Source organism: Rhizobium sp. ERR 1071 (assembly GCF_007828675.1).
GTDB classification, from domain to species: Bacteria; Pseudomonadota; Alphaproteobacteria; order Rhizobiales; family Rhizobiaceae; genus Rhizobium; species Rhizobium dioscoreae.
Window position 1 is genome coordinate 741,636 of sequence record NZ_VITM01000001.1, and the last position, 57,671, is coordinate 799,306.

46 protein-coding genes (2 of these 46 cut by a window edge) are annotated in these 57,671 nt (G+C 58.8%); 28 read left to right on the forward strand and 18 right to left on the reverse strand.

Annotation, left to right across the window (positions count from 1 at the left end):
* Both FBZ99_RS03725 and FBZ99_RS03730 read right to left on the reverse strand, forming a co-directional pair.
* On the reverse strand, nucleotides 1–5,712 hold the 5' portion of the coding sequence (locus FBZ99_RS03725; RefSeq protein ID WP_145631411.1) for a type I polyketide synthase. It extends 1,752 nt beyond the left edge of the window; 5,712 of the gene's 7,464 nt are visible here — the first part of the coding sequence; its start codon is at nucleotides 5,710–5,712; its stop codon lies beyond the left edge, outside the window.
* A gap of 342 nt (nucleotides 5,713–6,054) precedes the next feature.
* Nucleotides 6,055–7,233, reverse strand: a complete 1,179-nt coding sequence (locus FBZ99_RS03730; protein ID WP_145631414.1) for a polysaccharide biosynthesis/export family protein — start codon at nucleotides 7,231–7,233, stop codon at nucleotides 6,055–6,057.
* A 639-nt stretch (nucleotides 7,234–7,872) separates the two neighbouring features.
* Between FBZ99_RS03730 and FBZ99_RS03735 the strand changes: the two genes are divergently transcribed.
* The 7 genes from FBZ99_RS03735 to FBZ99_RS03765 all read left to right on the forward strand — a co-directional run bounded on the left by FBZ99_RS03735 (nucleotide 7,873) and on the right by FBZ99_RS03765 (nucleotide 16,522).
* Complete coding sequence (locus FBZ99_RS03735) at nucleotides 7,873–8,709, forward strand: class I SAM-dependent methyltransferase (protein ID WP_113351580.1); 837 nt, start codon at nucleotides 7,873–7,875, stop codon at nucleotides 8,707–8,709.
* Nucleotides 8,710–8,849: 140 nt separating this feature from the next.
* A complete protein-coding gene (locus tag FBZ99_RS03740; RefSeq protein WP_145631417.1) occupies nucleotides 8,850–9,914 on the forward strand; it encodes a hypothetical protein in 1,065 nt (354 codons plus the stop codon).
* Nucleotide 9,915: 1 nt separating this feature from the next.
* Nucleotides 9,916–11,196 carry a capsule biosynthesis protein gene (locus FBZ99_RS03745; protein ID WP_145631420.1) on the forward strand — a complete coding sequence of 427 codons (1,281 nt, stop codon included), beginning with the start codon at nucleotides 9,916–9,918 and terminating at the stop codon, nucleotides 11,194–11,196.
* A gap of 13 nt (nucleotides 11,197–11,209) precedes the next feature.
* Complete coding sequence (locus FBZ99_RS03750; protein ID WP_069616299.1) at nucleotides 11,210–11,863, forward strand: ABC transporter ATP-binding protein; 654 nt, start codon at nucleotides 11,210–11,212, stop codon at nucleotides 11,861–11,863.
* 95 nt (nucleotides 11,864–11,958) lie between these two features.
* Nucleotides 11,959–13,158 (forward strand): capsule biosynthesis protein, encoded by a 1,200-nt coding sequence (locus tag FBZ99_RS03755; protein WP_233788738.1) that lies wholly within the window; start codon nucleotides 11,959–11,961, stop codon nucleotides 13,156–13,158.
* A 17-nt stretch (nucleotides 13,159–13,175) separates the two neighbouring features.
* On the forward strand, nucleotides 13,176–14,282 hold the full coding sequence (locus tag FBZ99_RS03760; RefSeq protein WP_145631423.1) for a hypothetical protein: 1,107 nt from the start codon (nucleotides 13,176–13,178) through the stop codon (nucleotides 14,280–14,282).
* Nucleotides 14,283–14,338: 56 nt separating this feature from the next.
* Nucleotides 14,339–16,522 (forward strand): glycosyltransferase family 2 protein, encoded by a 2,184-nt coding sequence (locus tag FBZ99_RS03765; RefSeq protein WP_145631426.1) that lies wholly within the window; start codon nucleotides 14,339–14,341, stop codon nucleotides 16,520–16,522.
* Nucleotides 16,523–16,539: 17 nt separating this feature from the next.
* Here FBZ99_RS03765 and FBZ99_RS03770 read toward each other — a convergent pair whose 3' ends face one another.
* Both FBZ99_RS03770 and FBZ99_RS03775 read right to left on the reverse strand, forming a co-directional pair.
* Nucleotides 16,540–19,995, reverse strand: a complete 3,456-nt coding sequence (locus FBZ99_RS03770; protein WP_145631429.1) for an ATP-binding protein — start codon at nucleotides 19,993–19,995, stop codon at nucleotides 16,540–16,542.
* Complete coding sequence (locus tag FBZ99_RS03775) at nucleotides 19,995–21,230, reverse strand: metallophosphoesterase family protein (RefSeq protein ID WP_145631432.1); 1,236 nt, start codon at nucleotides 21,228–21,230, stop codon at nucleotides 19,995–19,997. The genes FBZ99_RS03770 and FBZ99_RS03775 overlap by 1 nt, the downstream gene beginning before the upstream one ends.
* 219 nt (nucleotides 21,231–21,449) lie before the next feature.
* Here FBZ99_RS03775 and FBZ99_RS03780 point away from each other — a divergent pair, with 219 nt between their 5' ends.
* On the forward strand, nucleotides 21,450–22,436 hold the full coding sequence (locus FBZ99_RS03780) for an aldo/keto reductase (protein WP_113390755.1): 987 nt from the start codon (nucleotides 21,450–21,452) through the stop codon (nucleotides 22,434–22,436).
* A 146-nt stretch (nucleotides 22,437–22,582) separates the two neighbouring features.
* The gene (locus FBZ99_RS03785; protein WP_113351597.1) at nucleotides 22,583–23,320 is read left to right on the forward strand and encodes an SDR family oxidoreductase; all 738 of its coding nucleotides are present in this window, start codon (nucleotides 22,583–22,585) and stop codon (nucleotides 23,318–23,320) included.
* A 144-nt stretch (nucleotides 23,321–23,464) separates the two neighbouring features.
* Here the strand turns inward: FBZ99_RS03785 and FBZ99_RS03790 are convergent, their stop codons facing one another.
* Entirely contained in the window at nucleotides 23,465–23,983 is a 519-nt protein-coding gene (locus FBZ99_RS03790; protein ID WP_113390754.1) for a winged helix-turn-helix transcriptional regulator, read from the reverse strand.
* 89 nt (nucleotides 23,984–24,072) lie between these two features.
* Here FBZ99_RS03790 and FBZ99_RS03795 point away from each other — a divergent pair, with 89 nt between their 5' ends.
* The gene (locus FBZ99_RS03795; protein ID WP_145631435.1) at nucleotides 24,073–24,714 is read left to right on the forward strand and encodes a dihydrofolate reductase family protein; all 642 of its coding nucleotides are present in this window, start codon (nucleotides 24,073–24,075) and stop codon (nucleotides 24,712–24,714) included.
* A gap of 217 nt (nucleotides 24,715–24,931) precedes the next feature.
* On the opposite strand, the gene hupB is transcribed toward FBZ99_RS03795, so the two are convergent.
* The 4 genes from hupB to clpP form a co-directional block, all read right to left on the reverse strand.
* Complete coding sequence (gene hupB, locus FBZ99_RS03800; RefSeq protein WP_015339480.1) at nucleotides 24,932–25,207, reverse strand: DNA-binding protein HupB; 276 nt, start codon at nucleotides 25,205–25,207, stop codon at nucleotides 24,932–24,934.
* Nucleotides 25,208–25,410: 203 nt separating this feature from the next.
* Nucleotides 25,411–27,831 (reverse strand): endopeptidase La, encoded by a 2,421-nt coding sequence (lon, locus tag FBZ99_RS03805; protein ID WP_113328997.1) that lies wholly within the window; start codon nucleotides 27,829–27,831, stop codon nucleotides 25,411–25,413.
* A 420-nt stretch (nucleotides 27,832–28,251) separates the two neighbouring features.
* The gene (gene clpX / locus FBZ99_RS03810; protein WP_047627083.1) at nucleotides 28,252–29,529 is read right to left on the reverse strand and encodes an ATP-dependent Clp protease ATP-binding subunit ClpX; all 1,278 of its coding nucleotides are present in this window, start codon (nucleotides 29,527–29,529) and stop codon (nucleotides 28,252–28,254) included.
* Between the two features lie 298 nt (nucleotides 29,530–29,827).
* Nucleotides 29,828–30,460 (reverse strand): ATP-dependent Clp endopeptidase proteolytic subunit ClpP, encoded by a 633-nt coding sequence (gene clpP, locus FBZ99_RS03815; RefSeq protein WP_015339477.1) that lies wholly within the window; start codon nucleotides 30,458–30,460, stop codon nucleotides 29,828–29,830.
* A 403-nt stretch (nucleotides 30,461–30,863) separates the two neighbouring features.
* Between clpP and FBZ99_RS03820 the strand changes: the two genes are divergently transcribed.
* Entirely contained in the window at nucleotides 30,864–32,117 is a 1,254-nt protein-coding gene (locus FBZ99_RS03820; protein WP_173002543.1) for a GGDEF domain-containing protein, read from the forward strand.
* Nucleotides 32,118–32,256: 139 nt separating this feature from the next.
* Here FBZ99_RS03820 and pstB read toward each other — a convergent pair whose 3' ends face one another.
* The 5 genes from pstB to FBZ99_RS03845 form a co-directional block, all read right to left on the reverse strand.
* Nucleotides 32,257–33,093: a phosphate ABC transporter ATP-binding protein PstB gene (pstB, locus tag FBZ99_RS03825; protein WP_145631438.1), complete on the reverse strand. Its 837-nt coding sequence runs from the start codon at nucleotides 33,091–33,093 to the stop codon at nucleotides 32,257–32,259.
* Nucleotides 33,094–33,122: 29 nt separating this feature from the next.
* Complete coding sequence (gene pstA / locus FBZ99_RS03830) at nucleotides 33,123–33,974, reverse strand: phosphate ABC transporter permease PstA (protein ID WP_113328999.1); 852 nt, start codon at nucleotides 33,972–33,974, stop codon at nucleotides 33,123–33,125.
* 10 nt (nucleotides 33,975–33,984) lie between these two features.
* On the reverse strand, nucleotides 33,985–34,956 hold the full coding sequence (gene pstC / locus FBZ99_RS03835) for a phosphate ABC transporter permease subunit PstC (protein WP_113329000.1): 972 nt from the start codon (nucleotides 34,954–34,956) through the stop codon (nucleotides 33,985–33,987).
* Between the two features lie 76 nt (nucleotides 34,957–35,032).
* Nucleotides 35,033–36,058: a phosphate ABC transporter substrate-binding protein PstS gene (gene pstS, locus FBZ99_RS03840; protein WP_113329001.1), complete on the reverse strand. Its 1,026-nt coding sequence runs from the start codon at nucleotides 36,056–36,058 to the stop codon at nucleotides 35,033–35,035.
* Nucleotides 36,059–36,321: 263 nt separating this feature from the next.
* Complete coding sequence (locus tag FBZ99_RS03845; RefSeq protein ID WP_113329002.1) at nucleotides 36,322–36,666, reverse strand: cupin domain-containing protein; 345 nt, start codon at nucleotides 36,664–36,666, stop codon at nucleotides 36,322–36,324.
* A gap of 208 nt (nucleotides 36,667–36,874) precedes the next feature.
* Between FBZ99_RS03845 and FBZ99_RS03850 the strand changes: the two genes are divergently transcribed.
* A complete protein-coding gene (locus FBZ99_RS03850; RefSeq protein WP_113329003.1) occupies nucleotides 36,875–37,423 on the forward strand; it encodes a phosphatase PAP2 family protein in 549 nt (182 codons plus the stop codon).
* A 113-nt stretch (nucleotides 37,424–37,536) separates the two neighbouring features.
* Here the strand turns inward: FBZ99_RS03850 and FBZ99_RS03855 are convergent, their stop codons facing one another.
* Complete coding sequence (locus tag FBZ99_RS03855; RefSeq protein WP_113329004.1) at nucleotides 37,537–38,820, reverse strand: O-acetylhomoserine aminocarboxypropyltransferase; 1,284 nt, start codon at nucleotides 38,818–38,820, stop codon at nucleotides 37,537–37,539.
* Nucleotides 38,821–38,987: 167 nt separating this feature from the next.
* Complete coding sequence (locus FBZ99_RS03860; protein WP_015339469.1) at nucleotides 38,988–39,416, reverse strand: CoA-binding protein; 429 nt, start codon at nucleotides 39,414–39,416, stop codon at nucleotides 38,988–38,990.
* Nucleotides 39,417–39,529: 113 nt separating this feature from the next.
* On the opposite strand from FBZ99_RS03860, the gene FBZ99_RS03865 reads away from it, so the two are divergent.
* The 9 genes from FBZ99_RS03865 (at nucleotide 39,530) to FBZ99_RS03905 (ending at nucleotide 47,295) form a co-directional block, all read left to right on the forward strand.
* Nucleotides 39,530–39,856, forward strand: a complete 327-nt coding sequence (locus FBZ99_RS03865) for a hypothetical protein (RefSeq protein WP_113329005.1) — start codon at nucleotides 39,530–39,532, stop codon at nucleotides 39,854–39,856.
* Between the two features lie 825 nt (nucleotides 39,857–40,681).
* Nucleotides 40,682–41,518, forward strand: a complete 837-nt coding sequence (locus FBZ99_RS03870; RefSeq protein ID WP_113329006.1) for an EamA family transporter — start codon at nucleotides 40,682–40,684, stop codon at nucleotides 41,516–41,518.
* Nucleotides 41,519–41,756: 238 nt separating this feature from the next.
* A complete protein-coding gene (gene rplM / locus FBZ99_RS03875; RefSeq protein WP_004122374.1) occupies nucleotides 41,757–42,221 on the forward strand; it encodes a 50S ribosomal protein L13 in 465 nt (154 codons plus the stop codon).
* A 2-nt stretch (nucleotides 42,222–42,223) separates the two neighbouring features.
* Nucleotides 42,224–42,694, forward strand: coding sequence for a 30S ribosomal protein S9 (gene rpsI / locus FBZ99_RS03880; RefSeq protein WP_069616279.1), 471 nt, complete (start codon nucleotides 42,224–42,226; stop codon nucleotides 42,692–42,694).
* Nucleotides 42,695–42,834: 140 nt separating this feature from the next.
* Nucleotides 42,835–43,098 (forward strand): hypothetical protein, encoded by a 264-nt coding sequence (locus FBZ99_RS03885; protein ID WP_145631441.1) that lies wholly within the window; start codon nucleotides 42,835–42,837, stop codon nucleotides 43,096–43,098.
* 65 nt (nucleotides 43,099–43,163) lie between these two features.
* Nucleotides 43,164–43,541 (forward strand): antibiotic biosynthesis monooxygenase family protein, encoded by a 378-nt coding sequence (locus FBZ99_RS03890; RefSeq protein WP_145631444.1) that lies wholly within the window; start codon nucleotides 43,164–43,166, stop codon nucleotides 43,539–43,541.
* Complete coding sequence (gene speB, locus FBZ99_RS03895) at nucleotides 43,522–44,475, forward strand: agmatinase (RefSeq protein WP_145631447.1); 954 nt, start codon at nucleotides 43,522–43,524, stop codon at nucleotides 44,473–44,475. Before FBZ99_RS03890 ends, speB begins: the two co-directional genes overlap by 20 nt.
* A 136-nt stretch (nucleotides 44,476–44,611) precedes the next feature.
* Complete coding sequence (gene argC, locus FBZ99_RS03900) at nucleotides 44,612–45,544, forward strand: N-acetyl-gamma-glutamyl-phosphate reductase (RefSeq protein WP_145631450.1); 933 nt, start codon at nucleotides 44,612–44,614, stop codon at nucleotides 45,542–45,544.
* 434 nt (nucleotides 45,545–45,978) lie between these two features.
* On the forward strand, nucleotides 45,979–47,295 hold the full coding sequence (locus tag FBZ99_RS03905; RefSeq protein ID WP_145631453.1) for a DUF2778 domain-containing protein: 1,317 nt from the start codon (nucleotides 45,979–45,981) through the stop codon (nucleotides 47,293–47,295).
* A 23-nt stretch (nucleotides 47,296–47,318) separates the two neighbouring features.
* Here FBZ99_RS03905 and FBZ99_RS03910 read toward each other — a convergent pair whose 3' ends face one another.
* Nucleotides 47,319–48,422, reverse strand: a complete 1,104-nt coding sequence (locus FBZ99_RS03910) for a COX15/CtaA family protein (RefSeq protein WP_113354723.1) — start codon at nucleotides 48,420–48,422, stop codon at nucleotides 47,319–47,321.
* 112 nt (nucleotides 48,423–48,534) lie between these two features.
* On the opposite strand from FBZ99_RS03910, the gene FBZ99_RS03915 reads away from it, so the two are divergent.
* Nucleotides 48,535–48,744, forward strand: a complete 210-nt coding sequence (locus FBZ99_RS03915; protein ID WP_069616272.1) for a DUF2842 domain-containing protein — start codon at nucleotides 48,535–48,537, stop codon at nucleotides 48,742–48,744.
* 135 nt (nucleotides 48,745–48,879) lie between these two features.
* Nucleotides 48,880–50,136, forward strand: coding sequence for a GNAT family N-acetyltransferase (locus tag FBZ99_RS03920; RefSeq protein WP_145631455.1), 1,257 nt, complete (start codon nucleotides 48,880–48,882; stop codon nucleotides 50,134–50,136).
* Here the strand turns inward: FBZ99_RS03920 and FBZ99_RS03925 are convergent, their stop codons facing one another.
* On the reverse strand, nucleotides 50,137–52,392 hold the full coding sequence (locus FBZ99_RS03925) for a GumC family protein (protein WP_145631458.1): 2,256 nt from the start codon (nucleotides 52,390–52,392) through the stop codon (nucleotides 50,137–50,139).
* 191 nt (nucleotides 52,393–52,583) lie between these two features.
* Here FBZ99_RS03925 and FBZ99_RS03930 point away from each other — a divergent pair, with 191 nt between their 5' ends.
* The 5 genes from FBZ99_RS03930 to FBZ99_RS03950 form a co-directional block, all read left to right on the forward strand.
* Nucleotides 52,584–53,159: a polysaccharide biosynthesis/export family protein gene (locus FBZ99_RS03930; protein WP_069616269.1), complete on the forward strand. Its 576-nt coding sequence runs from the start codon at nucleotides 52,584–52,586 to the stop codon at nucleotides 53,157–53,159.
* A 12-nt stretch (nucleotides 53,160–53,171) separates the two neighbouring features.
* Entirely contained in the window at nucleotides 53,172–54,317 is a 1,146-nt protein-coding gene (locus FBZ99_RS03935; RefSeq protein WP_145631461.1) for a glycosyltransferase family 4 protein, read from the forward strand.
* 76 nt (nucleotides 54,318–54,393) lie between these two features.
* Nucleotides 54,394–55,950: an undecaprenyl-phosphate glucose phosphotransferase gene (locus FBZ99_RS03940; RefSeq protein ID WP_113354719.1), complete on the forward strand. Its 1,557-nt coding sequence runs from the start codon at nucleotides 54,394–54,396 to the stop codon at nucleotides 55,948–55,950.
* Entirely contained in the window at nucleotides 55,947–57,209 is a 1,263-nt protein-coding gene (locus FBZ99_RS03945) for an O-antigen ligase family protein (RefSeq protein WP_145631464.1), read from the forward strand. The genes FBZ99_RS03940 and FBZ99_RS03945 overlap by 4 nt, the downstream gene beginning before the upstream one ends.
* Nucleotides 57,206–57,671, forward strand: the 5' portion of a protein-coding gene (locus tag FBZ99_RS03950) for a glycosyltransferase family 4 protein (protein WP_145631467.1). The gene runs 770 nt beyond the window's last position; the window shows 466 of its 1,236 coding nt (coding positions 1–466); its start codon is at nucleotides 57,206–57,208; its stop codon lies off the right edge, out of view. The genes FBZ99_RS03945 and FBZ99_RS03950 overlap by 4 nt, the downstream gene beginning before the upstream one ends.

Here is a 57,671-nt window from a genome sequence, read left to right on the forward strand (position 1 = left end):
AGCCAGACCGACGCCGCCGGCAGCTCCATGGATCAGGATGGTCTCGTCAGGCTGAATGCGTCCAAGCTCGACCATGGCATAATAGGCGGTCAGAAAGGCAACCGGCACAGTGGCGGCAGCAACGGTTTCCATCTGCTCCGGCAGCTTTGTCACGCCATCGCGATGGACACGCACATGAGTCGAGAATGCTGCAGGCCCGATCCCCATCACCTTATCGCCCGGCTTGAGATCATCGACCGCATTGCCCACGGCAAGAATTCGCCCGGCGAATTCCATGCCGATCGTGGCACCGGCAAAGCCGTCTTCCAATGCTTCCTCAGGCAGAACGCCCATAGCCCACATGACATCCCGGAAATTGAGGCCCGTGGCTTCGACGGAGACGACAACTTCGCGCCCGTCGGCCACGGGAAGACTCGCCTCCTCCCAGGCTACGCTGTCCAGACGCCCGCTCACATGCTGGCGGATCGTTGCTGCTGTGAAATCACTGCGGCTCGCTTCGATGGCATCGAAGGGACCGGCCACAGCTCGGACTTCCCGGACCCTTCCGGTCGCGCGCTCCAGGAACCATTCCCTATTGTCCGTTTCCGCGACCATCAGGGTATCGACCACCAATAGCGCTCGACTGCCAGCCATATCGGCATCCAGCAGGTGCACGTCAAAGGCATCATATTCATTCTGCAGGACGCGTCCGAAAGCCCACAGGCCGGCATTGGCACCATCGAGAGAGCCAGCCGACAGCGGAGAGCCGCCAGGCGCCACGATGACCATTCGAGGCCGTGCTCCATCGGCGTGCTGGGACAGCAGGTTCGCCAACTGCGTGAAGGCGGAGAGACGTGACAACGAGAGTTCCGCTGCATCGCCGCGCTTCATATCCGCAAGATAAACGACGCGGCGCGTAGCCGGGTCAATGGCATCGAGAGCGTCGACAATATCCGGAGACGATGCGTCGAGATCGATGATCGTTATATTCTTGCCCAGCTTGCCCAGACCCTTCCGGCCTTGCTCCGATAAGATCAGGATCGGATCGACGGCTTCCGCAACAATATCCTCTGCCGGCTGCCGCTCGGAGACAGCCGACACCGTAATCAGCGCGCCTTCGGGGAAAGTCTGTTCCTGGATCAGAGGCTTGGCAAAGCCCAGAGTTCCGAGGAGATCGGCAATCTGCTGGGGCGTACCGAGCCGTCCGACCGGGAATTCCGGCGACTGGCTATCGGCAAACCAGCTTTCGGAAAGACCGAAGACGAAATCATTGAAGGCGCTCTGTGCGCGATCGACGAGCAGCAGCTGCGCGCCGCTGGCGGCGACCGACCGGACCATCCGCTTGATCTCGTCATTGTGGCGCATCAGATGCTGGCTCTGATCGCCGGAGACGACCACGATGTCGGCGACACGGTGATCCGTCAGCCTGACAGGATCGGCAACGATAACATGCGCGTCACGCTCAAAGGCGATCTCCAATGCTCGACGGGCTTGCTCGCGCGGCTCAGCGATCACGAGACATGCACCTGAGGCTGCGGCGATCGTTGCCAACTTTCGACTGAACGCAACCGATATCGAGCCGACCTCAAGAACGTGCCCGATCGGCCCGTCATTGGCCTCGATGGAGGAAGCCAATGCCTCTGCCAGCATCGAAAGCCGTCTCTGGCTCAACGGAGAATGTACAAGCACATGCTCCAGCGTCGCCCCACCCGGCATATTTGCGCCCTGGGCCGCAGGCTCACGCCCCAGCACATGCGGACGTATCATCGCCAGATGCTCGAGCGTCTCGCGATAGGCATCGCCAACGAGGATACTCTCGGCCACGCGCCCGGCGTCCTCGCGATAGATTTCCTGCAACAGTTCCGCCACCGGCGGCAGCGTCGGCTCCAGGGGAACATGCCACCTGCCGTCTCCCGTCTCCGCGATGCCGGCGTCCTCCAAAATGTAGAGGCAATTGACGAGGAAAGACCTGAACTCGGGATCGCCGGGAAGGCCGGAGAATGCGACGGTACCGTTGCGGTCCGCAACCTTCAGCGCGATATCATAGCAGGCCCGATAGATCGCGGCATCAAGAAGAAGACTTGCATTGTTGAGTGCATGGTTCCCATCGGAGCTGCCGTATGATGAAATTCGCCGTATGCCGGCGCCGGTTCTGTCTCCGCCGGCGAAAAGAGCCGAAGGCACGCCCTCGTAATGAAAAGCGACGGAATCCAACGTTGCCCTGCGGCGCAGCTGTGTGCGGCGGAAACGGCTATCGTCAAGAACGACGACCGGCATGGCATCTGTATCGAACAGGGTGAAACGGGCCTTGATCGAATTCGCGCTGAACCGCTCGATCTCGATAACGGCTTTGACGATCGGCCTTCCCTTGCCGAAAACTCTCACGGTGCCGAAATGAACGGGAATATAGGGAGCACCGGTTTCGCCGCCGGAGAATTGATCGAACAATGCGACGAGTCCGTGAAACGCCGCATCGATCGACATGGGGTTGAGATTATAGCTGGCGAAGGGATGAGACGGCGGGGCAGCCGGTTTCAGATCCACTTCGATCGCATGATGACCGAATGCCACGGCTTTCGACAGAAGCTGGAAATGCGGGCCATAATGCAATCCGAAACGATCCGCCGTTTCGTAGGCCACGTCGGAGGTCAGCGTCGATTTGCGCTCTGTTCCCGATCGCTCGAGGGATCCGCTGTATCCCTCGCCGGCCAGCGGCTTGCGGCAACGTCCAACCACGTGAACCGCCCATTCGTCATGGCTCAGGCGTTCGCGCGACCGGATCTCGATATCTCCGGTCTCAGGCGACAGGACGGTCGACAGCTCGACCATTCGATCTTGGGACAATTCCAGCGGCCGGATGATTTCGAGATTGCCGATTTCAACCTCATCCGTCCCGTAATAGCGTTGCGCCGCCGTTACTGCGATCTCGACGAAACCACTACCTGGCATGATAGCCTTGCCGTCGACCACATGTTCAGCAAGGTCCGGGAAGAGACGGGCATCGAGATGGTTCTTCCAATTCGAACCATTAAGATCGGCGCGCCAACCGAGCAGCGTATATGGGCTCTTGCGATCCCGACCGAAGATATCGATCTCGTCCGTCGTCGGAGGGGTGCGAAGCTCCAGTGGCTCGAAAGGCAGAGACGGAAGTTTGACGAAGGCGTTGCGGGTGGCACTGCCGCGGGCACGCAGCGCAGGCGCTCCATTGGCGACTGCCCGCGCAAATGATTGCGAAACCGGATCATGGTCGGCAACAGGCGCTTCCCGTAGCAAGGTCGGTATCGCAATGACCTGAACGGATGCCTGTTTGGCGATCTCCGCCACGTAGTTCGACAGAATCGGGCGCGGCGAAATCTCGATGAAGAGGTTGCATCCCATTGCCATCGCGGCCTGACAACCAGCCTTGAAAAGCACAGGATCGCGAACATTGCGCCACCAATATTGCGTGTCCAGCAGGCGCCCGTCGCGCAGTTCGCCTGTTACCGTCGAGATGAAGATCCCCGTGCCGCTATCCGGTGCGAGATCGGGCAGGTCCGCAAAAAAAGCCTCTTTGGCGCGGTCGATGATCGGATGATGGAACGGATAATTGATATCGAGAACATGCGCGACGATCTGGGATTTGCGAGCAGCGTCCCTGTAGGCCTCTATCTCATCGGCCGGACCGGAGATCGTTACCGAATTCGGAGCATTGATCGCCGCGATACATATATTGTCGAGACCTTTGGATTTCGCAAAGGCCAGCGCGGCATCCTCGCCAAGCACCACGGCAGCCATCTTGCCCTCGCCGGCGAGGAGATCCTGATGCAGCGAGCGCTTGGCGACGATTGCAACCGCTTCGGCAGCCGTCAGCGCCTTGGCGGCATAAGCGGCTGCGATTTCGCCGACCGAATGGCCGAAGACCGCATCGGGCTTGACCCCCATGGACCATAGACAATCCGAAAGAGAAGCCTGGATTGCAAATAACAGCGGCTGCGCGATCTTGGTATCGGCCAGGCGTGCGTCAAGGTCGGAAGCGACGAGCACATCGGTCAGCTTCTCGCCGAGATAATATTCAAAGAGCGCGCTGAAGGATTGGAAGCATTGCCGGAAATGGCGGTTTTCCTGATAGGCGCCGACACCCATTCCCGCCCATTGCGAGCCGTTGCCGGAAAAGACGAAGGCGATCTTGGCGGCCTGCGCCGGAGCTTCGCCCGCCTCGCCGACCGAATTTCTGCCCGCAAGATGCGCATCGATTGCGGCAAGCACGGCCGCGCTGTCCTTTGCGCGGGCAGCAAAACGATGACGCATGGGTTCGCGATTGGCAGCAGCGGAAGCAACGATCTGACGAGCCTCCTTGGGTTCGGCAGTTTCAAGACGGGTCCTGTAGTCTTCAAGCAGCGTCGAAAGAGCGGACGCAGTATGAGCGCTGACGGCAAAAACGATCCCCTCACCTCGGATTGGCGGCTCCGGCGGCGCGATCGGATCGGGATCGCTGATGACAACGTGAGCGTTCGTTCCGCCGAAGCCGAAGGAATTGATCCCGGCAAAGCGTGCCTGCTTGGCCGGAAGAAGCTCGATCGTTGATGTGTTGACCCGAACGTTCAGGCCTTCGAAATCGATAGACTCGTTCGGGTGATCGAAATGCAACGACGCCGGCAGGAAATTATTTTCGAGCGCGATGACAGCCTTCAATAGGCCGAAAAGGCCGGATGCGGGTTCGGTATGGCCGATATTGGTCTTGATCGAGCCGATCGGCACCGGCGCCCGCCGATTGCGGCCTATGACTTCACCGATCGCCCATATTTCGGCAGGGTCGCCGACCTTCGTCCCCGTTCCATGCCCTTCGATGAAGGCGATGCGATTGACATCGATATTGCGGCCTTCATAAATCGACTGAAGCAAGGCGGCCTGCGCCTCACGGGACGGCATGGAAATGCCGTTGGTGCGTCCCGAAGAATTGACCCCTACGGCATGGATCCTGGCATAGCTGCGGTCCTTCTCGCGAAGCGCAACGTCCGTCCGGCGCAGTACGATCGCCGCACCGCCCTCTGCGCGGACATAACCGCGGCCATTATCGTCATACGCGCGGCAGAGGCCTTCTGGGGAGAGCATGCGTGCCTGCGCAAACCCCACGAAGGACATGGGGTTGAGCAGGATATTGATGCCGCCGACGATTGCCGTATCGATTTCGCCGCTCTCCAGCGCCTTCACCGCCTGATCGAGGGCGACCAGCGACGACGAACAGGCCGTGTCGATCGTCATGCTCGGTCCGCGCAATCCGAATATGTGCGAGATGCGGTTGGAAACGATGGAAAGCGTGTTGCCCGTCATGAAATACGGGCTGCCCGAGGCGGGGTCTTCCAGCGTCAGATTGCCATATTCAAGGGAGGATGCCCCGACATAGACGCCGACGCGCTGCCCCTCGAATCCATCGAGCGGCAAGTTTGCATCTTCCAAAGCGCGCCAGACTATATTCAGAAGAACGCGCTGCTGCGGATCCATCTGCATCGCTTCGCGCTGGGAAAGGCCGAAAACCGCTGGATCAAAGGCGTAGACATTCTCGAAGACGCCAGCTGCAAAACTGTAAGTCTTCCCTTGAATACCAACAGCCGGATGCCAAAAGCGCGCAAGATCCCAGCGCTCCTCTGGTATGCGGCTTACGGTACAACGCCCCTCCTTGAGGACAAGCTGCAGTTCTTCAATCGAACTCGCCCCTGGGGCAACGCTTGCGCGTCCGATAATTTCAACTGTCATGTTCTCTCAGCAATACTCGAAGAAGTGCACCAAACTGCTAAATTCAATATTAGCTGCGCACGTTATTATCTGTGGTTGTTATCGACAAAAAATTTGCGTGTGCAACCAATATGCGGCAGCGCAACAACCGATGCAATATGCGATCTCTTACACCCTTCAATCCAAGTCGAAGATCGCAGCTATTGCTTGCGACGATTGTCGCGTTTTCGACAAGTCAGTTCGCGATGAATTTCCGTTGCCGACAAGGCACGATCCGTCACAATCATACAGATGTCGGCATCCGCCGACGAATAGGAACACAGGGAGACCAGATGGCACCGCCGCTCCTTCATTTTTCCAGGATTACTGCCCCAGATTCACCGCTGTTGCTGCTCCCTGGGACGCGATGCCTAGCGGCGTACCGATAAGATTCAAGAACTTCCTGATGTCGACGGAAGGATGGCGCGACACGTAGATGACGTCGCGGCTCTTGACCGGGAAGGTCTGCCCTACGATCAGGCTGTCGGGATTGGACATATCGAACCGATAAACGATCGGATAGCGTCCCTTGGCATCCGGCACCATTCCCTTGCGCAGCAGCTCCTGGAAACGGGCGGGGCCGAGCAGAATCTTCGCGATTTCAGGCTCTTCGTAGCGGAACAGGAAGAAGCCCTTGGCATTGCTCGAATCGTCGATCGCGCCATGACCGAGGGCAACAGCCTCGAGCAGATTCAGATCGTTCGCCCCGAACTCGATACGGCCGTCTCCACGAACAGAGCCGAGCAAGGTGAAGGTTCGCGGATCGCGGACGAGGAAAATCTGGTCGCCCGGCTGTACATAGATATCTTCCGAAGGATGCTCGATGATCGACTTCAGCAGAACCGTGCCGGTCTTGCTGCCGCGAACCAGCGTAACATAGGTTTCATAGGGTTGCGTCGAGGGGCCACCGGCCTTGGCGATGACTTCGGTGATCTTTTCCCTGGTCAGATCCAGCGGCACCATGGAAGGACGGCCAACGGCGCCCGAAACCGTAACGGTGCGCGACGGCGTACCCATGCTCGTCACGACGACATCGGGCTCGACGGCCTTTGTAGCCAGCGCCGCCAGGATCGCCTTGCGAGCCTGGTCAAGCGTCTTGCCCGCGAATCGAACCGAGCCGGCATACGGGATTGCCGCCGTGCCGTCCGGCTGCACGACGATATCGAGCGATACCTGCTTCGATTGCGCCGTCGAAAACAGGCCATCGGCACCAGCTTCGAAAATCGTGACCTTCAATGCGTCGCCGACACCGATAACGACCGGACCGACGCCGCCGCCCATGCCAAAACGGCGATTGAGGGTGGAGGAAACATAGTCAGAAACCAAGCGCGCACTGCGGCTGTCGATGTCGATAATGTCGAAAACTGCGGCATTCCTGCGACCTAATTCAACACTGGATTGACCGGCATCTTTTACAATAGCGCCAGCCAGCGGACCTTCGCTCGAAACGGAATTACATCCCGCAAGAACCACGCAACAAATCACGGCGCCAATACGAAACAATTGAAACCCTCAAACCAATTAGCTGCCGTGATTACCTGATGGCATACATCGACATAGAATGCATCAAATCTATCGACGCCTTGAAAAGCATAACGGGCGCGCGTCAACAAGCCCAAACGCCGGGAATACAATCAAAAATATCAGGTGCGATCATCTGAACACACCCGGGTTTAAAGAAGCGCCCCATCGGATCGAGTTTATAAGGGGTAAAGGCGGTTAAAGCAATTTGGACGAGTATTATTTGCGGTTTAAAATTAAAATTTTCTGAAAAATAAAAGGGAGCCGTTAAGTAACGGCGATAGTAAAAAAAACGCCCGAACAGCGACATAAAGTTCCACAGATCGCACTTGTGCCGCTTTTCATAAGGTTGCTATTGCCTGTAAAAGAGTTGAGTCCTGACCCGCAACCCATGCAGAGATGACAGACCACAACAATCGGTACTTGCCGAATTTCTGCCTCCAGCGAGATAGCACCAATGGCTCCTCGAATCAGCCTCGGCAATCCTCGATTGTCCATCGGCACTTATAAATTCCGCCAACTTGCTGCGAGGCAAAAAGCGGTTTTTGGGGGCTGCGATACGCCAAAGCGAGAACTTCTCCGGATCGGCGGGATGCCGATTGAAATGAAGGTTATGTATTAATGCTTGGTTTTTCAAAGCGCTCCCAGAAGAAAGCATCGAAAAGTCCTCTGGAGATATTCGATCAGTACGAGCAAGGCAGGCCAGCGCACCAAAATGCCATCGATGCGCTTCAAGGATGGAACTGTGCGTTCCCGCCGGAATTCGGTCTTAACGCCGGCAATCTGCCCCTTTACGCCGACGACCGCATCGATTGGGCGTTGCACACATTCGGATCGATAGAAGGCAGGACCGTTCTCGAAGTCGGGCCGCTTGAGGGGATGCATACCCATATGCTGAATTGCCATCGCCCGGCGCGGATCGATGCGATCGAAGCGAACCGTCTCTGTTTTCTAAGATGTCTGGTCACCAAGCAGATTCTGAACATCGACACCGCCTCTTTCATGCTCGGCGACATTCAAGCGTGGCTGACGGAAGGCGAAGAAATCTACGACTTAACGCTTGCATCGGGGGTTCTCTATCATATGGCCGACCCCGGCGAGTTTCTTCGTTTGCTCGCAAAGCGGTCCCATACGGTTTTCATCTGGACGCACTTCGTCCTTGAGGACGCAATGCCCGAGGGCGATGTGCGTTGGCTGCCTTTCAGCGGTAAAGTGGAGACGAAACTGATAGATGGCATTGCGGTGCGTTATTACGAACGTAGCTATCACCACGCCAATGCCAATGCGTCTTTCTGCGGAGGCATGAAGGACCGGCACTTTTGGATGCACAGGGATGACATCTTGATGCTGCTGCGTACATTCGGCTTCAATGACGTTGTCATCCGAGATGAAAATCTAAGCCATCCAGGCGGCCCAAGCTTCTCGCTGCTGGCACGAAAAGCGCCCAGCGAGGCCTGACGAGGTTCGAATGCAAAGGCCCGACATCTGCGATATCGATAGGCATCTTGATAGATGTGATACTATGCAGGGCGTAATAACGTCATTCCATCACCAATTTCGGCGCTGTGCCGATCTGCTAGAAGCGCCGGAGCAACTCCGTGCTTTTTAACCTCGAATATGATCATGGCAATGTTATCGAGGGCTATCTGATCCCGGATGGTTTTTCCGACAAACCGCAAATCAGAATCTCGGACGCCGCCGGCGATCTGATGATCCTGCCGTGCGACCAGCTCAAACAGGCGGTCATCGACTCGGGACGGCACGAAGATGGCTATGTCGGATTCACGCTCGACACAACAATCATGCCGGACCTCATGGAACGTACGTCGCTGATGATCCATGACGCCAAGTCGGGGCTACTGATCTACCGCCGGCCTCAGGTATCGAACACGATTCCGTTAAAGATTGTAAGGCTCGAGACACAGCTGCTGCCAATGGTCAAATTCGACTACTATTGCGGCCGCAATTTTCAATACGAGCTTTCATCCGTTGAGCGCTTCGGTCACGAAACGACCCTTCAGGCCTTTCATCTGAACGCCATCCAGTCAATCTATCTTAGCGGCCGGCTGTTGATGCGCAATTACGAAGAGTTTCTCGACAAGGGATTCAAGGCCATCGTTCTGCTTACCGATCCCTATTACGAACTTGCTCTGCGGATATTCCTTCTGAAACGGATGGCGAAAACTCAGATTTCCTTCTTCGGCGATCGCGACAAGATCATCCTGGCGCCTGCTGCGGAGCATTTCGCCGAGGTAAGCCTTGAAAACGAAGCCTCTCTCAAGACCGCCCTGAAGAAGGCGCCTCAGAGCGTCCGAAACGTCCTCGTATCGCCGGTCACCCGGCAATTGGCCACGACCATACCGGAACAGACGGTGACACGTGCCGATGTCGCCAGCGCCATCGATCTTCTCTCGCGCTTTGCAATTGTCGGTTTCGATACGGACAGTCTTTATTTTCAACAGGCGCTCAGCGAGCTCATCGGGATTTCGGTTGACGATTTTCCATTGCCACCCAGACACAGCACCCTTGAAGACGTTGCGACAAGGTTGCGTTCATTGCATATTGCCGAGCTCATGCTCGAAGAGGATTTGATTTTCGACCACTATGTGCGTCAGGCGATGAAACCAACCGCGCCCGGACTGCCGGAAACGATTGCAAGCTGACATGCCGAAGCCAGTCATTGAAGACGCGATAATTCAGGACTCTCCGCGGGTAAAAACGAGCCGGCATATCCTGCCTTCGCTGTTTCGGCGCAGGCTGCCGGCGCAGCGTGCGCGCACCGATCTCGAGGACATCGAATACATCCCGGTGCATGACAGCAACGAGCCCGAAACACAGTCGGGCGGTAAGCCGCCGCTGAGACTTATCGGCTTCGTATTGCTCGTTATTCTGCCTTTCCTGGCCAGTTCGGTGTATTACGCCTTCATTGCCTCGAACCAATATGTGGCGGAAGCACGTTTTGCCGTTCGTGCCGTGTCGGGAGCAGGCGACACCAGCGATGCCGGCGACCCCGGCGGAGCCACCAGCGCTCTGAACATGCGCTCGGCTTCGCAGGACGCCTATGTCGTCACCAGCTTCATTCACTCGACGGAAATTCTGAACCGGATCGGCAAGAAACTCGATTATCGGGCCATGTTTACCCGGCAGGATGCGGATTTCCTGTCGCGATTCAGTTCGGCGCGATCCGACGAAGAGTTCCTGAAGTACTGGAACGATCATGTCAGCGCCTATATAGACGTCACCTCCGGCATCATCACACTGAAGGTCAGGGCTTTCACACCGGATGATTCCGTCAAGCTCGCTGACGCCATCATCGAGGAAAGCGAAAAGCTCATCAACGAGCTTTCCGAACGGGCGCGCAATGACATCGTGCAGAGCATGAAGGCCGACGTTCAGAAAAGCGGCAAGGCCTATGGCGACACGCTGATCGCCCTCAACCAGTTCCAAAATGCATCCGGCCTTCTCAGCCCGCAGATGCAAGCCAAGAACAGCGGCACGCTTCTGACAGGGCTGCTGGCCCAGAAACTGGAATTCGAAACGCGCCTCTTCGTCATGCGGCAATCCAATGCCCAGAATTCTCCGACCTATCAGCAGCTCAATCTCGCTAAAGACAGTCTCGATGCACAGATCGAAAAGATGAGATCGGAGTTGACAGGCCCTGAGAATGCAAGCCTTGCAAAGGCCCTGCTGGACTATTCCAGGCTGGAGACCGATCGCATGATCGCGGAAAAGCTCTACGAAAGCGCGCAGAAGAACTACGATGCCGTGCTAGCCGAAGCTCTGCGCAAGACGCTCTATCTCGCCGTTTTCGTCAAGCCGGTGCTGCCAGACGAATCGATATTTCCGCGTCGCGTCAGCACACCGCTGATCATATTGCTTGCGCTTGTTGTCACTTGGGCGACCCTTTCTCTCATCTGGGCATCCGTCGAGGATCACCGGATATGAGTGGGAAAGCACCATGATCAGCTTCAAGAACGTCTCGAAATTCTTCAAGACACAGAGCGGCAAGAAGATCATCCTCGACCGGGTGCATTGCGAGTTCGAATCCGGCTATTCCTACGGCCTGCTCGGCGTGAATGGTGCCGGAAAATCGACAACGATCCGCATGATTGCAGGCACGATGCTGCCGAATTCGGGCAAGATCAGCAAAAATGTTCGGGTATCCTGGCCGCTGGGCCTCGGCAGCGGCTTCAATCCCTTCATGACGGGGCGGGCCAATGTTCATTTCGTTGCGCGCGCTTACGGCGAGGATGTCAGGCGCGTCTCCCGCTTCGTCGAAGAGTTCGCCGAATTGGGCGACTATCTCGATGCGCCGGTACGCACTTATTCCTCGGGCATGAGCGCTCGATTGGCATTCGGGCTTTCGATGGCAATCGAATTCGAATGCTATCTCGTGGACGAAGTTCTGGCGGTCGGCGATGCGCGCTTCCAGGAGCGCTGCCGCATCGCGTTCGAGAACAGGCGCAAGAATTCCGATATCATCATGGTGTCCCATAGCATGAGCATGATTAATACACATTGCGACAGGGGTATTGTACTTGTCGATGGCAGACTTATCGTCTTCGATAAGGTAGAGCAGGCTATCGAAGCCTATTATAGATTGAATCGATAGAAGATCAGGAATCGACAGCAAGGCCCAATATGGCTCATGATACCGAAAACGCGCCAAAAACGCTTCAGCTCAGCGCGACGGAGCGTAGCCGGAACGTGGCCACGAATCTGTCGGTGACCGCGCGGAAACTGCGCTTCTCGACATCGAGGCGCAGCCAGCTGTTCAAGGCCGTCGGCCTGCGGCCGCGGCCGATGCAGCAGATCATCGGCAAGGTCATGCTGGCATCGACCTTTCTGCTGATTGTCGTCCCCAATGTTGCTTCGATCTACTATTTTACCTGTGTCGCGTCCGATCAGTATCAATCGGAAACGCGCTTTACGGTCCGCACCTCCACGCCCGCACTCGGCAGCAATCAGATTACCAAGGTGACCGGCCTGCCGCCGGCACAGATCGTCCAGAACACCCTGATCGTCACCAACTTCATCAAGAGCAAGGACATGGTTACCGCCCTCGAGGAAAGGGTCGACTTTCAAAAGATCTACGGCAACGACTCGATCGATCGGATTGCGCGCCTAAAGAAGGATGCGAGCTCGGAAAAGCTGCTCAATTACTGGGAAGACATGGTTTCGGTCAAAATCGATGCGAACAGCGGCATCGTGACGGTCAAGGCACGGGCTTTCACCGCGGCCGATGCTCAGAAGGTATTGCGCGAGGTTGTCGCCGCGTCCGAGGTCGTTGTTAACGACGTCAACACCCGCATCTGGCGTGACGTCATCGCAACCGCCCAGGCGAATCTCGACAATGCTAGGGATCAGCTGCAGAAGGCGCGAGATCAGCTTTTGATTGCGCGCAACCAGACAGGCGTCCTCAGCGTCGAGGGATCGTCGACCGTTATCACGAACCTGATCTCATCCGTGCAGAAGGAGAGGATAGAGCTTCAACAGAAATATGACGCGCTGCTTGGGACCGTCTCCGCCGATGCACCGCAGATGCGCGTGTTGAAACGCGAGATCGACAGCAGGCAGAAGCAGATCGATCAGCTCAACAGCCAAGTCGCCGGGCAGAACAAATCCGAACAGAATCTCGCGGACGTTTCCGTGGATATGTCGCAGCGCGAACTGGAACAGAGCCTTGCCGAGCAGCAATTTGCCTCGAGCATGAAGACGCTGGAGCAGGTCAAGTTCGTCAGCAAGCAGCAGTTGCTCTACCTCGATACGTTCCTGGCGCCCAGCCTGCCCGACGAGGCGGAGTATCCTCAGCGGGCACTCTGGATCGGCGGGATCTTGGGTGTGACGCTCCTTGCCTGGGGTGCCGTTTTCGGCATCCTCGCAAATCTCCGAAGTCGCCTGGCGTGATTTTGCGCGGAAGCCCCATGCGAGTTTTGCGCGACATCGTCTATCAATTGCTTCCAAGACCGCGGCCATCCAGTGCGTTGGCGGGAGATGGTGAGCGCGTTGCCAGGCGTCTGCTCATCTTGTCGCGCCACCCCAATCCGAGCTTCAGCTACTATCTTGCTGAGCGGGCCAAGACACTCGGCCACATTCCGGTCATCATGAAAGGCCTCGACGACCCCCTCGACGCCATCGATAGCGACGGACTCTTCGTCATCATTTGCCGCTACATTAAGCAGCCGCAATTGCGCTGGCTGGAGGAAAGGCGAGGCACGCTTGCCGGGGTCGCCTATTTCGTCGATGACGACATCCCCGCCGTCGTGACCGGCAACGAAGCCGGTTGGCTCTATAAGTTCAGGCTGATCAAATTGGCGGTCCGCCCAATGCCGAGGGTCAATAGGCTCCTTACTCATGTCTGGACTTCGACCGAACCCCTGGCAAACGCGCTCGCGATGAGAAGCCATCGGATAGATATCCTGCCGCCGCTTCCAGCGGATGCAGCAGAAATCGTGGTCAATGGCAGGGATGACGGAGGCACGCCGCTGAGGATGGTCTACCATGCCACCGGCGTCCATCGCCGCGAACACGAGTTCCTCATGCCGATCGTCAAAGCCGCGATGGAAAAACACGGCAACCTGCATTTCGAGGTTTTTGCCGCCGGCACTCTCGCTCGACGCTGGGCTTTGCAAGGGATCGACCCGGCGAGAATGGCGATCATTCCGCCGCTCCCGTGGCCGGCCTATCTCGCAAAGACAGCGCATCATCAAGCCGATATCGCTCTGGCTCCTCTTCTGTCCGGAAAGACCAATGCGAGCCGCTCGGATACCAAGCGGATCGACATCAGCCGCCTGCAGGCAGCAGCCATATTTTCCCGATGCCCGACTTTCGAACGATGCGTCGTCGCCGGGGAACTTCATATCGGCAATACCGCCGACGAGTGGCTTGCCGCTATCGACCTGCTCATCGGCGACCGCGCGCGACGGCTTTCTGCTCGCGATGCCACACGACATTCGATCGAGAAAATGCGGCTGTATGCCAGTCCGACATTTCCCGGCATACGTTTTGAACCTCTCAGCGGCGCGGGCTAGGCCAGGAATTTCTCAGGCAATGCCTCTGCTCGCATTTAGAAGAAATCAATATTTTGATGACACTCAAAATCATACCGAACGCCGATCTCGAACGGGAAATCTCCGTTGACGCCGATCCCAGCCTATGGAAATCCATGGGGGATGATCCGGCTTTCGAGATCAGATTTTCGCCGATGCGAAAGAAGCTGATCGTCATCCATGTAGTCGCAACCGACGAGCCGCTAGATCCCAAATTCTATATCAATCGCGGCTACGGCTTCCGCGAGAAGGATACGGTCTCTCTTCCGGAAGGGCATCGTTTCGTCATCACCGCGGACATCGGTTCGGTCGGCTCCATCTGCGCCCTGCGTGCCGATCCGGCCAGCTTCCCGACGACGTTCCAGTTCGCCGCCAGGGCCTTTGCGTCCGAAAAATCGGCTGAAAGATATATTGCAACACTTCTTCGAAGCGAGGAACGAACCAAACGTGTCGATCTCGGCAGGCTGCCCCAGTATTGGCTGAAATTGCCCAGACTGCGCTTGGGGCGCCGCGCGCCTAACCTGACGATACAATATGCCGAGGCGAGCTATAGGCTTGCCGCAGAACTGGAGACGGCATCGGTACCGGCGGTGGGAACCTGGCTCAGTGTGGTAGTTCCCGTCTATAATGCTCCGTCCCGTTATCTGGACGACCTCGCCAAATCCTTCGAAGAACAGGGTGAAACAGGCACCGAGCTCATCCTGAGCGATGATGGCTCGACGTCGCCGGAAACGCTGCAGTGGTATCGGAGCCGGCAATCGAAAGACAATATGCGCTTTGTGCTAAATGAGCGCAACGGTGGCATCGCGGCCGCTACCAATGCGGGTCTGTCCCGAGCACGAGGGCAATGGATCGCCTTTCTTGATCATGACGATGTCATCGCACCGCATGCCTTCAAGCTCATCCGGCATACGCTGGAGCAAAATCCGGACGCGAATTTCCTCTATACGGACGAACTGGTGGTCGACGACGTCTTGAAGCCGACCGGCGTCATGCTGAAGCCTGCTTATGATTCCGTGCTGCTGACGGGCGTCAATTACATCAATCATTTTTCCATCTACCGCCACGACCGCCTCCGGGAAATCGGCTATCTCCGCATGGGCTACGACGGCTCGCAGGATTACGATCTGCTGCTGCGTTATCTGGAGGGCGTCCCCGAGGAGAGCGTCCTCCACCTGCCCTACCCGGCATATTGGTGGCGGCGCAATGGCAAGACCTTTTCCCGCAAGTTCATGGAAGCCGCCACCACGAACGCCAGGAAAGCGCTGGTCGAACGATTTGAGCGGCTAAAGCAGCCGATCGCCGTCGAGGGCGCTCTCACCACGACACTGCACCGGATCATCTTCGAAGCCCCGCATGCGTGGCCGAAAATCTCGATCGTCATTCCGAGCAAAAACAATTTCGATCTGATTTCACGCATCCTCGGCGATCTCTTTGAAAAGACGGATTATCCGAATTTCGAAGTTCTGGTCATCGATAACGGTTCCACGGATCAACCAGTCCTCGATCTCTACGAGCGCTACCGCCAGCGCGAGCCGCGATTTTCGGCAACTGTCACACCGGAAGCCTTCAACTTCTCGCGCTCGGTCAATCGCGGCCTGAGCGCGGCGACGGGGGAGCACTATCTCATCCTGAATAATGACATCGAGGTCATCGAAGCGGGCTGGTTGAAGGAGATGGTCTCCTGCTTCGCCTATGACAGGACCGGCATCGTCGGCGCGAAACTGCTCTTCGCAAACGACAAGATGCAACATGCCGGTGTAGTCATCGGTTTCGGCGGACTTGCAGGTCACTGGTATTTGAACAAGCCCAAGGAGTTCGGCGGACCGATGAACCGGCTGCATGTGCGCAACACCATGACCTGCGTAACCGGAGCGGTGATGCTGATCTCGGGGGACTGCCTACGAAAAATCGGCCTTTTCGACGAGGAGAATTTCGCGGTCGCCTATAATGATGTGGATTATTGTCTGCGGGCTCACAAAGCCGGCTATCGCATCGTCTGGACGCCCTTCGCCTGTCTTTATCACCATGAATCGCTGTCGCGCGGCTCGGACAAATCCGGCGAGCGGAAAAAGCGTTTCGAGCAGGAAAAGCAGAACCTGCGCCGGCTCCACGCCACGCAGGGTTTCATCGACCGCGCGCTCAATCCAGCCTACAGCCGGGACAAGTCGGACCCGAGGATCGTGACACCGACGCAACTGCATATCCCGTCGATGCCGTAGCGCGATCTGCGAGCCGGTCAGAGCTGGATCAAGTCGAGATCCTTGCCGATTTCCCTTTTGGCAATGTCGACCACGCTTCTCTCATGGGTAAAGAGGATCGTCTGGAAACGATCGGACGTTGCGGCCAGCACCTGCAAACCGGCCCGAACGCGCTCGTCATCGAAGGTCTGGAAGATGTCGTCAACGATCAACGGCGCCGGCTCATTGCGAGCGGAATAATCCTCGAGAAACGCCAGCCGTAGCGCGAGATAAAGCTGGTCGCCCGTCCCTTCGCTCAAGCCGTCGAGCGGCACGCGTTCGCCGGCCGCTCGTTCCGCCAGCAACTGCAGCGCATCGCTTTCATCGTGGGCTTCGACGAGGCGGGAGAAGCGGCCACCCGTCAGCTGCGAGAACAGCTCACCGGCACGCCGGATGACCGGATCGGCCTGCTTCTCGCGATAAGCCTCCATCGAACCTGCGAGCATGCGGGCTGCAATCTTCAGCACGACCCATTGTCGCGCGAGATCCTTTGCATCCTGCTCGGCCGAGAGCTTCTCGAAAACCGCGTATTCGGCGCTAACGCCTGTTTCCAGCGCCTGCCGCTGGCGGCGGTTCTCCGCCAGCCGTGCAGAAAGTTCGCCATGCACGGCGAACTGCCGCTGATCTTCCTCCGTCAATCGCTCGATTTCGAGATCGGCCGCAACCCGTTCGAAGCCGGCAAGCTCGGCCCGAAGCTCGTCTTCGGCCTTGCCGTCGGCTTGCTGGCCGAAGCGATCACGGCTTTCGACGAGCCGGGCAGTCAAACGCGTGCGTTCGCGCAGTCGAGAGAGGAGTGCAGGCAGATCTTCGACCCCGCCGAGATCGGCGGTCAGTCCTTCCAGATCGGCGGCGATGGTGGCAAGCGCAGCCTCCTGGCGGACGACGAGCCCTTCCCCACGCTGCCGTTCCTCCTCCAGGGCGTCGCGCTTCTTCAGTTCGCCGCGCATGGCGTTGTCGCGGGTATGCAGTGCCTCGGCAGCGGCATCTGGCGGTAGATGATCCAGCTCATAGCCGCTATTGGCGCCAAGGGTCGCCAGCCGCCGCTCGAAATCCGCCATGTCGCGCCGCATGCCATTGACCCGGCGCAGGCGGTTTTCGCGCTCCGCCAGGACATCGGGCAGTTCCTGCCATGCCTTCAAGGCGGCATTTGCCATGTCCAGGGTCGTGTCGGATGGCAGACCGAGCAGTTCCACGGCTTTGGCGAATGCGCCGCGCCAATCGGCGTATTGTCGTTCCACGCTCTTTTGCTGGTCGTCGAACCGGGTCAGCCTTTCACGCGCCGCGCCGATCTCCCCTTCCCGCGTGCGGCTTTCGCTCCAGCGTTCGGACAGAAGGCGCAGATGCTTGCGCAGGCCTTCCGCAATCGCTGCCGGCGGAAGGCGGCCGCTCCTGTAGCCGCTTGCCTCGACGATATCCTGCAGCGCGGGCAAGACGCGGTTTTCCGCCAACGCATTCTCATCCCGTTGATCGATTAGATCCCGCAACGCTTTGCGCTCACGTCGCAGCAGCTCCACTCCGCGGCGCCATTCCAGCATCGTCGATGGATCGAGGGCATCGACACCGCAAGGCTCAAAAAGGGCTGCGAAGGCTTCCTGTGCATCCTTCAGCGCCTTCTCGAAGCCCTTGAGCCGACCGGAAGCCTCCTCCCGCTCCTGCAGCAGACGCGCCTGCCGCAAACGATAGTCGGCGTGGCGCGCGACCCGATCCGCATCGCTCAGGGCGGCATCGGCCAGACGGTCCGCCTCGGCCACGCTGACAATCAGTGCCGCAAGGATCTTCGCTTCCGGAGCCGCGCCGTCTTTCCACTTTTCCTGGATGGAGGCCCATTGCGCATCGCGGCTCTTGCGTGCAGCGGCGATCTGCTCGCGCGTGACAACTAGCCCGGTGCGCTCGGCATCCACGAGGATTCGCTCTATCTCAGCCAGCTGCTCATCATAGGTCTGCAGCTTGCCGGTAGCGTCGCGCACCTTTGATCGCGCCGCGTCGATCGCATCGCGATGTCCTATAATCTCCGTCATTTCCGGAAGCGGTACCGAGAAGAGCAGTTCAATGTCACCGACCGGTGGCTGCAGCCGTCCGGCCGCCTCGTGGAGATCGGCATCGGTGCGACGTATCTGGGTTTCCAGCCCATCAAGGCGAGCCAAGGCGGAAAGATCGCTGCCCAAAGCCTCAAGCTGGTCAATATAAGGTCTCGGATCGATCAGCCGCCCGTTAAGGCTGTCCTTCTGGAGCGTGGCCAACTGCCTGCGCTCGCTGTCGGATTGTTCGGCAAGCGACTGCATCTGCCGCGCAAGCTGCGTGCCCTGCTCCACCAATTCGGACAGGCGCGCGCGATCGATATCGCTCGGCTGCTGCCGTTCCAGCTCGGCTTCGGCAAGACCGAGGCGACGGGCAAGCTGCGAGAGCGTCGTATCGTAGCCGGCAAGTTCCTGATCGACGCGCGGCAGGTCGTGACGCTGGGCGCGGTAGTTGCCGGTATCGGCAAAGAGCTGGGTGATATCGCCCGACATCTGCAGTAACGCTTCATCCACCTGGATGCGCGAGAGATCCTCTTCCGCGCGCAGAACGGCTTGCCGCGCGCGTCGCAGTTCCGCTTCGCTCGCCTCTTTATCCCGCAGTCTCTGTTCTAGCTTATCGGCAAAGCCGTCCGGTATGGCGGCAAGATCGGAAAGGCCATCGAGCGCAAGAGTTTCCGCATCGATTTCTGACAGCAGAGGCTGCAGGGTCTTCAGCCGCTGGAGCCGATCCAGCGCCTCACGCGTGCTGCGGCGCTCCGCCTGCAGGCGCTCCAGCTCCGTTTCCAGCTCGGCCGCTTCGGCAAGCAGCTTCTTCCAGTCGCCGGATTTCAGCTCGTTGTCCTTCTCGGCCTTGCGGGCATCCTCATAGCGGTCGAGAGCCTGGTAGAAGCCACGATCCTTCGAGCGCCTGGCCGCATAGATGCTGTCCGCCTCCGCTTCCAGCGACTGGCGCAGACGTGACAGGCCCGTCAGACCGGACGCCGCCGAAAATAGCAGACTGCCGATCTCGCCGCCGCTGCGCAGCATCGCAGTCGCGCCCTGCCGCAGTCGCTGCGAATCGAGCCCGAAGGCGCGCTCGAAGACATCGCGGCTCAAATTGCCAAGGAAGGGCGAAAGCGCATCTTCGGCGAGCGCCGTCTCCTTATCGTCGGGTGCGAGAAGCGTCCCCTTGCGGCCACGGCGGCGGCGGAAGCTCAGCTTTGCACCATCACGCGCGCTGATATCGGCGCCGATCCTCAAGGTATTTGGTTCATGCAGGAAGCTTTGCTCGGCAGCAGTCGGGAAACCGAAGAGAAGATCGGAGATCGCGCTCAAAGCCGAGGATTTGCCCGCCTCGTTCGGACCATAGATCACATGCAGCTGTGCATCGGGGCGAAAATCGATCGCTCGATCGGTCAGCGCGCCATAGCGGAGAATATCGAGGCGGGTGAAGCGCATCAGCCTGCCCCCTGCCCGCGCGCCAGCAGCAATTGCCCCGCCTCTTCTATGAGGGTGTCCATGCTGTCGTCCAGCGGCTGTTCCGTCGCGCCGAGGCCGCCCGGCAGCCGCACCGCAATCTCATCGATCAACCGGGCCGCCTCTGCTGCAATATCCGTGTCGCCGGCATGGTCTGCCAGTAACTGGCGCAGATCGAGCGCGCCGTCCGCCTCCGCCGATCTTTCCGGCGGCGGCTCAAGACGCAGCTCGAGCTTTTCCAGCCAGATATCCTCATGTACGCGGTGACAGGCAGCTTCCACTTCGTCACGCCATTGCTGGCGATTGGCAGCTATCGCACCCTGCAGCGGCGTTACGCCGGAAAGCCGCACACGCAGCGCGGTCATGCGACCCGCCATCTCATCGGCTACTGGCTGCACCGCCTGCTCCACATGACGCAGGATCGCCGCCTGATCGTCCTCCAATCCAACCACGACATCAATTTGCGCAAAGCGCGCCTCATCGACGATCAGCCGCTCGTGATCGATCCGCCCGTCTTCGACGGTCACCAGCACCGCGCCTTTGGCACCGCGTTCACGGATATTGCGGCCCTGCAGATTGCCGGGAAAAATAACGAGCGGGTCCTGCGCCACCACTTCAAAATCGTGCACATGGCCGAGCGCCCAGTAGTCATAGCCGCGCGAACGCAGGTCATCCACGGAACACGGCGCGTAGGGTGCGTGCGGCTCGCGCCCGGTCAGCGAGGTATGGAGAATGCCAATATTGAACCAGCCGGAAACGGGCGCGGGATAGGTGATCGCCAGATTGTCGTTAGCCGAGCGTTCGGCGAAGCCCTGGCCGTGCAGCGCTACCTTCAGCGCCTCCAGCCTGACACTGCCCGGTTTGCTAGTCGGAAACTCATGAACGTTCGGCGGCAATGTGATGGTCTTGGTGATGACGCTTGCCGCATCGTGATTGCCGCGCAGCAGGTAGACCGGAATGCCCGCCCGCTCCAGCCGCGCCATCTCGCGATTGAAGAACAGGCCGATCTTATTGTCCTTCCAATCACCGTCATAGACATCGCCGGCGATGACGAAGAAATCGACGCGCTTTTCGATCGCCAGGCCCACCAGCGTCGAGAATGCCTTGCGGCTCGCTTCGACGAAGACAGCAGCGACGGCGGCATCCTTCAGGGCCAGGCCCTGGAACGGGCTGCCAAGATGGAGATCGGCGGCATGGATGAAGCTGAAAGAGGACATGGGCTCCGATAGCGGTCAGAAATCCGGCCTTTCCTTTTAAGGAAATAGAGGCGCAATGAATACCGCGCCGGCCACTTCATCCAACGGTTTCGTAAGCCGGCTCGCCCTGCCGTGTTCAGTCACGCGATTGCGATCCTCGTTCGCCAATGTGCGCTTGTGGCCCTGTCGGGCGGCTGCTACTGCGCTATCATCTTACGAATAAAAGAGAGGAGACTTTTTATGAGACATCATGCCTTCGGACGGACGCCCTTTATCGTAACCGATGTCGGCTTCGGCGCCTGGCAGATTGGCGGCGCGTGGGGCGATGTCAGCGAGGCCGACGGCCGCGCAGCGCTCAACGCCGCCCTCGATGCCGGCATGACCTTCATCGATACCGCCGACGTTTATGGCGATGGCCGCTCGGAAAAAATCATTGCCGATGTGCTAAAGGCACGCGGCGGCGAGCGCCCGATGGTGGCGACGAAGGCCGGCCGACGGCTGAGCCCGCATGTGGCCGACGGCTATACCAAGGCCAATCTCGAAGGCTTCATCGATCGCAGCCTCAAGAATCTCGGCGTTGAGAGCCTTGATCTCGTGCAGCTTCATTGCCCGCCGACCGAAGTTCTCTATCGTCCGGAAGTTTTTGCCGGGCTCGACGAATTGCAGAAGGCGGGCAAGATCAAAGGATACGGCGTCAGCGTCGAGAAGGTCGAGGAAGCGCTGAAGGCGATCGAATATCCGGGCGTGCTCAGCATCCAGATCATCTACAACATCTTCCGCCAGCGTCCCGACCATCTGTTCTTCAAGGAGGCCAAGCGCAAGAACGTCGCCGTCATCGCCCGCGTGCCGCTCGCCTCCGGCCTACTGTCCGGCAAGATCACCCGCGACACGCAATTTGCCAGCGACGACCACCGCAATTTCAACCGTCATGGCGAGGCCTTCGATGTCGGCGAAACCTTTGCCGGCGTGCCGTTCGAAGTCGGTCTGCAGGCCGTGGAAGAGGTGCGCAGGCTGGTTCCAGCCGGTACCAGCATGGCAGCCTTCGCGCTGCGCTGGATCCTGATGAACGATGCCGTCACCGTCGTCATTCCGGGTGCGCGCAATGCCGAGCAGGCCAAGGCCAATGCAGCCGCGGCCGATCTCGCTCCGCTCTCCGCCGATGTCATGGCGGCGACGCGCGAAATCTACGAGCGCCTGATCGCGCCGCATGTTCATCATCGCTGGTAACATCCATATCTGAAATGGATGGCCGGAACGTGCTTTCGGCCACCATGGACATATTGTTCCATAGATGCAGAGACAGCATCAATGTGCTGCTGCCCAAGCTTGACACCATTGAGGAAAAGGGCCGGACAGGCCCAAGGAGGAATGCCATGAAAGTAGCGCTGGTAACGGGCGCCTCTCGCGGTCTGGGTGCGGTGATCGCCTTGGAGCTTGCCGAGGCTGGCTGGGCCGTCGCCGTCAACTATGCGAGCGACACTCAGGGGGCCGAGAAGATCGTCGATACCATTCGGCAGCGTGGTGGACAGGCTTATGCCGCAAAATTCAGCGTGATCGACAAGGACCAGCTTGCAGACGGTTTGGAAAAGATCAGGGCAGCGCTCGGGCCGGTCGATCTCATCGTCAACAACGCGACCGGCCCTCAGCCGGATATGCCGCTCATGGAGCAATCCTGGCGGACTTACCTCGATCAGCTCGAATTCTTCGTCAAGGCGCCGCTGGAACTGCTGCAAGCCGTGCTGCCGGACTGGCGCGCCCGCAAGTCCGGCCGCATCATCAACATCGGTTCCGAGATCGCTGAGCTCGGCAATCCGAATTTCGGCAATTATGCTGCCGCCAAGGGCGCTATGCTCTCGATGACGCGCTCCTGGGCGAGAGAGCTCGCGCCGGAAGGCATTACCGTCAATCTCATCGCGCCTGGCTGGATTCCGGTCGAGCGCCATGCCGATGCTTCCCAGCAGGCAAAGGAAGGCTATCTCGCGCAGACGCCCATGGCCCATTTCGGCAAGCCGGAAGACATCGCCGACGCCGTCGTCTTTCTCGCCTCGAGCAAGGCGGATTTCATCACGGGGCAGAAACTTGCCGTCAACGGCGGCCGGACGCTGCTCTGACGCCGCCAAGCAGAGAAACGGATTCGATAACAGACGACTTGAACCGAAATAGCGGCGATTGCCGCTATTTTGCACCTTTTCTGGACGGTTCCTGCGCAAAGTCGCCGAAGCGGAGCATTCCGCCGTTAGCGGCGCAAAATGATCTCACTCTTTGCGCTCCATTTTTGCGCGGACCTCGAGAAAGGCGTTTGTAAGACCTATCAAGACAGGCGATGTGACGCTCCCATTTGCTCCGCCGATCGGGTCCGCAATGTGAATATTTCTAAGATCGTTCATGAAGTCATCCCAAAGGGCGGGTCCGCCTTTCTCAAGAAGTTCGGCACGGATGCTCAGGTCTTCACTGACGGGCAGATGCCGCCTACCCCAGGCGCCGATCATGGCGATCATCGGCACGAGCTGAATCGCCGGTTCCGTCAGACTGTAAATCGCCTTCTGACTGTGGCTGGGATCGTCCAGCTTGGTGATCAAGCCGAGTGAAACAAGACGCTTCAGACGCGCGGCGAGTATGTTGGAGGCAATCCCCTCCTCGGACCGATTGAGCAGTTCGCGAAAATGCCGCCGATTGCCGAACATGATGTCCCGAATGACGACCAGACTCCAGCGATCCCCCAACACCTCCATTGTCAGGTTGATCGGGCATCCCGACCGCCGCTCGATATCCATATTCGCTTCCTTCGGTGAATCGATTGCAATGTAAGACGAGCCATGCTACCACACAACCAGTTGCAAATTGCAATTGGATGGAGGACAGAATGTCGAAAGTTCGTGTCGCAGGATTCTCGCTCTCGATTGATGGCTTTGGGGCTGGACTGGAGCAAAGCCTGAATGACCCCTTGGGCAAGCGCGGGCCGGAATTGTTCGAGTGGTTTTTCCTGACCCAGACATTCCAGGCGATGTTCGGCAAAGAGGGTGAAACCGAAGGTGCCGATGCGAAATATGCAGCATTGGCGAATACCGGTTTTGGCGCCTTCATCCTCGGCCGCAATATGTTCGGCCCCATTCGCGACAAATGGCCCGATGAAAACTGGAAAGGCTGGTGGGGCGACAATCCGCCCTATCACGCGCCGACCTACATCCTGACGCATTATCCCCGCAAGCCGATCGTCATGGAAGGCGGTACGACCTTTTATTTTGTCACGGGCGGGATCGAGGACGCGCTCATGCAGGCCAAGGCCGCGGCCGGAGGCAAGGATATCAAGATCGGCGGCGGTGTCAGCACGGTGCGGCAATATCTCCAGGCGGGCTTGGTCGACGAGATACACTATGCCGTTTCACCGGTTGTGCTCGGGAGGGGAGAGGCAATGTTTGCCGGCATCGACCTGCCTTCGCTTGGCTTTCAGGTTGCCGCCCATGAGGCGACGGCGAAAGCCACGCACATCGTCCTGAAGAAATGACGGCCATCATATCGTTGGTCATCCACGCACACTGGAGCCATCCGCTTTGACGGCGTTGCGAATGTTCGCATCTCCTGTCGATCACTCGCCCGGCCCGGCATTGAACGTTCAGCGCGTAATGCTGTAATGCTGCATGAGACCATAAAAAGGGCCCGCTTTTGCGGGCCCCAATCTTGTCCACCCGCAAGGCTAAAGCCTCGCAGCGGGTGAAAACGAATTAGCTGTTGACCGAGTCCTTCAGGCCCTTGCCGGGCGTGAACTTCGGTACGTTACGGGCAGGAATATCGACCTCGGCGCCGGTGGACGGGTTACGGCCCTTGGTGGCTGCACGGTGAGAAACGGTGAAGCTGCCGAAACCAGCAAGGCGAATGTCGCCGCCCTTCTTCAGTTCGGCCTGGACAGTATCGAAAACAGCGTCGACAGCGGAAGCAGCGTCAGCCTTCGTGATACCGGCCTTCTCGGCCACTGCGGACACGAGCTCATTCTTGTTCATGTTTCCACCCCTTTCTCTGGTATGAAACGACTTATCAGTAAGCGGGGCGCAAAATAGCAATGCTCTTACCCGCCGCAACCCCAAAAGCCCTGCAAATCAAGGAAAAGCAAGCGTTGCCATGCGCTTTTCACAAAAAAAGACCGGCAAAAATGCCGGTCTTTTCGTCCATTTACGTCAATTCGACAGAATTGAGGCGAAGGGACTCAATGAGCGATGGCAGAACCCACTTCGTCGACGCCTTCGACCGTTGCGATCACAGGCGTTTCCACGGTGCCATCCCACTCGATCGGTTCGGGACGACGAACAAGCGCGTGCTTGATCACCTCGCCCATGCGCGACACGGGGATGATTTCCATGCTGTTCTTCACGTTGTCCGGAATCTCCGCCAGATCCTTGGCGTTTTCTTCCGGAATCAGCACCTTCTTGATGCCGCCGCGCAGTGCCGCGAGCAGCTTTTCCTTCAGGCCGCCGATCGGCAGCACACGGCCGCGCAACGTGATTTCACCCGTCATGGCGACGTCCTTCGAGACCGGAATGCCGGTCATGATCGAGACGATCGCGGTTGCCATGGCGACACCGGCCGACGGACCATCCTTCGGCGTCGCACCTTCCGGTAGGTGCACGTGGATGTCGCTCTTGTCGAAGCGCGGCGGCTCGATTCCGAAATCGACAGCGCGCGAGCGGACGTAAGAGGCCGCCGCCGAGATCGATTCCTTCATGACTTCCTTCAGGTTGCCAGTGACCGTCATGCGGCCCTTGCCCGGCATCATCACGCCTTCGATCGTCAGCAGCTCGCCGCCGACTTCAGTCCAGGCGAGACCCGTGACAACACCGACCTGATCGTCGCGCTCGGCTTCGCCATGGCGGAAGCGCGGCACGCCGAGATAGTCCGGGACATTCTCAGCAGTGACGGCAACCGACTTCACCTTGCCCTTGATGATCTCGGTGACCGCCTTGCGGGCGAGCTTCATCAATTCGCGCTCGAAGTTACGCACGCCGGCTTCGCGGGTGTACTGCTGGATGATGACCATCAGGGCGCCGTCGGTGACCGAAAACTCGTTCGGCTGCAACGCATGTTCCTTGATGGCCTTCGGCAGCAGGTGCCGCTTGGCGATCTCGCGCTTTTCGTCTTCGGTGTAGCCGGCGATACGGATGATCTCCATGCGGTCCATCAGGGGCGCAGGGATATTCAAGGTATTCGCTGTCGTGATGAACATCACGTCCGACAGGTCGTATTCGACTTCCAGGTAGTGATCCATGAAGGTCGAATTCTGCGCCGGGTCGAGCACCTCAAGCAGTGCCGAAGACGGATCGCCGCGATAGTCCTGGCCGAGCTTGTCGATCTCATCGAGCAAGAAGAGCGGGTTGGACTTCTTCGCCTTCTTCATCGACTGGATGACCTTGCCGGGCATCGAGCCGATATAGGTGCGGCGGTGACCGCGGATCTCGGCTTCGTCACGAACGCCGCCAAGCGCCATGCGGACATACTCACGGCCGGTCGCCTTGGCGATCGACTGGGCGAGCGAGGTCTTGCCGACACCCGGAGGGCCGACGAGGCACAGGATCGGGCCTTTGATCTTCGTCGCGCGGGCCTGGACGGCCAGATATTCGACGATGCGCTCCTTGACCTTTTCCAGGCCGAAGTGATCCGCTTCGAGGATCTTTTCGGCGTTGTTCAGGTCAGCCTTGATTTTCGACTTCTTGTGCCAGGGGATACCCAGCAGCCAGTCGAGATAGTTGCGCACCACCGTCGCTTCAGCCGACATCGGGCTCATCTGCCGCAGCTTCTTCAGCTCGGCATCGGCCTTTTCCTTGGCTTCCTTCGACAGCTTGGTCTTGGAGATGCGCTCTTCCAGTTCGGCCATCTCGTCGCGGCCTTCCTCGCCGTCGCCGAGCTCCTTCTGGATCGCCTTCATCTGCTCGTTCAGATAGTATTCGCGCTGCGTCTTCTCCATCTGGCGCTTGACGCGCGAGCGGATGCGCTTCTCGACCTGCAGAACCGAAATCTCGCCTTCCATGAAGCCGAGCGCCTTTTCCAGGCGAGCCTTCACGCTGGTGGTTTCCAGCATTTCCTGCTTTTCGGTGATCTTGATCGAAAGATGCGATGCGACGGTGTCGGCCAGCTTCGAATAATCGTCGATCTGGCTGGCGGCGCCGACCACTTCCGGCGAAATCTTCTTGTTGAGCTTCACATAGCTCTCGAATTCGGAGACGACGGAGCGGCTCAAAGCTTCGAGCTCAACCTGGTCTTCTTCCGGCTCATGCAGGACATGGCCAAGGGCTTCGTAGAAGTCTTCACGGCCGGTATATTCGTCGATCTCAGCACGCGCACGGCCTTCCACCAGCACCTTGACGGTGCCGTCGGGCAGTTTCAGCAGCTGCAGAACATTTGCAACGGTACCGACCTTGTGGATGGCATCCGGCGCGGGATCATCATCGCTGGCATTGATCTGGGTGACGAGCATGATCTGCTTGTCCGAACCCATGACCTCTTCCAGCGCGCGAATGGATTTCTCCCGTCCGACGAACAGAGGCACGATCATGTGGGGGAAGACCACGATGTCGCGCAACGGCAATACCGGATAGGCAATGCTGTCGTGTGTCGCAGACGTTTTCTTACTCATGTCATTTCCTTTCCGTCGTCCCGTTTCCGGGCTCTCTGCCGGCTGGGGGGAGTTAGCCGGCTCTCTCACTTGGTAAACAAGTGGAGCTTCACACTGCCTATTTCAAGTCACAGGAAACGCCCGCCACGAGGCAACGATCCCGCATGTCTGCAAGAAGGAACGCAACAACAAAACACCAAAGCCCGACAACTCGAACACTGCCGGCGACGCTAAGATCCGAAGAAAAAACGCCGGGCCTGCGCCCCATCCGCCTCATGCTCCAGAATCATGCCATCATGGCCGCAGCAGGGGCTCTTCACAACCGGTTTCGACGGCATTCCCATAAGCTTATCCAAGACTTTATCAGCAAACCGTGCGATTTTTCAAACAGAAAGGGGCCCGTCGATGACGAGCCCCCGATTCGTGATCACGGATGACGGATCAGGCCGTTGCGTTGGCCTTTTCCTCCTGCCGGTCGGCATAGATGTAGAGCGGACGGGCGGAGCCACGAACCACTTCCTCGGAAATGACCACTTCGCGCACGCCTTCCAGGGCGGGCAGCTCGAACATGGTGTCGAGGAGGATCTTCTCCATGATGGAGCGCAGACCGCGGGCGCCCGTCTTGCGAACGATCGCCTTACGGGCGATTTCGCGCAGAGCATCCTCGTGGAAGGTCAGTTCGACGTCTTCCATCTCGAACAGGCGCTGATACTGCTTCACCAGCGCGTTCTTCGGCTCGGACAGGATCTGGATCAGCGCGTCTTCGTCGAGGTCTTCCAGCGTCGCCAGAACGGGCAGACGGCCGATGAATTCCGGGATGAGGCCGAACTTCACCAGATCTTCCGGCTCCAGCTCGCGCAGCACTTCACCGACGCGGCGGTCATCCGGCGCCTTGACGGTCGCGCCGAAGCCGATCGAGGTCTTCTCGCCGCGGGCAGAGATGATCTTGTCGAGGCCGGCAAACGCGCCGCCGCAGATGAAGAGGATGTTGGTCGTGTCCACCTGCAGGAATTCCTGTTGGGGATGCTTGCGGCCGCCTTGCGGGGGAACCGAAGCCACCGTGCCTTCCATGATCTTCAGAAGCGCCTGCTGCACGCCCTCGCCCGAGACGTCGCGCGTGATCGACGGATTGTCCGACTTGCGGGAAATCTTGTCGACTTCGTCGATGTAGACGATACCGCGCTGTGCGCGCTCGACGTTGTAGTCGGCGGCCTGCAGCAGCTTGAGGATGATGTTTTCGACATCTTCGCCGACATAGCCAGCTTCCGTCAGCGTCGTCGCATCGGCCATGGTGAAGGGAACGTCGATGATGCGGGCGAGCGTCTGGGCAAGATAGGTCTTGCCGCAGCCGGTCGGGCCGACGAGCATGATGTTCGACTTCGCCAGCTCAACGTCACCGTTCTTCGATGCGTGAGCGAGCCGCTTGTAATGGTTGTGAACAGCCACGGAGAGGATCTTCTTCGCCTGCCGCTGGCCGATGACGTATTCGTCAAGAACCTTAATGATGTCCTGCGGGGTCGGAACACCGTCACGAGACTTCACCATCGAGGATTTGTTTTCCTCGCGGATGATGTCCATGCATAGCTCGACGCACTCGTCGCAGATGAATACGGTCGGTCCGGCAATCAACTTCCGGACTTCATGCTGGCTCTTACCGCAGAACGAACAATAAAGTGTGTTCTTTGAGTCGCCGCCGTTGCTGCCGCTGACTTTGCTCATATCACTTTCCTTCCAGCACGCCGCAAATTTCCAAATTGAAATCGCGGTCCACTCTATGCGCCCGCCGGACCTGCCCCTCGTTTGCAGATCGCGGCGCCCTTCAGGGTACTGAACGCAGGCCAGGCAACCAAACCGGAACTGCGTGGCAACGAATCCCCCTTCGAATGCCGAATGCTATGTCACAAAAACGCTACATAGCATTAATGCGTACTATTACCGCGTTCCGCTCCACATTAAACCCCTATTCGATCACAAATGGGATAGAACTGTGGCGTAGAAGTCACCGCCTAGTGGATAATCACGAGGCGGTTTCACCTTCTATTTCAGTACGCGACGTCAGCACCTTGTCGATCAGACCCCATTCCTTGGCCTCATCCGAAGACATGAAATGGTCACGATCGAGCGTCTGCTCGACCTCTTCATAGGTCCGGCCGCAATGCTTGACGTAAACTTCATTGAGACGGCGCTTCATCTTGATGATGTCGCGCGCGTGGCGCTCGATGTCCGAAGCCTGGCCCTGGAAGCCGCCCGAGGGCTGGTGAACCATGATACGGGAATTCGGCGTTGCGAAACGCATGTCCTTGTCGCCGGCGGCCAGAAGCAGCGATCCCATCGAGGCAGCCTGGCCGATGCAGAGCGTCGAAACGGCCGGCTTAATGAACTGCATCGTATCGTAGATTGCCATGCCGGCGGTCACGACGCCGCCCGGTGAATTGATATAGAGCGCAATTTCCTTTTTCGGATTTTCGGCCTCAAGGAAGAGAAGCTGTGCGCACACCAGCGTCGCCATATGGTCCTCGACCGGTCCGGTCAGGAAAATGATGCGTTCCTTCAGCAGGCGGGAATAAATATCGTAAGACCGTTCCCCGCGGTTGGTCTGCTCGACAACCATCGGCACCAGAGCCATAGCTGTATCGACTGGATTTCTCATGTGCGTCCTTTATCAAACTTGTCCCGGCGACGGAAACGCCGGGAATCGGAGTAAAAATCCTTTACTCCTACATAGAGTGTCCCTGCCCTGCACTTCAAGACGCCCGAAAGCATAACGTCAAAAAGCACTCATGCCCCACGAAGCGTTCACAAAGCATTTCTAACCACGGCTCCTCGAATTCCAAGGTGCCGTAGCGACGGACCATCCGCTACCCACTACAATTCGCGGTCGCAAGGTGAAGGAAGCATGAAGGTCTGTGCCCATCGGGCGGAGATCTCCACCACAGGCAAAATTTACCAACTCATTTAAGGAACTTGCCATCTTATTGGGCAAGGATGAGCCGATCGCGGAAATCGTCGTGCCGCTCGCGCCGACGGCCCCCAAAAAGCGGAGACGTCCGATCGTGCTGAATATGACCACAGGCCTGACCATCTGGTGCTCGGAAGCCATAACCCTGGCGACCGTTCTCCTTCTTGCCTGGAGGCATGATCGCAAATCCCCAGCCTATTTGATCTGGGCACTCGGCTTCACGGTCAGCGCTGTGGGATTCGCCTTGGTGGCTGCCCGAGGCCTCATTCCCGACATTTGGTCGATCCAGATCGGCAATGCCGTGGCCCTGCTCGGCGAGAGCGCGTGGATCGTCGGATTTCGCGTCATGGACAAGCGCAAGCTGGAATGGTCGGCATTCCTGCCGCCAGCCATCTGGATCGTCGGCGTCAGCCTTCCCTGGGTCACCGGCAATTTCGCTAATCGCGTCGTCGTCTATGACCTAGCCGGCGCAGTCGGCGCGACCTTGCTTGCCTTCGCTGTGCATCCCGGAGACGGCCGACGGGAGCCGGCACGCGGACAACTCGGCATCGTCTTCGTGGCGCTCGCCTGCTTCTGTTTCGGTTCGGCTCTCTGGATGGTGCTTGCTGCCCCTTCGCTGGACGAGGCCATGATCTATCGTGGCTACATGGCGCTTGGCTACGGGCTGCTCATCATCATCGCCATCGTTCTCAATGGCAAGCTTCTCATGGAACGCGCCGAGCGCCGTTGGCGGGCAATATCCATCACCGATACTTTGACGGGAGTTCTGAACCGGCGCGGGCTTCAGGAAAGCTACGAGATTCTCGTCGGCAAGGGGCAGCAACAACCGCAAAAGCTTGCCGCCCTGTTATTCGATCTCGACCATTTCAAGAAGATCAACGACCGCCATGGCCACCAGGCAGGCGATGCGGTTCTGGTCGAGTTTGCCCGCATCGCGCGTCAGTTCGTGCCTCGCACTGGCGCATTCGGCAGAATGGGCGGAGAGGAATTCGTCGCCTTCGTTCCGATAGACGAGCAATCGCAGGCCGAAGCGCTGGCGGAAACCATCCGCGCCGATTTCTGCCGCGTGCCGCTGCTTGCTGGTCGCTCGCTGGTGCCGGCAACCGTCAGCATCGGCGTCTCGATCATGCCCCACGATACCGTCAGCTGGGATCGATTGGTCTCTTTCGCAGACCGTGCGCTTTACGCCGCCAAACGCGCAGGCCGCAACTGCACTATCGTCTTCAATGAAATGGAGACTGCGAGGGAGCCCGACGCGGCGACCGCAGCGGATGAAGGCGAGCTTGTGCCGACGCTCGACGACCAGATCCACGCCTTGCGGCGCATGGGCACGCTCGCGAGGATGTGATCGGCTCATTCGGCACACCCATCCTATAAGCTTTCTCTTGACCAAATGGTGCGAGTGCCGAACAAGGCCGCCATTCTCAAACGAAAAGACGCGCCTGAAAGGCGCGCCTTCGCAAATTGTGCGGCAATGTCCAGCCGTATCAGCCGTAACGACCGGTGATATAGTCTTCCGTGCGCTTGACCTTCGGCGCCTGGAAGATCTGTTCGGTCGCGCCGTATTCGATCAGCTCGCCCAGATACATGAAGGCGGTGCTGTCGGAGATACGGCTTGCCTGCTGCATATTGTGCGTGACGATGACGATGGTGAAATCGCCCTTCAACTGCGACACCAGTTCCTCGACCTTGGCGGTCGAGATCGGGTCAAGAGCCGAGGTGGGCTCGTCGAGCAGGAGGACTTCGGGACGAATGGCGATGGCGCGGGCGATACAGAGGCGCTGCTGCTGGCCGCCGGAAAGGCCAAGTCCGCTCTGATGCAGCTTGTCCTTGACTTCGCTCCACAGCGCCGTTTCCGTCAGCGCCGCCTCGACGCGGGCGTCCATTTCCGCCTTGGAGATCTTCTCATAGAGGCGGATGCCGAAAGCGACGTTCTCGTAGATGGACATCGGGAACGGCGTCGGCTTCTGGAACACCATGCCGACCTTGGCGCGCAGATCGTTGAGATCGACGTCCTTGGTGAGGATATTGCGGCCATCCAGCAGAATTTCGCCAGTCACGGTCTGACCGGGGTAAAGATCATACATGCGGTTGAAGGTGCGCAGCAGCGTGGACTTGCCGCAACCCGAAGGGCCGATGAAGGCGGTGACCGCGTTCTTGCGGATATTCATATTCACACTCTTCAGAACGCGATGGCCGTTCTGATAGGTGAAATCGAGGTTCTTCACCTCGAGCTTCGCGAGCGCACCGAGATCCGACTGGGAAGCGGCGTCCTTCCCCTGTTGTGCGTTGACGCTCTGAAATTTGCTGTCGCTCATGTTCATGGTCTCATTCCTATCGTTCGACGGCTGCGTCATTGACGGCGCCCACTCAAGACACGGGCAAGGATGTTCAGGGCAAGGATGGCGACGGTGATGATCAGCGCACCGGCCCAGGCCAGTTGTTTGAGATCCTCGCCAGCATCGGCGGCAAGCGTGTTGATGGCAACCGGCAGCGTGGCGATCGGACCGGTCAGGCCCGTATTCATGAATTTGCTATAGCCGGCAGTGAAGAGAAGCGGTGCGGTTTCGCCGCTGATGCGGGCGATGGCCAGCAGAATGCCGGTGAGAATACCGGTCCAGGCGGAACGGTAGATCACCATCATCATGGACTTCCAGCGCGGCGCACCGAGCGCGGCAGTCGCCTCGCGAAGCGCATTCGGCACCAGTAACAGCATGTCCTGCGTCGTCCGGTTGACAACCGGAAGGGCGATCAGCGCCAGCGCTAGGATGCCCGCGATGGCAGAATTACCGTGCATGGGCACGACCACGGCGCCGTAGACGAACACGCCGACGATGATCGAGGGTGCGGACAGCAGAATGTCGTTGATGAATTTGGCGACCTCGGCAAGCTTGGTGCCGTTGGCATATTCCACCAGGTAGGTGCCGGCTAGAATGCCGATCGGCGCTGCGATCAGAATGGCACAGCCGGTGACCAGCACCGTGCCGTAGATTGCGTTTATCAGACCGCCGCGCGAGCCCTGAGCCGGGATCGACATGGTGAACACGTCGAGGCTGAGCGCCGATACACCGCGATAAACCAGGCTGACAAGGATCACGCTGAGAAAGAATATGCCGAGAATGGCCGCGAGGAAGGACAGGGCCATCATCACCTTGTTCTTCGTATAACGCCTCGACACGAGATTCTGACGAACTGCATTTTCCATGGTTTTTTCCTCAGAGCGAGTCGCCGCGGCCGATCATCCATCTCGCCACTGCAAGCACGCAGAAGGAAAGGACGAACAGGAGCAGGCCGAGCGCGATCAGGCTCGACAATTGCAGACCGTCGGCATCGCCGAAGTTGTTCGCGATCTGGGCGGAAATGGTCGTGGACGGCGAAATGATCGACGATTGCAGACGGCTTACCGAGCCGACGACGAAGGTGACGGCCATGGTTTCGCCAAGCGCGCGGCCAAGGCCAAGCATGATGCCTCCGACGAGGCCACGGCGTGTATAAGGGATCAGGATGTGGCGGGCCACTTCCCATGTCGTCATGCCCATGCCGTAGGCGGATTCGCGCAGCATCGGCGGCACGGTGCTGAACACGTCGCGGGAGATTGCGGTGATGAACGGCAGGATCATGACGGCGAGCACGAGGCTTGCCGTCAGCAGGCCGACGCCCGGGGCCGGCGGCTGGAACAGCAGACCGATCACCGGCACCTGGCCGACCGTAGAGATAAGGAATGGCAATATATAGTTCTGCATGAGCGGCACGAGAATGAACAGGCCGACGATGCCGTAGATAATGGAGGGAACGCCTGCCAGAAGCTCGATGGCCGTACTGATTGGACGGCGCAGGCTGCCGGGGCAAAGTTCCGTCAGGAATATGGCGATGCCGATGCCGAGGGGAACAGCAATCAGCATGGCGATGAACGAACTTACAAGCGTACCGACCACGGCAGGCACGGCGCCATAAATATCAGCCGGCGCGCTCCACTTGGTGCCCCAGAGGAACGACAAGCCAAAGGTCTGAAATGTGGGCAAGGCATCGATGACAAGAACCACGAGGATTGCCAGCAGCAGAAGCACGACAAGAACAGCCGAGCCAAGCGTCATCAAATAGAAAATCCGATCCTGGATTCGGAATTTTCTGGTCGCGGCGGAGGTATTCACAGCCTGGAAGCCCGCCATTTGAGTCGCGTTAGCCATCGATTTCCCCTTGTCCTGTCACGAAAGGCGGACAGGGAAATACCCTGCCCGCCGCAACTTTCTCGCCTAGCACAAATTACTTCGTGCCGAAGTCCGTCTTCCAAGACTTCTCAACGATCTCGACAACATTGTCCGGGACCGCGAGATAAGACAGGGCGGTCGCGTCCTTCTGGCCATGCTCATAGGACCACTTGAAGAACTTCAGTGCCTCTTCGTTCTTAGCAGCATCGGCCGGCTTCTTATAGAGCAGAACCCAGGTCGAGGCAGCAATCGGCCAGCTCTTTTCGCCCGGCTGATTGGTGATGATCAGGTTGAAGTTCTTGGCCTTGGCCCAGTCGGCGTTGGAAGCGGCAGCCTTGAAGGTTTCCAGGCTCGGCTCGATAACCTTGCCGGCAGCATTCTTCATCTTCGCGAAACCGATGTGGTTGGCGACGACGTAGGAATATTCAACGTAGGAGATCGAACCAGCCGTCTGGTTGACGGTCGTGGAAACGCCTTCCGAACCCTTGGCGCCGAAACCGACCGGCCATTCAACAGCCGTGTTCGAGCCAACCTTTTCCTTCCACTCCGGCGAAACCTTCGACAGGTAGTCGGTGAAGTTGAAGGTCGTGCCCGAGCTGTCGGCGCGGTAAACGACCGAGATCGGCGTGGACGGCAGCTTTACATCGGGGTTGAGAGCCTTGATGGCTGCATCGTCCCACTTGGCGATCTTGCCAAGGAAGATGTCAGCCAGCGTCTTGCCGTCGAGAACGAGTTCGCCCGGCTTTACGCCTTCGACATTATAGGAAACGACGATGCCGCCGGAGATCATCGGGAACTGGGCAATGCCGTTCTTCTCGAGGTCGGCGTCGCTCATGGGCTTGTCCGAAGCGCCGAATACGATGGTCTTGTCGAGAAGCTGCTTGATGCCGGCGCCCGAACCAACCGACTGATAGTTGACGACATTGTTCGTCGCAGCCTTGTAGCCTTCAGCCCACTTGGACAGAACCGGTGCGATGAAGCTCGAGCCGGCGCCCGTGATGTCGGCAGCGGAGGCCGAAGCGGACATAGCCGCGATGAGGCCTGCAGTCAGGCAAAGCGAACGGAGTTTCAGGTTAAGCATAGTAGACTCACTTCCTCAAGTGAATGAAAGGATGGCGAGCAGAAGATCGGCGCGAGGTCCCCATGGTAAACGAACCTCCCCGCCTGAAATCTCCCGGCGACAGACTTGGCTCTAAAGACGCATTGTTTCAGTTTGATGACAGTTTAATGAAGCGGCAGTGACACAACCTGCGGCAATCATCACGGCCATCGCGGAACGGCAGGAAATGAAGCGCGCCAAAGGGCGCATGAACGCGAACTTCATGTTCTAATTCAAGAGCATCGTCAAAGACGGATCACATAATCCTTGCGAGTCGTTTCAATCACTTCCCAGGTCCCCTTGAAGCCCGGCTTCAAGATAAGGCGGTCGCCCGCACGCAGATGAAAGGCCTCGCCATCGTCTGACGTTACAACGGAGTAGCCGGAGAGGATATGGAAGTATTCCCACTCGTCATAGACGACCTTCCATTTGCCAGGCGTCGCCTCCCATATGCCGACGTAAAGGCCGCCATCGGCCTCTTCAACATTCCATGTGCGAAAGATTGGGGCTCCCGAAACGAGGCGATCAGCTGCGGGCGCGCCCGTTTCCGGTTCGATGTCGCTGATGTCCACTGCCAGATAGGTCGTCACAAATGTCTCCTGTCGATTGCCTTATGTGGCTCTCCGCGAACCCAATAAAACGCGAACCCGAAAAGCATATCATCCTGACCTGCCGCCCCATGCCAAGCTCCCACCTTTCAGGGAAACGTCAGAAAACAATGCCCTAGTGCGCTTCGTTAATTTGGCTCGACCATCTCAATCGGGCCGAAATCGCAATCGCAGTTCAGAAGGGGCCAGCATGTATGGACTAGATGTCGTTATAACAGAGTGGATCAATGGCATAGCCGGAAACCCGACAGTCGACAGCCTGATGATCCTAATCACGGCTTACGGCGTTCCCTTGTTGATCGTTCTCGTCGCTGTCCAATGGTGGGTCGGAGAACGTCGATCGGAAACCCGACACGCACTCGTTGCCGCGGGCCTGACCTTCGTCATCGGTCTCGGCATCAACCAAGTCATCCTGTTTTTTGTCAGTCGCGTTCGCCCGTATGATGTCGGAGTCACCAAGCTACTTATAAATCGCAGCAATGACCCGTCCTTTCCCTCCGACCACGCGACGGCCGCGTTCGCGATCGTTGCCGCATTTGCGCTTCAACGCATGCCAGAGCGAAGCTTCTTCTTCCTACTCGGCGCGATCCTTGTCTCCTTCTCGCGAGTCTACGTCGGCACGCATTATGTCGGTGACGTCATGGGCGGGGTGCTTACCGCCGTTTTCGCGGCGATCCTGGTCAAGACGCTCTATCGTCCAGAAACCCGGCTGGATCGCTTCGTAACCGGCATCCTATAGGGTCAGATTTGAAGAGGCCATATATGCGAGCGCCCCGTTTTTCAGGTTTTTTCGCCGGTCGACTCAATATAACCCAATAAAAAACTGTTGCCAAAGCTATGTGAGGAACCTCATCAGACTTTCGCGAGCGCCTGTTCCAGGTCGGCGATGATGTCCTTGACGTCCTCGATGCCGATCGACAAACGCACGACATCCGGGCCGGCACCGGCGGCAACCTTCTGCTCGTCAGTCAACTGTTTGTGGGTCGTCGAGGCGGGATGGATGACGAGCGAACGCGTATCGCCGATATTGGCAAGATGCGAAAAGAGCTCCAGACCTTCGACCAGCCCCTTGCCCGCTTCATAACCACCCTTCAGTCCGAAGGTGAAGACCGAGCCCGCGCCTTTCGGTGAGTAACGCTGCTGGAGGGCATGGTTCGGATCGTCTTCCAGGCCGGAATAGTTCACCCATGCCACCTTTTCCTGCGCTTTCAGCCAACGCGCAACGGCAGCCGCATTGTCGGAATGGCGCTGCATGCGCAATGGCAGCGTCTCAATGCCGGTCAGGATCAGAAAGGCATTGAATGGCGAGATGGCTGGCCCGAGATCGCGCAGGCCTAGCACCCGGCAAGCAATGGCGAAAGCGAAGTTGCCGAAAGTCGAATGCAGAACGACGCCGTTATATTCCGGGCGCGGTGAAGACAGCATGGGATAATTGCCCGAGGCGGACCAGTCGAAAGTGCCGCCGTCGACGATGATGCCGCCCATGGAATTGCCGTGGCCACCGAGGAATTTTGTCAGCGAGTGCACGACGATATCGGCGCCATGCTCCAGCGGCCGGATGAGATAGGGGCTTGCAAGGGTGTTGTCGACGATCAGCGGCAGGCCATGCTTGTGCGCGATGGCCGCGATCGCGGCGATATCGACGAAGGTGCCGCCGGGATTGGCAAGACTTTCGATGAAGACGGCGCGGGTGCGGCCATCGATCTGCGCCTCGAAGGTCGCAGGATCGGCGGAATCGGCCCAGCGGACTCGCCAGTCGAAATTCTTGAAGGATTGCCCGAACTGATTGACCGAGCCACCATAGAGCCGCTTGGCCGCAACAAAATTGTCGCCCGGCTGCATGATGGCATGGAAAACGAGCAGCTGTGCCGCATGACCGGAGGCCACCGCGAGAGCCGCGGTTCCGCCTTCAAGAGCCGCCACCCGCTCTTCCAACACCGCCTGCGTCGGGTTCATGATGCGCGTGTAGATATTGCCGAACTGCTGCAATCCAAACAGTGCAGCGGCATGATCGGCGTCCTGAAAGACGAAGGAGGTCGTCTGGTAGATCGGCGTCGCGCGCGCGCCTGTCGCCGGGTCTGGCTGCGCGCCGGCGTGGATCGCAAGCGTGTCGAAACCTGGGTTGTTGGTTGGCATATTTTTCCTCCCGCCGGATCTTGTTCGTAACGGGAAAAGCATAACGCCTGGCATATGAAAGTTAACCGCGAACTTTGCCGTGCTTCTCGGCTCGCGGAAAAAACTTGCCATCTTTCAGTGAGATCGCGCGATAAACGGCAGAATGCAGCCGTCATGCATGATCTCGGTCAAGCGACCAGACGCGGATACTCGATAGCCGGGCAGCGGTCCATGACGACCCTTACCCCCGCAGCTTCCGCTCTCGCCGCAGCCGCATCGTCACGCACGCCGAGTTGGCCCCAGATGACCGGGGGCCGCGGCTCGATCATGATCGTCTCCTCCACGACCGATCGGAGATATTCCGGCGCCCGAAAAACATCGACCATATCCACAGGCTCGGGAATGTCGGCCAGGCGTGCATAGACCCATTGCCCCAGAATTTCCTTGCCGGCCTGTCCGGGATTGATGGGGATGACGCGATATCCCCTGTTCAGGAGATAGGCCATCACACCGTTGCTCGGGCGCGCGGGATTGGGCGAAGCGCCGACGAGCGCGATGGTCCTTACGGACAAGAGGATATCGGCTATATAGGAATCGTCATAACTATCGTGGTTCATCACGAAGCCTCCCACCTCGATCACACTTGCGTTTTGTCACAAATATGGAAACCGCAATGGCGGTCTCCGCGTATATATATTGTATTATAACAACTTCAGGGAGGATTACTCAGATGAAAAATTTCATCCTGCTGGGCCTGCTCGTCACTTCGGCCGCGACGCCGGCATTGGCGATTTCGCGATATAATTCCATGTCCATGACCTGCGCCGAGGCCAGGGCGGTCATCAATCGGGAGCGTGCAGTCATCATGCGTTATCCGGCCAGAAGAACACCGAACATGACGCTCTATGATCGCTATGTTGCGGACAGCGGCGCATGCGATATGGGCTTTTACGCCTATCAGGATTATCTCCCCACGAAGGATCGCGCTTCCTGTCCGGTCTATATATGCAGGCCGACGACCGACCTCGATGACGATGATTTGATTTTCCGACGCTGATCGCAATAGACTACGGCTGGATATGACGGACGGCTCACGAGTTCGATACGACCATTGATTGTCCCAGGCACGGTGCATCTTGGGCCCTATGGCCGCGCGCGGGCATTTATACGCCTGTGTTCAAGCCCCTCTCCAAAGCGCTTTCATAAATTTTCCTGAAGCCGCGGGGTTGCGTTCTCAGGAAATGCAATCTTTGTTCGCTTTTTATTCGCATATAAATTAGAAACTTCGAATAGACAGTCAATTCCAACGAGAACCGAATGCGAACGCGGAACATATGCTATTTGATTATTTTCCCACAGAATAATTTTCGAGTTCGCGCAATGATATTGCCCTGCCAATTTTTGGTTCGACGATTCTATACTTATCTCTTATTATGATTTTCATCAGCAGTATCGCGCGCTCTACCTGTAATATTTTTCACCTCTTGTAGAATTATCCACTCTATTCATGAGGGGAAGAGAGATTGCGCGCGGCGTTTTCGCGTCGATTTTCCCACGCCCGACAACACGCGGCGTTGCAGGCGACACAGCCCTCTGTCGTTTTTAAGTAAGAAGTGTCTAATGCTACTCTCGCGTTCACAGGACATGCGATATTTGTTCGCGCTTCATACTCCAATAAATTAGTTACTTATAATGCTGAAAAGAGCGATCTGGAACATAACAAAAACACCATTCTCAGCGCCCGACATGACCGGAGCAAATGGCAAGCCGTCAGAATGACCGATATTTCGTTGCTTTTCGATGTATTGCGGATCATATGGGGACCGCACTCCCACAAAATACCAAGCATTGCCATTACGCCTGCCAATTTCCGAGGTTTTCCGTGTCTCTCGACGTTATCGCGCTCGTTCTTTTCGGCGCCCTGCTGCACGCGACCTGGAATGCGATCATCAAGGCCGGAACCGACAAATCGCTCGATGCGGCGCTGGTTTCGGCCGGCGGCGCGGTCGCGGCATTGCCCCTTCTGCCGTTCCTTCCCCTGCCCGCCTCAGCGGCCTGGCCGTTCATCGGTGCCTCGGCCATCCTTCAATTCGCCTATTTCCAGCTGGTGGCAGCCGCTTATCGCGCCGGGGATATCGGGCTCGTCTATCCGCTGATGCGCGGTGTCGCACCGCTCATCATTGTTTCGACAAGCAGCTTCATCCTGAAGGAAACGCTTTCGGGCGGCGCATTGATCGGCACCATGACCATTTGTGCCGGCATATTGACGCTTGCCTTCGAGGCCCGAAAGGGCAGCCGCCGGGCGATCGTTCTCGCCCTCGCCAATGCCGTTGTCATCGCGACCTATACCTATGTCGATGGCATCGGCGCGCGGATATCGGGCAATTCGGTATCCTATACTCTGTGGATGGCACTCCTTCCCCCCATTCTCCTTTTCGCCTGGGCGATATCGCAACGCGGCATCAATGCCGTCGCCGCCCACGTCCGTTACAACTGGTGGCGCGGGCTTATCGGCGGCGGCGGCTCGATCGCTTCCTACGGGCTGGCCTTGTGGGCGATGACCAAGGCGCCGGTCGCCATGGTCGCCGCCTTGCGCGAGACTTCGATCCTCTTCGCTTTGGTGATATCCGTCGTCGTTTTGAAGGAGCGGTCCAGCATCTGGCGCTATATTGCCGGCGCCATTATTGCTGGCGGAGTGCTGGTTTTGCGGCTTGGCTGACGATAAATTATGTGGTCTTATTTTACCACATAAACAATATATTGATTTTACTTTATAATTTTTGCGGCCTGTCAATCAGGCGATATTGACCCTGGCCCTTAATCGATCTATAAGCCGCCGCAGATTGCAGCCTCTCCCGGCTGCTTTCTTTTTTGGCACGCATTCATACGCGCCAAACCAAGCAACAAGAAACGCCCAGACGCCTTCGGGCCAAGGGTCCTAAAAGAGAGTATGCAACATGGCAACCTTCTCCCAGAAGCCTGCAGAGGTGGAGAAGAAGTGGGTTCTCATCGACGCCGAAGGGCTTGTCGTTGGCCGTCTCGCTTCTATCATCGCAATGCGTCTGCGCGGCAAGCATAAGGCTACCTTCACGCCGCACGTCGACGACGGCGACAACGTCATCGTCATCAATGCCGACAAGGTCGTTTTCACCGGCAAGAAGTACGAAGACAAGGTTTACTACTGGCACACCGGTTATGCCGGCGGCATCAAGGAGCGTACGGCTCGCCAGATCATCGAAGGTCGCTTCCCGGAGCGCGTCGTTGAGAAGGCCGTCGAGCGCATGGTTCCCCGCGGCCCGCTCGGCCGTCGCCAGATGAAGAACCTGCGCGTCTACGCCGGCTCCAACCATCCCCACGAAGCCCAGCAGCCGGTCGTCCTCGACGTCGCCAAGCTGAACAAGAAGAACGTAAGGAGCGCCTGATAATGGCTGACCTTTCCTCCCTGAAGGACCTCGGCACGACGTCTGAAGCAGCTGCTGCTCCGGTTCACGTCCGCAAGGTTGACTCGCTCGGCCGCTCCTACGCGACCGGCAAGCGCAAGGACGCCGTCGCCCGCGTGTGGGTCAAGGCCGGCTCCGGCAAGATCATCGTCAACGGCAAGGACTACACGGCTTACTTCGCCCGTCCGGTTCTGCAGATGATCCTCCGTCAGCCGATCGTCGCTGCTGCCCGTGACGGCCAGTTCGACATCGTAGCAACCGTAGCCGGCGGCGGCCTCTCCGGCCAGGCCGGTGCCGTTCGTCACGGCCTGTCCAAGGCGATCACCTACTTCGAGCCGGGCCTGCGCTCGGTCCTGAAGAAGGGTGGCTTCCTGACCCGCGACAGCCGCGTCGTCGAACGCAAGAAGTACGGCCGCGCAAAGGCACGTCGTTCGTTCCAGTTCTCCAAGCGTTAATCGCTTACCCGAGATCGGATTTTTGGAAAGGCCGGGTTTTCCCGGCCTTTTTCTTTTACATCATGAGAAAAGATGCAGATCCGCCAAGGCAAGCGGCACATTTTGTGGCAAAGTCCCGATACAAGCACCGGGAGAGTTCAATGCGTGGATTCATCTTTTCGCTTCTGCTTTTGATCGCCAGCGCCGCACCCGTTCTGTGTGACGATGCCCAGTCAGCTGCGCCAGCCGAAACCACGGCGGAAATGCAGAGTATGAAGGATTTTCTCCAGGCAAACCCGGATTGTCGCGAATTCAACGACAGCTGCTCCTATTGTGTCGTGACCGATGGGCGGGCCGATTGCTCGACGCCGCAGATCGCCTGCGTGAAAAAGGCGTATCAATGCACCGCTCGATCAGGCAAATAGTCTCTGGATCTGGCTTACGATTCCAGCCCGAATTTCGAGATTTGACCGCTCCCCGGAGAAACACCATGAGCAAGAGTACTTCGTCGCATTTTGCGGCTACTCGCGAGCCGCCCTATTACATCGTCTCTTTCGCCTCGATCCGCACCGAAGGCGACAACGGCTATGGTTCGATGGGCGAGCGCATGGAAGAACTGGCAAGGGCGCAGGATGGCTTTCTTGGGCTTGAAAGCGCGAGAAGTGCCGATGGTTTCGGCATCACCAACTCCTTCTGGCGGGACGAGGAAAGCATCCTCGCCTGGAAGAACGTGGTGTCGCATCTGGCTGCGCAGAAACTCGGGCGCGAGCGCTGGTACGAAGAATACAAGGTTCGCATAGGTAGGATAGAACGGGCCTACGACTTTCAAGCGAGCAAAGGAGAGGCCCTTGCCGAGCACATCGATTGACCATGCCTTTACCGCGGCAAGCCTGACCTCGGCTGCGAGCGACCCGACCTTTGCCGGCACGCTCTCCTTCATGCGCCGCCGCTTCACGAAATCGCTTGATGGTGTCGATGCCGTGGTTTGGGGCATCCCCTTCGATGCCGCCACCTCGAACCGGCCGGGAACGCGTTTCGGACCGCAGGCGATCCGCCGTGCGTCGGCCATCTTCGACAATGATCCGCAATATCCGTTCAATCGCGATCTTTTCGCCGAGATGGCCGTCATCGACTATGGCGACTGCCTGCTCGACTACGGCAATCATCAGGAGACACCCGCTGCAATCGAAAGACAGGCGGCCACGATCCTGGACAGCGGCGCCTTCATGCTGACCCTAGGGGGCGATCACTTCGTCACATGGCCGTTGTTGAAGGCGCATGCCGCCAAGCATGGGCCGCTGGCACTGGTGCAGTTCGACGCCCATCAGGACACCTGGTTCGATGACGGCAAGCGTATCGACCACGGCTCCTTCGTTGCGCGCGCCGTACGCGACGGGCTGATCGACCCGGACCGCTCCATCCAGATCGGCATCCGCACGCATGCGCCCGAGGATTTTGGTATCCAGATCCTCTATGGCCATCAGATCGAAGATATGAGCGCCGGCGATATCGCTTCGATGATCATTTCTCATACCAAAGGCGCACCAACCTATCTGACCTTCGATATAGATTGCCTCGATCCGGCCTATGCCCCGGGCACGGGAACGCCGGTCGCGGGCGGCCCTTCCAGCGCCAAGATCCTGTCGGTGCTGCAGCGGCTGCATCAGCTGGATATCCGGGGGGCCGATGTCGTCGAAGTGTCGCCCGCCTACGACCACGCCGACATCACCGCCATTGCGGGGGCGACCGTGGCGATGTATATGCTCGGTCTCCACGCCGAACGACGTGCGAGCGGTCGTTGAGACATGATTTCGGGATAGGTGGGACGGTTTTCGAAAGCCGCCTTCTGCTTCCACAGCGGCCGTTATGAAATTGAATCAACTGCATGGCAAACTGAGTCCGGAAACACTCTGAACCTATTGAAAGAGCAGGAATAAGATGGCACCGAAAATCTTCATCGATGGCGAACACGGAACCACGGGCTTGCAGATCCGCACGCGCATGGCCGACCGCCGCGATGTCGAGCTGCTGTCCATTCCCGAAGCCGAACGCCGCAACGCCGCCATGCGCGAGGACATGCTGAATAGCGCCGATATCGCCATCCTCTGCCTGCCCGACGACGCATCGAAAGAAGCGGTAAAGATGGTGGCGGGCAACAACAATGTCCGCGTTATCGACACCTCGACAGCTTTCCGCATCCATCCCGACTGGGCCTATGGCTTTGCCGAAATGGACAGCAACCAGGGCAGTAAGATCAAGGCAGCACGTTTCGTCGCCAATCCCGGCTGCTATCCGACAGGTGCGATCGGTGTCATTCGGCCGCTGCGCGCCGCCGGCATCCTTCCGACGGACTATCCCGTGACGGTCAATGCCGTGTCGGGCTACACGGGCGGCGGCAAGCAAATGATCGCCCAGATGGAAAATCCGGATCATCCGGATGCGATCACCGCGCCGCACTTCCTCTATGGCCTGCCGCTGACCCACAAGCATGTGCCCGAGATGACGACCCACGGCCTGCTGGAGCGCGCGCCGATCTTCTCGCCCTCCGTCGGCCGCTTCCCCCAGGGCATGATCGTGCAGGTGCCGCTGCATCTTAGCGATCTCGCGGAAGGCGCGACGCTGGAGAGCATTCATGCCGCGCTCGTCGAGCATTATGCCGGTCAGGATATCGTTCAGGTCGTTTCGCTCGATGAGAGCCGCGCCCTGCCCCGCGTCAACGCCGTCGAGCTCGCCGGCAAGGACACGATGAAGCTCTTCGTCTTTGGCACGCCGGGCGGAGCGCAAGTCAATCTGGTGGCGCTGCTCGACAATCTCGGCAAGGGCGCATCTGGCGCAGCCGTACAGAACATGGATCTCATGCTGAGCGCCTAACTCAGCCCGACGCAAATCGAAGCTTGTTCGGCCCGGCCCGTTCATCCGCAGAGGATCGATCAGGCCGGGCTTTTTACATGCCCGCAAGGGGTTTTGCGCGATTTCGAGCTCGCCATTGTTTGCGGCCTTATTTTTGCCGCTGCTCTAAATTAGCCGAAGCTACACGGAAAAGTGAATGCCTGTGAGGCTCCGCGACCAATTGTCGGCCGGATTTCCTCTTTAACGGCTTTGCTGGTCCGAATGGGCGGGACGTTTAAAACTATCCCTTTTTTCAATGAATATCCAAGAATGAGCCATCGTAAAGGAATTGGTTACCATAATTCGGCATGCTTCCAGACAGCCGGCAAGTTGGCGACCGAACGCGACACTCGCGTTAGGGCGCGTGTGCGTTCTTGAGCCGGCTTGGTGTCTGTGTAGTTTGGATAACGAGTATCATGGCGTTCGTGACCGAAACGTTCGGTAACTTCAATTCGCGCTCCGGCTACGCCTCGCGATCAAAAAAATCCTTCAGCATCCGTCCCGGCACCCTGGCCACCGGCGTCGCAGTCGCTGCTTTCGCCTGGATCGCGGCGACGCTGATGACGACGCAATCGATGGTGCTATCGCTTCCCGGCGCAGCGGCGCCGACCGATAATTTCCTGGCGCCCCGCGCATCGGCATTCATCGTTCCGCCAAGCCGCGCGGCTCATCCCGTCCGTTACGCCAGCCAGACGACCTCGCTGCATGGACAGAGCCGCTTCGGCGGCATCGCAGACGCGGATGTTCAAACGAAAGGTGTCGGTGCGGACGCTGTTCGACTGCAACTAGCCTATGCGCTTGCACAGCAGACCTCCGAAATGAAACAGGCGCAGGACGTAGCGGCGAGCATCAAGAGCGGTCGTATCGAAGTGGCCGCGGCTTCACCCGAGAAGATCGACCATTTGCGCAAGGTCATCGCCATAAACTTCGCGACTGCAGTGCAATCGCTGAGCCAAGCAAAGTATGCAGCCGCGCTGATACCTGCCGCAAGTCCTCTAAAGACGACCGGACAGCCGGCTGCGGTTGCTTCGGCAGCCCCCGCGGTAAGCTTGCCCGCCGTTGCGGAAGCCAAGCCGTTGCCCGCCAAGGACGCCGACATTGCGGTGGCCGAAGCCGTTCTGAACGTCATTCCGGTGGCCCGCCCTGCCCGCGAGACACCGACACCCATGCAGCGCGCCAATGCCACGAGCGCGATCGCCAGAGCGACGGGCGACGAAGCAACCGCTCAGCCACCATCACGTCTCACGGCGTATGCCGATCCGGATGACAGTTCCGTGCGCAAGACGAAGCCGTTCATCAATCCGTTTGCGGCGATCAGCCCCGGCGCAGGCACGGCGATCTACGACATCGAGGCGAAAACCGTTTATTTGCCGAGCGGCGAGCGCCTCGAGGCCCATTCCGGCCTCGGCCACATGCGCGACAATCCCCGCTATGTCGACCGCAAGAATACCGGCCCGACGCCGCCTGAAACGTATAACCTGACTTATAGGGAAAGCCTGTTCCATGGCGTGCAGGCGCTGCGCCTGACACCCGCAAACGGCGCTCGCGTCTATGGCCGCGATGGCCTGCTGGCTCACACCTACATGCTCAGAGGCGGCCGTGGCGAATCGAATGGCTGCGTGGTCTTCAAGGATTACAACCGCTTCCTGGCTGCCTTCCGGCGTGGCGAAATCAAGCGATTGAAAGTGGTCTCGCGGATGTCGTCGGCGGCAAGCGTCGCTTCGGCACGGTAAAAGGATTCGAGGCGCAAAGCGCCTCAATCTCTCACGACGATCGAGGTCTGGCGCGGCAATTCGCCATAGAAACCGCGCCAATTGGCAATCGCAAAGCCGAAGACGATCAGGGCGCCGGCCTGATGTGCCAAGGCCAAATGCAGCGGCACGTGCAGCAGCAGCGTCGAAATGCCGAGGATCGCCTGGATCAGCACAAGCACGAAGAGAACGACGGATCGCCGCGCATGGGTCGTTTGCGCCGCCGCGCGCAGCGAGATGATCATGTTGACGGCGACCACGGCGAAGAGCGCATAGGCGCCGAGGCGGTGAACGAACTGGACCGTCTTCGGGTTCTCGAAGAAATTGATCCAGCCCGGCGACTGTATGAAAAGATCACTCGGTACGACGGCGCCATCCATCAGTGGCCAGGTATTGTAGCTGAGGCCTGCATCGAGACCGGCGACGAGCGCGCCGAGATAGATCTGAAACAAGGCCATAAAAGCAATCAAACCGGCGAGTTTTGCTGAATGACGTGTAGGCGGCGGCTCGTTCGAATGCGGCGACAGGGCGCGCATGAACCACATGCAGGCGGCAAAGATCAGACAGGCCGTCACGAGATGCGTCGCAAGGCGATATTGGCTGACGTCGGTGCGCGCTTCGAGCCCCGAGGAGACCATCCACCAACCGATCGCGCCCTGAAGGCCGCCGAGGAGGAAAATGCCCGCAAGCGGCAGCCAGAGCTTGCGCTCGACGCGGCCCGTCAACACGAAGAACAGTAGCGGCAGGCCAAAGATGATACCGATGGTGCGGGCCAGCAGGCGATGAGCCCACTCCCACCAGAAGATGCCCTTGAACTCTTCGACCGTCATATCCTTGTTCAGGATCTGGAATTGCGGGATGCGCTTGTAGAGATCGAATTCGTCCTGCCATTCCTGCGCATTCAGCGGCGGGATAACGCCATGGATCGGCTGCCATTGTGTGATCGACAGGCCGGAATTGGTGAGGCGCGTGGCGCCTCCCACCAGCACGAGACCGAAGAGAACCAGAAGCACACAGGCGAGCCAGATTCGTATAGCGCGACGATTGCGGTCCTGCCGGGCCACTTCCTTCAAAATGGCCTGTTCGGTCGTAAAATTAGTGGCAGCCATGGCTTCTCCCTTCGATCAGGCTGTTGATTTGCCCGATAGGGGCGTGCAAAACAAGTCCCGGGAGTTTGCGGCATGCCGTCGCGGCATGTTGCCATAATGAGGAGAAAACCCCGTGCCCCTTCGCCTGCGCAAATTCATTGGCATGATCCTGCTGGTGCTGCTGGTTGCAATCTATGCGATCGTCGCCATGATCGTTGCAGTGCGAACGCTTGCAGATCAACCCGGCTGGGTGCATTTCCTCTATTTCCTTTTCAGCGGCATCATCTGGGTGCTGCCGGCAATGGGCATCATCAAGTGGATGGCCGGGCCGCGCCCGCAGTAACGCGCGTTCTGGCAGGATTTACATTAGGCTAACCCTGATCCGCACCTTGTCCGGCGCGAGTGTCCCATCTTAAGCCAAAAATAAGCCGTTGCCCGCCAGACTGCGCCCGAATACCGCCGGAGCGGAGAAGATCGGATGCAGACCCAGACGCGAGATATCGCTGGCATAGCCGCCGAAGCAGCGGATAAGCGGATTGCGTCCATCGAGATGGAGCCTGCCGCCGCCGATCAGTTGCGGGTCGACATCTTCGACAGCATGGCACCGCTCGAAGCCGAATGGCGCGCGCTGGAACGGGACGATCTCAACTCGCTGCACCAGAGCTATGACTGGTGCGCAGCTTGGGTGGAGAACCTCGAACGTCCTCTCGCCATCATCCGGGGCTCGATCGGAGACCAGGTTGCTTTCATCCTGCCGCTCGAAATCATTCGCAGTCGCGGGACAAGACGAGCCGAGTTCATCGGAGGCCACCACAACAATATCAATACCGGATTGTTTTCAGCCGAGTTCCTGGAGAATGGGGGTTTGACGGCTCCTCAGGCGAGCGCCATCTCGGCGGCTTTGCGCGGCAAGGCGGACGTCGTCATCCTGCGCAACGTCCCGCTCGAATGGCGCGGCCGCAAAAATCCGCTCGCTTTGCTGACGTCGATCGAAAATCAGAACCACGCCTTTCAGATGCCCTTCCTCGGCAGTTTTGAAGCAAGCCTAAAGCAGGTCAATGCCAAGCGCCGGCGCAAGAAGTTCAAGCATCAGAGCCGGCTTCTCGATGCCAGGGGCGGCTACGAATATGTGATCGCCGGTCCTGACGAGCAGGACGCATTGCTCGATCTGTTCTTCCGGCAGAAGGCGATCCGCTTCGAGGATGCCGGCCTGCCCGATGCGTTCAAGGATGGCCGGATCAAGGCTGCGCTGCACGCCATGTTGCGCCGACGCCAAGGCGATGGCATCGGCGCGACGCTGGAGATGCATGCGCTGCGCCTAAAAGGCGAACACGAGGGCCATATTCCAGCCATCGCTGCCCTGTCCCGCAAGGGAGATCATGTCATCTGCCAGTTTGCCTCTATCGATGAGGCTCTGGTTGCGGAGGCGAGCCCCGGCGAATTGCTGTTTTGGCTGATGATCGAGCGGCTGCATCGCGAAGGCGTCGCGCTCTTCGACTTCGGTATCGGCGACCAGATTTACAAGCGTTCCTGGTGCCCGATGGAAACGGTGCAGTATGATCTCTTCCTGCCCGTCTCAGGCATGGGGCGTCTCGCGGCGATGGCGAACCGGGTCATCACGCGTACGAAGGTCGCGATCAAATCCAATCGCAAGCTCTATTCCTTCATCCAGCGGCTGCGGGCACGGCATGGAGCCGGCACCGCATCGGATGATGGAGGCGGCGACGCGGATTGATCAGGCTGCGTCCCGGCGCGTGTCCGGATCATGCTCCTCGCGCCAGCCGGACATCAGAATGATGTGCTCGTAGCCGGCCTTCTGGAATTCCGTCATGGCAGCGATGAACTGGCTTTCGTCGGGCTCAGGCATGGAGAGGATGATTTCCGTCTCCTTGCTGCGCGTCAGCCGTGCGACGCCGGAGACTTCAGCCGCGCCACATTCCACCAGAACGATGTCATAGGCCGAACCGAGTGCGTCGAGGATCAGCGACAGACGATCGGCGCCGCGCATGGCACGGGCAAGGTCGCTCATGCCCTGCGGCACGAGATGGGCATCCGACAGGCGATCCGGATGGATCGTATCGGCAAAGGCCGCTTCGCCGCAAAGCAGGTCGGTTACGCCAGGAAGTTCGTCATGCTCTGCCATGAGTCTGGAGGGACATCCGGTGCCGGTCATATCGACCAGCACGATACGGCTCCCCGCATCGGCGATGGTCCGCGCCAGCATGACAGTCGCGGTCGAACCATTATCACCGGTCGGAGATATGGCGATCGCCAGCCGCGAGCCGCTGTCGATCAGATAATCCGCGACGGATTGGATGGAGAAATCTTCCTCTTCCTCCGTCGCGCGAGCAGCCTGCCTGGGTTCATGGTCCGGAGCGATTGCAGTGCCCGGGGCGGCAGCGGCGTCGGGCGCAATTGCAGTGTCTGCAACATGAACCGCGATGTCTTCTGGCGGGATCGAAAGCATGCTTGCCGGCGCCTCGGCACCGCTCGCGCTCGCAACTGCCCGAACCGGAGCAGGTTCGACGACGGGTCGAGTGCGCTTCGCCGTCTCCAGCATGACGGCATCTTCCCTGCGGGCAGGCCCGACCGGCCGCAATGCACGGCCGCTGAACAGCTCCGCGAGCATGATAACGATGGCCGTGAGGATGAAGGTGGCAAGGGTAGCGACGATGACGATCGGGCCGACTTTCGGGAAAGAGGGATCGACCGGTTCGACCGCCGTGGAAACGATGCGCGCATCGGCAGGGCTGGAATTCTTGTCGACGCGAGAGGCCGCTTCGCGATAACGGGCAAGATAGGTCTCTAGCAATTGTCGCTCTGCCGCAGCTTCACGCTCCAGCGCATTGAGGCCCACTTCGTCCTCCCCTGCCCGGGCGCTATCGGCCTTCAGCGTATTCGATTGGGCGAGGAGCTGCTGTTCGCGCAGCTGCGCTACCTTCGCCTCGTTCTCGATGCTTGCCAGAATCCTCTGGGTCTCGCGATCGATCTGCTGACGGATATCGACGAGCTGCGCCCGCAGGCTCTTCAGCCGTGGATGCCCATCCATCAGCGTCGTGGACAAATCCGATATCTGCGACTCGAGATTAGATTGGGTCGCCTTCAGCCGCTGAATAGTTTGCGAGCCTGCGACGTCCGCAAGCGTATCGGTCGAACGGCCGCTGGACAGTGCGCTGCGCACCGCCTGCGCCCTCGCCTCGGCATTGGCCTTGTCGCCACGCACCTGCGCCAGCTGCGTCGAGATATCCGCGAGCTGCTGCGTGGCGAAATTGTTGTTCTGACTGGTCTGGAGAAGACCGTTGGCGGAACGATAATCCGCAACTTTCTTTTCCGCCTCGCTCACCTTATCGCGCAGCTTGGCGATCTCCGGCTCCAGCCAGCGCGTCGCCTCGCTATTGGAATCGAGCTTGGCGCCGCTCTGCATGGATAGATAGACCTGCGCCATGGCATTCGGCACGCTGGCGGCGAGATCCGGATTGCGGGACGTGAAGCTGATGCCGATCACGCGTGAGCTGTTGATCTGATAGACCTGCAGGCGGCTGTTGAAGGCGTCCAGCATCCGCTCTTCCGGGGCCTTGTCGGCCGCCGCCCGCTTCAGATGCAGCTTGATCAGAATATCAGAGAGAGCAGAACCGTTGTTGCCGGCGGCGAATTCGGGACGATCGTAGAGCTTGAGATTGGTAATGACCTGCTTCACCAGATCCGCCGACTGCAGGATCTGCACCTGGCTGGCAATATTCAACTCGTCTAGCAGCGGGCCAGCACCGGCATCGTTGCCCGATGTCGTCGCCGCAAAGGCGGGCGCACGCTGCTCGATGAGGATGCGGGCCTCGCTGCGATATTCCGGCGACATGACCTTGGCGATCGCGAATGCCGCGCAGGCGCCAGCCAGCGTGATGGCAACGACGCGCACCCGCCGCTGCCACACAGCGCGAAAGAGCTGAGCGAGATCGATGTCCACATCCTGCTGGGTGTTGTTGACACCGGACATATGCAAAACTCCATAATAGAAAGCCAAAATTAATCGTAAACGACTATGGTAACCCAAGCGTTAATAGTATTTCGCCAGCATTATTTTTGGCATCTCTAATTTTTTCCTGGAATTTGATTTACTCTTTACCGACCGTTAACCCTAACGGATCGATAACGACGGCAGTGTCTTCCCTTTCTAATGAGCGCGAAATGCCCTTCGCAAAGTCAAAGATTGTCCTTGCACTCGGCATGGCTGCCGTGAGCGCCGCGCTCACTGGCTGCAACACCTATCAACCGGCACCCAAGGCCTTCAACGAGGCCACGATCCAGCCCTATACGCTTGATAGCGGCGACCGGTTGCGCGTCACGGTGTTCGATCAAGCCGGGCTGACCAACACCTATACTGTCGATCAGGCCGGCTATATCGCCTTCCCGCTGATCGGCCAGGTTGCTGCCCGCGGCCGCACGCTGCAGCAGCTCTCCGGCCAGATCGCGCAGAAGCTTCGCCAGGGATATATTCGCGATCCAGACGTCACCATCGACATCGACCGCTATCGCTCGGTCTATATTATGGGCGAAGTCGGCCAGCCGGGCCAATATTCCTATGTGCCGGGCATGACCATCCAGAATGCCATCGCGGTCGCAGGCGGGTTCACCAGCCGGGCCAACCAATCCAACGCGGATGTCACCCGCAAGATTAACGGTCATGTCATGACTGGACGGGTCGGCATCTCCGATCCGGTGCTGGCAGGCGACACCATCTATGTCAGAGAGCGGTTGTTCTAACCGCGACCGCTCATGGCCCGACCGCTTCGAATCCTTCACTGCTTCAGATCGCCCGTCGGCGGGGTCTTCCGCCATGTCCGGGATCTGGCGGAGGAACAGAGCAAAGCGGGCCATGAGGTCGGCATCCTTTGCGACAGCCTGACGGGCGGCGAGCATGAGGATCGTCTGTTCGACGATATCGCGCCATTCCTGGCTCTTGGCGTCGTCCGTCTGCCGATCCGACGGCAAATTACCCTCTCGGATGCTGCGACACTGTGGAGTAGCTATAAAGAAATCAAGAGTTTGCGGCCGGATGTGCTGCACGGGCACGGCGCCAAGGGCGGCCTGCTTGCGCGCGTTCTCGGCTCGATCCTGCGGGTCAACAGGTGTCGCGTAGCCCGCCTCTATACAGCGCATGGCGGAAGCCTGCATTTCTCGCGCGGCTCGTTCCAGGGCATGCTGGTGCACAGCCTGGAACGGATGCTCGAGTTTCTCACCGATGGCCTGATCTTCATTTGCGACTTCGAACGCCGCACCTATGAAAGAAAGATCGGCAAGCCGCGCACCCGCTCTGTGATGATCTATAACGGCATCAGCGAAAGAGATTTTCGCACCATACCGACACGATCGGACTCCGTGCATTTCGTCTATATCGGCATGCTGCGGGACCTCAAAGGTCCCGATCTGTTCGTGGACGCCTTTGCAAAAACGGAGCGGCGGATCGGCAGGCCGCTGTCAGCGCTGATGATCGGCGACGGACCGGACAGAGACAAATATCACCGAATGATGGTCGAACGGGGCCTCGGTCACCGTATCGGCATGCTACCCGCGATGCGCGTGCAGGAAGCCTTCACGGTATCACAGAACATCGTCGTCCCCTCGCGCGCCGAGGCCATGCCCTATATCGTTCTTGAAGCGCTCGCAGCCGGCAAGACCGTCATCGCCTCGCGCGTCGGCGGCGTTGCGGAAGCGCTTGGCGAAAACAGCGCAGCACTCGCCAAACCGGAAGATGCCGATGACCTCTCGCGCATCATGGCCGAAGCGATCACAGAACCGCTATGGGGCGCTCGCAACATGCCCGATATCGGAACGATACGATCGAATTTTTCGGCTTCGGCCATGGCGCGGGATACTTTGCACTTGTATCGAAATATACTTGGCCTGAACGAAGACGGTTAGAATACAGGCAAGTGTTGTAAGTGTTTCTTAGCTGATATCTGATAGGCCTTGTCCGGTAACGACTGGATAAGTTGCCATGAACACTACCGAAAAGTCCGAGCAATTCAACTTGGACCATCTTCGCAAACAGGTTTCGGAAATCCGCACTCGCGGTGCCAGCGAGCCTCATAGCGATCGCCCAGACAGCATGAATGCCTATGCGCGGCAAATCGCCGAACAGCTTCGCGAAACCAACCAGTCCCCGGCAATCATCGTCGGACAATACCGGCTGTTCGAATTTCTGTCGCTGCTTGCATTCGGGCTTGCGATCCTCCTCTTCGGGACGTCGGACAATCATCCCTTCCTGTCGAAGGCCGTGGTGACGATCGCCCTCTGCGGCCTTGCCATCGTCTTCCTGCAGATTGCGGATGCCTATCAGATACCGGTCTTGCGCTCGCCGCATCACTTCCTGCACCGGATACTCGGATCCTGGGCAGCCGCCTTCGCGGTCATGGTCATCGCCCTCTTCCCCTTCGACATCAACAATATCTATTCCCTCTCACTTCTCAGCCTTTGGTTTGCGGCGGGTGCAGGCTTCCTCCTCGTCGCCCGCCTGCTTTTCGCCTACGGTATCCGCCACTGGGCCCGTAACGGCGTCATGGAAAGACGCGCCGTCATCGTTGGCGGCGGCGAACCGGCAAAGGAGCTCATCCGCGCGCTCGAGCATCAGCCCGACAACGATATCCGTATCTGCGGCATCTTCGACGATCGCGGCGAAAAGCGCTCGCCAGTCATGGTCGCCGGTTACCCGAAGCTGGGCACGGTATCGGAACTGGTCGAATTCGCCCGACTCGTGCGCATAGACATGCTGATTATCGCGTTGCCGATCAGCGCCGAAGATCGCATTCTGCAATTGCTGAAAATGCTTTGGGTGCTACCCGTCGACATTCGTCTTGCCGCCCATGCCAACAAGCTGCGGTTCCGCCCCCGCGCCTATTCGCATGTCGGCGCCGTACCGATGCTCGACATCTTCAACAAGCCGATCCGTGACTGGGATGGCGTTGCCAAACGCATCTTCGACATCTTCTTCAGCCTGGTCGCACTTGCGTTGCTCTGGCCGATCATGCTCGGCGCCGCAATTGCCGTGAAGGCAACCTCGAGAGGGCCGATCTTCTTCATGCAGAAGCGCCACGGCTTCAACAACGAGATTATCAACGTGTTCAAGTTCCGCTCGATGTACACCCATATGAGCGATCCCTCGGCGCGCAATGCCGTGACCAAGAACGATCCGCGCGTGACCCCCGTCGGCCGCTTCATCCGCAAGACATCGATCGACGAGTTGCCGCAGCTCTTCAACGTGCTGCTCGGCAGCCTCTCGCTTGTGGGACCGCGCCCCCACGCCGTTCTGGCCGCCAGCCATAACCGCACCTATGCCGACGTCGTCGAAGGCTATTTCGCGCGCCATCGCGTCAAGCCCGGCGTCACTGGCTGGGCGCAGATCAACGGCTGGCGCGGCGAGATCGACAGCGACGACAAGATCAAGTTCCGCACGGCTTACGATCTGTACTACATCGAGAACTGGTCGCTGCTCTTCGATCTGAAGATCCTGTTCCTGACGCCGTTCCGTCTGCTCAATACGGAAAACGCCTATTGACCACGCTGGACCTGCCATCGCCCCGCGTCGCGCAGCCGCAGCTTGCCGCCATGCGGCTGGTCGGCACGGCAAGCGTTGCTGTCGGCGTGTTTCTGTCGGGCTTCGTCATCGCCGAGCCGGCACCCTACGAGCTATGGCTCGCTTTTCTGATCGGTACCTGGTTCATTCTCAGGCTCAAAATCTCGCGCAGCGTCGCGCCACTGCTGGCGCTGTTCCTACTGTTCAATATCGGCGGAATGCTGTCGATCACTCAGATGCATGATCTCGCCGCCAGCGATCATCTCGCCGGCCCGATCTATATCGCCGTTTCCACTTTCCTGGCGCTGAGTTCCGTCTTCTATGCCGCCATCACCGAAGACAACGAAAAGCGGCTGAAGCTGATCTTCAATACATGGGTGGTGGCGGCGCTGATCACCGCGAGCCTCGGCATCCTCGGCTACTTCCACGCCGTACCGGGCTTCGACATCTTCACCCGCTATGATCGCGCCATGGGTGCGTTCCAGGATCCGAACGTCTTCGGCCCCTATCTCGTGGCGCCAAGCCTTTACCTCATGCACGGCTTGCTCATCGGTGACCTGAAGAAAGCGCCGATCAAAGGCATATGCCTGTTCGTGCTCGCCTTCGGTATTTTCCTGTCTTTCTCCCGCGCCGCTTGGGCCCTCTTCGCCTTCGCCTCGGTGATGCTGATCTTCTGCATGCTGCTGAAGCACCGCAGCAATACCTTCCGGCTGCGGATCCTGGTGATGTCGCTGGCGGCCATCATCCTCATGGTCGTTCTGCTCGTCGTTGCGCTGCAATTTCCCCAGGTCAGCGACCTGTTTTCGACGCGCTTGCAGCTGGTTCAGAGTTATGACGGCGGACATCTCGGCCGCTTCGAACGCCACAGCATCGGCTTCCAAATGTCCATGGAACGGCCTTTCGGCATCGGGCCGCTGGTCTTCGGTCAGATCTTCCGCGAGGACGAACACAATACCTGGCTAAAGACACTGACCACTTATGGCTGGCTCGGCTTCGTCACCTGGGTCAGCATGATCTGCTGGACCATCTATATCGGCTTCCGCAACCTCCTGAGGGAGCGTCCCTGGCAGCCCTACCTGATGATCGCCTGGATCGTCATTCTCGGCCATGTCGGCATCGGCAACGTCATCGATACCGACCACTGGCGCCATTTCTACATGCTGATCGGCATCGTCTGGGGCTGCGGCGCCCTGGAGCAAAAGTATCAGCGTGACCTGAACAAAAGGAAAGCTGCGCCGTGAACATTCGCACCAACGTCAAACGCCTGTCGTTGCTGCAGGTTCTCGAGCCGAGCGGCGGTGGCTCCGGGCGACATTTTCTCGACTTATGCCGGGCCATGCAGCATCGCGGCCATTCCGTGACCGCTGTCTATTCCCCGGTGCGCGCAGAGCCCGCTTTCGTCACAGAACTGGAAAATATCGGCCTGGACAATGTCATTCCGCTTGGCATGCGGCGCGCGCCCGGCCCCTGGGATCTGACTGCATGGTGGCAACTGCGCAAGATCGCGGCCAGTCATGGGCCGTTTGATCTGATCCATGGCCATAGCTCGAAAGCGGGCGCATTAACGCGCTTGCGTTTGCCGGGGCGCCATGTCCCCGTTCTCTACACGCCGCATGCCTTCCGCACCATGGACCCGACGCTCGGTGCGAAGGGCCGCCTGATCTATGGCGGTATCGAGCGCCTTCTCGGGACGTGGCTGACCG

Bases quoted from the DNA above. Each gene is read 5' to 3' on its own strand.
- FBZ99_RS03735 (WP_113351580.1), top strand. From the start codon at position 7,873: ATGCTTGGTTTTTCAAAGCGCTCCCAGAAGAAAGCATCGAAAAGTCCT.
- FBZ99_RS03745 (WP_145631420.1), top strand. From the start codon at position 9,916: ATGCCGAAGCCAGTCATTGAAGACGCGATAATTCAGGACTCTCCGCGG.
- FBZ99_RS03750 (WP_069616299.1), top strand. From the start codon at position 11,210: ATGATCAGCTTCAAGAACGTCTCGAAATTCTTCAAGACACAGAGCGGC.
- FBZ99_RS03760 (WP_145631423.1), top strand. From the start codon at position 13,176: ATGCGAGTTTTGCGCGACATCGTCTATCAATTGCTTCCAAGACCGCGG.
- FBZ99_RS03765 (WP_145631426.1), top strand. From the start codon at position 14,339: ATGACACTCAAAATCATACCGAACGCCGATCTCGAACGGGAAATCTCC.
- FBZ99_RS03770 (WP_145631429.1), bottom strand. From the start codon at position 19,995: ATGCGCTTCACCCGCCTCGATATTCTCCGCTATGGCGCGCTGACCGAT.
- FBZ99_RS03775 (WP_145631432.1), bottom strand. From the start codon at position 21,230: ATGTCCTCTTTCAGCTTCATCCATGCCGCCGATCTCCATCTTGGCAGC.
- FBZ99_RS03780 (WP_113390755.1), top strand. From the start codon at position 21,450: ATGAGACATCATGCCTTCGGACGGACGCCCTTTATCGTAACCGATGTC.
- FBZ99_RS03785 (WP_113351597.1), top strand. From the start codon at position 22,583: ATGAAAGTAGCGCTGGTAACGGGCGCCTCTCGCGGTCTGGGTGCGGTG.
- FBZ99_RS03790 (WP_113390754.1), bottom strand. From the start codon at position 23,983: ATGGATATCGAGCGGCGGTCGGGATGCCCGATCAACCTGACAATGGAG.
- FBZ99_RS03795 (WP_145631435.1), top strand. From the start codon at position 24,073: ATGTCGAAAGTTCGTGTCGCAGGATTCTCGCTCTCGATTGATGGCTTT.
- hupB (WP_015339480.1), bottom strand. From the start codon at position 25,207: ATGAACAAGAATGAGCTCGTGTCCGCAGTGGCCGAGAAGGCCGGTATC.
- lon (WP_113328997.1), bottom strand. From the start codon at position 27,831: ATGAGTAAGAAAACGTCTGCGACACACGACAGCATTGCCTATCCGGTA.
- clpX (WP_047627083.1), bottom strand. From the start codon at position 29,529: ATGAGCAAAGTCAGCGGCAGCAACGGCGGCGACTCAAAGAACACACTT.
- clpP (WP_015339477.1), bottom strand. From the start codon at position 30,460: ATGAGAAATCCAGTCGATACAGCTATGGCTCTGGTGCCGATGGTTGTC.
- pstB (WP_145631438.1), bottom strand. From the start codon at position 33,093: ATGAACATGAGCGACAGCAAATTTCAGAGCGTCAACGCACAACAGGGG.
- pstA (WP_113328999.1), bottom strand. From the start codon at position 33,974: ATGGAAAATGCAGTTCGTCAGAATCTCGTGTCGAGGCGTTATACGAAG.
- pstC (WP_113329000.1), bottom strand. From the start codon at position 34,956: ATGGCTAACGCGACTCAAATGGCGGGCTTCCAGGCTGTGAATACCTCC.
- pstS (WP_113329001.1), bottom strand. From the start codon at position 36,058: ATGCTTAACCTGAAACTCCGTTCGCTTTGCCTGACTGCAGGCCTCATC.
- FBZ99_RS03850 (WP_113329003.1), top strand. From the start codon at position 36,875: ATGTATGGACTAGATGTCGTTATAACAGAGTGGATCAATGGCATAGCC.
- FBZ99_RS03855 (WP_113329004.1), bottom strand. From the start codon at position 38,820: ATGCCAACCAACAACCCAGGTTTCGACACGCTTGCGATCCACGCCGGC.
- FBZ99_RS03860 (WP_015339469.1), bottom strand. From the start codon at position 39,416: ATGAACCACGATAGTTATGACGATTCCTATATAGCCGATATCCTCTTG.
- FBZ99_RS03865 (WP_113329005.1), top strand. From the start codon at position 39,530: ATGAAAAATTTCATCCTGCTGGGCCTGCTCGTCACTTCGGCCGCGACG.
- rplM (WP_004122374.1), top strand. From the start codon at position 41,757: ATGGCAACCTTCTCCCAGAAGCCTGCAGAGGTGGAGAAGAAGTGGGTT.
- rpsI (WP_069616279.1), top strand. From the start codon at position 42,224: ATGGCTGACCTTTCCTCCCTGAAGGACCTCGGCACGACGTCTGAAGCA.
- FBZ99_RS03885 (WP_145631441.1), top strand. From the start codon at position 42,835: ATGCGTGGATTCATCTTTTCGCTTCTGCTTTTGATCGCCAGCGCCGCA.
- FBZ99_RS03890 (WP_145631444.1), top strand. From the start codon at position 43,164: ATGAGCAAGAGTACTTCGTCGCATTTTGCGGCTACTCGCGAGCCGCCC.
- argC (WP_145631450.1), top strand. From the start codon at position 44,612: ATGGCACCGAAAATCTTCATCGATGGCGAACACGGAACCACGGGCTTG.
- FBZ99_RS03905 (WP_145631453.1), top strand. From the start codon at position 45,979: ATGGCGTTCGTGACCGAAACGTTCGGTAACTTCAATTCGCGCTCCGGC.
- FBZ99_RS03910 (WP_113354723.1), bottom strand. From the start codon at position 48,422: ATGGCTGCCACTAATTTTACGACCGAACAGGCCATTTTGAAGGAAGTG.
- FBZ99_RS03920 (WP_145631455.1), top strand. From the start codon at position 48,880: ATGCAGACCCAGACGCGAGATATCGCTGGCATAGCCGCCGAAGCAGCG.
- FBZ99_RS03925 (WP_145631458.1), bottom strand. From the start codon at position 52,392: ATGTCCGGTGTCAACAACACCCAGCAGGATGTGGACATCGATCTCGCT.
- FBZ99_RS03930 (WP_069616269.1), top strand. From the start codon at position 52,584: ATGCCCTTCGCAAAGTCAAAGATTGTCCTTGCACTCGGCATGGCTGCC.
- FBZ99_RS03935 (WP_145631461.1), top strand. From the start codon at position 53,172: ATGGCCCGACCGCTTCGAATCCTTCACTGCTTCAGATCGCCCGTCGGC.
- FBZ99_RS03940 (WP_113354719.1), top strand. From the start codon at position 54,394: ATGAACACTACCGAAAAGTCCGAGCAATTCAACTTGGACCATCTTCGC.